Below are 56,152 nucleotides of genomic sequence, written 5' to 3'. Positions count from 1 at the left end.
TGGACGAGTCCATCGAGTCCGCCGCCGACGCCGCGGCGGCCATCTCGCTGGGCGCCTGCTCGATCATCAACATCAAGCCGGCCCGCGTCGGCGGCTACCTCGAAGCCCGCCGCATCCACGACATCGCCCGCGCCCACGGCATCCCCGTCTGGTGCGGCGGCATGCTGGAGACCGGCATCGGCCGCGCCGCCAACGTCGCCCTGGCGGCCCTCCCCGGCTTCACCCTCCCTGGTGACACCTCCGGCTCCCACCGCTACTTCGCCACGGACATCACCGAGCCGTTCGTCCTGTCCGACGGCCACCTCGACGTCCCGACGGGCCCGGGACTCGGCATCGAGCCGCTCCCGGACGTCCTGAAGGAGGTCACGACGTCCATCGAGTGGATCGCGCTCTAGTCCTTCCTGGACGACGGCGGACTCTCCTGCAGGCTCCCTGGGCGCAACCAAGTCCAGGGAGCTCTGCTGTACCTCGTCGGCGGAGACGGAACAGCCCTCCTGGGTTCTGCCCCCGGCACGAACGGAAGAGCCCGCCGCTCCGGCACATTGGAACCACCGCACCGCGTGCCGCCAGGAGCGCTCTCACCCGTGAGCATCCACGGCGCCAGGCAGCCCGCCCGCCCTGTCGACTCGGCCAAAACCCCTTACCGACGGTGGGCGGGCCCCCGGACTCCAGCTGCAGGATCCGCGCTGCTCAACTTGATTGGGTGATGTCGGTGGCGTGGGCCCTCGGTTACCTGCGCCGAGCGTCCGTTCCGCCGTATGGTGTGGACGGTTCCGTCGCTGCTCGACGAGCTGGCCGCCGACCCGGACAACGTGACGCGGAAGTACCGGGCGGTCTTCGCGCAGGGCCGCGGCGTCGCGTGGGCCAAGGACGACACCTACAACGCGCGGCACGCGATCCCCGTGACCGACCTCCGTCAGTGGGTCAAGGAGAACCTCGCCGGCTGACGCATCCCGCAGCCCCTGCGCGCGGGCGGCATCGGCCTGCAGTTCCTCACCGGCGACCTCCAGGGCAGCCATGACCCGGGCGGCGTCGTCTTCACCGCGCTCGCCGCGATGTCGGGGCATGGAGCGCGAGTACATCCGCGACCGGACACAGGAGGGGCCACGAGTCGGCTCGTATGGGGGAAAGGAGATCGGCTGCGCGAGAGTCACCGACGACGACATGCTCACCTTCGCCATCGCACTGAAGGACACGGGCGTCCCCGTCCCCGAGTTCGCGAAGAAGCTCACCATCGAGGACGGCAAGAACGCGAGTCAGTCCCCCTCGGTTGCCTCCCTCTGCCGGCATTCGCCGAAGCCGAGCAGGCCGCCTCAGCAGACGACAACCTGCCGCTGCGGCCCAGGCCCGTCCGGATGTCCGCTGCCTGCGGGCCCCCGTTGCTGCCGCGCGCCGGTGATCCGAGGGTGCCGCCGCCGTTTCCCGTACGGCAAGGGCCGAACGGGGGCCGTCGGGGCCCGGGCGGCCCTGGCAGGGGCACTCGGCGCGTGCTTTCCTGAAGGTGAGGAGAGGTCCTCCTGGAAAGACGCGGAGAAACGGATGTCGAGCCGCGCACCGCGCAATCAGGATCCGCGAGAAGCGGATGGGCCCCTCCTCCCGACGTTCCAGTGTCATGAGGTCCGGGCGGACCGCGGCCGGGACCGACCGGACCTACCCGGCCTCCTCCTTCCCGTGTGAGCGTGACAGGGAGGCATCTCGCATCCCGAAAGGCGGTGGGGGCCATGGAGACGCCCCTCGTGGTCGGAGTCGACGGTTCCGACGCCAGCCTGACGGCGACGGACTGGGCCGCCGACGAGGCCGTACGCCTGGGACTCCCGCTGCGTATCGTGCACGCCTCGCGGTGGGAGCGGTACGAAGGCTCCGTACCGGTCTGGAGCATGAACCGCCCTTCCGGGCAGGTGCTCGCCGAGAACATCGCCGCCATCGCGGCGGAACGTGCCCTGCGTCGCGCCCCAAGCCTGAAGGTCACGACGGACGTCCTCGCCGAGGACGCGGCGAGCGCTCTGATCAGGGAAGGACGCTCGGCTGAGGCGGTCGTCGTCGGATCCCGGGGCCGCAGCGAACTCGCCGACCTCCTGCTCGGCTCCGTAGGGCTCATCGTGGCAGCCCGTTCCCACAGTCCCGTCATCGTCGTGCGTGGCCACCGGCATGCCCTGGAGGCGCGCCACGGCAGCATCCTGCTCGGCGTCGGCGAGCACGACGTAGACTCGCCCGCCGTCCTCTTCGCCTTCCGCGAGGCCGCTCTCCGGCAGGCCGAACTGGATGTCGTCCGTGCCTGGAGGCGCCCGGCCCACGAACCGGTCGCCCATCCCCTGCTCACAGGCGACGCCTCGCACCACGAGGAACAGCAGGCGACCGTACTCCTCGACGAGGCCGTGGAGGCCGCTGTCCGGGCGTATCCAGAGGTGCGGCTGCGGCGCACCACAGTCGAGGGCCCCGCGCACAAGACGCTCGTCGCGCGGTCGGCGGCGGCTGACCTGCTGGTCGTCGGAGCACGGCGCCGCGAGGGCCACGTCGGCATGGAGCTGGGCCGGGTCGCCCACCGGGCGCTGCACCATTCCGCCTGCCCGGTCGCCGTCGTCCCACAGCGCCACCACGCTCCGACCGGGGGTGAACGGTGATGACCGGTGCCACTCCGCACGCTCGCGGCGACATCGGCCGCCGGGTCGCCGCCCGGCGTGAGGCTCTCGGCCTGACCAGGGACGAGGTGGCCGAACGCGCCGGTTCGGCACCGAGCTACATCCAGTACCTGGAGGAGCGGGTGGCCACCCCGGGCATCGCCTTCATGGCCCGCCTCGCCAACGCCCTGGAGTGCACCGTCCAGGACCTGACCGGGTACACGGCCGAACTGCCGGACGGCACCGGCCGGGCAGGACGCGACGCCCGGCTCACCGAGCTGGACGAGCCGGAGTGCCGGCGCCTGCTCGGCACCCACGGGGTCGGGCGGATCGTCTTCACCACCGAGGAGGGGCCCGCGGCCTTCCCCGTCAACTACCAGATCGACCACGGGGAGATCGTCTTCATGACGGCGCCGGGCGCGGCAGTGGTGCGTACGGCCGGGACGGAGATCGCCTTCGAGACCGACCACGTGGACGAGGCCTTCAGCCAGGGCTGGAGCGTCCTCGTCGTGGGCCGGGTCCGCCGCGTCACCGAAGCGTTCGCCGAACGACGGCTGCAGAATGCGCTGTACACGGGCCCGTGGGCGGGGGACGGGCGGGACGTGGTCATGGTCCTGACGCCGCGCCGCGTCACCGGTCGGCGCATCGTCGTGGAGGGCGCTCCAGGAGTCGAGGGTCATTCGGACAGTCCGGCGTAGACGGCCCGGCGCGGTGGGGCGCCGGGCGGGGCGAGCCGGGGTGGGGGTGTCACGATGCGTGGCCGTGAGGTCCGGGCGGGTCACCGAGCGAAACCACCGCGACGAGCTCCGGGCAGTGGCGGATCACCACGTGCGTCACGGGGCCGAGAAGGAGCCCGAGCGTTATCACGCGCCAGCGGCGACGGACGATCACCAGCTCCGCACTCCGAACCGCTGCGTGCAGCCGGCACGCGGCGTACCCGGCGACCCCCTTCGCCGCCGCCTCGGCCCCCGGAGGGTGCCGCGCCACGGCCGCAGCAGTTCATCGAGGTCGCTGCTCGCCGGGCGGGCGTGTCTGCGCGCCCAGGCGCATCAGGACGCGGGCTGCACGACCCGGACCACGACGGCGAGCAACACGGAGCTGATGGGGAAGCCGACACCCCACCGGGCCCACGGGAGGCGGGCACCGTCAGACCGGCGTCGTGCGCCAGGTCGGTCAACTCCTCGGTCGCCCTGCCTGCGGCTGATCGGTACTCATCTCAGGAACGAGGCGGGCAGGCGTGGCGGTCGTGGTGTCCCGCGGGAACCGTCCGGTGCGCTCGCCGGTTTCCGCGCGAACGTGAATCGGGAACTGGGGCGTGCTCGGGCATTCGTCGGCGCGGACGGGGCGGGGTGGAAGCTTGCGCGGACTGTGCGGGCGACCCAGTCCGCTGCGGCGATGCTTCCCGGCGAGCCGTCAAGACCGACGGCGACCGCGGATGCCGTGGAGGGTCCCCTGCGGTATGCCGATGTGTCCGGGATGAGGTTCCGGAGCCGGTCCGCGAGGAGAAAGCCGGGAGGGCTCGCAAAGGGACCGAGGGCCCATTCGCGGGTGTCCCGGAGTGGTGCCAGCGTGGAAGGTGCCGCACCAGGGGGCGGAAGCATCCCCCCGGCCCCCGGACGTACTTCCGAGGAGGAGCGATGAGCAGTGACTTTCCCGTCCGTCCGGAACTCGGCACCGTCATCGTGGGGGTGGACGGTTCCCCGTCGGCCCGGTCGGCCGCAATGTGGGCCGCCGACGAGGCGGCGCGGCGCGGGCAGTCCCTGTACCTCGTGCACGCTGCCGATACCGACCGGCGCGCCCTGTTCGTCCGTGCGGAGACTCTTCAAGCGATACGGGAGGCGGGCCGCGGCCTGCTCGACGAGACGACCGCCGCAGTCCAGAAAGATCACCCCGATCTGACCGTGGTCAAGGAACTCAGCAAACTGGAGCCGGTGGCCGGACTCACCTCCATCGCCGGGCGCCGGGGCACGATCGTGGTGGGAGACCGGGGTCTCGGCGGGTTCGCCGCGCTGATGCTGGGTTCGGTCGGACTGGGTGTCGCCGCCCGCGCCACTGTCCCGGTGATCGTCGTGCGTGACCACGGGGACCGGCCGGAGACGGGCGTGGTGACCGCGGCCGTGCACGGCGCATCCGACCTCGGCTGGCTGCGCGTCGCGGCGGCCGAGGCCGAGGCACGCAAGGCCTCGTTGAGACTGCTGAGCGTGTGGAACGTGCTCACCCATGTCGGCAGCGTCGTGACCATGCTCGACGACCTGGACGAGATCGCCCAGGCACGGCTCCAGGAGGTGAAGGAGATCGCCGATCTCCTCAGGCACGATTACCCGGAACTTGACGTCAGCCATCACGTCGAGACAGGCACCAGCACCCCGGGCGTCCTGATCGACGCCAGCGCGCGTGCGGACCTTCTCGTGATGGGCACCGAGCACCGTGCCCTGGGCGTGGCGCCGGCCCTCGGACGGGTCGCACACGTCGTGCTGCACCATGCCCGCTGCCCCGTGCAGATCGTCCCGTCCGGCTTCCCGGACTCGGAGCGCCGGGAGGAGCAGTGAACGAGATCGTGCACGGAGTCGATCCGCGCCATCCGTCGATCCCCGCGCTCGTCTGGGCCGCCGATGAAGCCGTACGTCGCGGACTGCGGCTGCGTCTCGTCGTCGCCGTGCCCCCGGTCCACGATCGACTGCGTCACGACGTGGGTGGTCACCTGAGCGCGCTGCGACTCCGGGCCGAGTCGGCACTCGCCAACGTCGAGGACCTGGTGCGCGAGCTGCGCCCCGGGCCACCGACCCAGGCGGAGCTCGTCGTCGGGACCCCGGCGGAGGTTCTCGTGGCCAGGACGCCGCACGCCGATCTGGCCGTGGTCGGCTCACGGCACCTCGGCCGGGTCGCCGAGGTCCTCAGCGAGGGGTCCGTGGTCGTCCCGCTCTCAGCGCGCGCCGAATGTCCCGTCGTCGTGGTCGGGGAGCCGGAACGCCCCGCCGTCCACCCGCCGTTCATCGTCGTCGGCGTGGACGGCAGCAGCAACTGCCAGGCGGCCGTCGCCTTCGCCGTGGCGGAGGCGAGCCTGCGCGAAGCACGACTGCGCGCCCTCTGGGTCTGGTCCCGCGCTCCGCATGCCCGCGACGACGTCGCCCAGGGGCTGTCCGAACGCCGTCGGCTGCTCGCCGAGTCGGTGGCGGGCTGGGCCGAGCGATACCCGGACGTCGACATCGAACAGGAGATCGTGCGCGGCCGCCCCGTCGAGGAGCTCACTCGCGCCTCCCAGGAAGCCCTTGCGCTCGTCGTCGGCCGAAGGGGCCATGGCGGCGGCTCCGCCACAAGGCTCAGCTCCACGGTCCACGGGCTCCTGCACGCCGCGGCCTGCCCCCTCATCACCGTCCCGCCGCTTGGGGCGACGGGGAAGGTCGGCACCGCACCCGGGGCCGACCGGGCCCGGCCGCGCACGGACCGTTCGTCCCCTTCCGATTGATCCCACCGCCGCCGAGGCATACCGTGAGCTGCTCGCCGACCATGGGCCGCGCGAGGCGATCGAGGAGCAGACCGGGCGCCTCCACGACGGCGCACCGCTCGAAGGGGTCGGCTCCGGCATCCGCTCCCTCCTCCTCGCCGAACCACTGCCTGAGCCCCTGCGGGACGAGATCGTCGGCGCCTACCGGCGACTGGCCGAGGAGTGCGGCCGGACGGATCCCGACGTGGCGGTGCGCTCCAGCGCCACCGCCGAAGACCTGCCCGAGGCGAGCTTCGCCGGCCAGCAGGAGACGTACTCGACGTGCGGGGCGCAGACCGGCTCGTGGACGCGTGCCGTCGCTGCTGCGCGTCCCTCTTCACCGACCGGGCCATCGACTACCGCGAGCGCATGGGCTTCGACCACCTCACCGTCCCCCTCTCGGTCGGCGTCCAGCTCATGGTCCGCTCCGACCTCGCCGGCGCCGGCGTCGTCTTCACCCTCGACCCGGAGAGCGGCTTCCCCGAGGTCGTCGTCAGCGCGGCCTGGGGCCTGGGGGACACCAGGCCCTGGCCCACGTCTTCGACGAGAGGGACCACGCCGTCGTCCGCAGCATCGCCCTGCTCGCCGCGCGCGCCCACGCCGTCGACCGCCCGGCGGGCCTGTGCGGCCAGCGGCCCAGCGACGACCCCGGGTTCACCGCGCTCTTGGTCCGCGCCCGACTGGATTCGAGACCCCCGGTGACCGGGACCCGCAGAGTCCTGGTCGGCGTTTTCCACGCTCGGTGACATCTGTGGCGGCCTCGTACGCGCCACGCCGCCGACCGGCAGCCGCCGCCACGCGTCCCGGGCGCGGGAGGACGTACGGCCGAAGAACCGAGGCGGTTGGGGCCTCCACGCCAGCCGGCTCCGGCTCGCCTGGGTATGCCGCGCGCCGCTGGCCCCTGGTGCCGAGTTCGCGCATCCGGCACCTCCGGGTGTCGTGGCCATACGTGACGGTTCGCCACAGCGACGTCCAGGCCGGCGCGTCCAGCGGTGCCGGCCCCGCCGTCGCCGTCCTCACTCCTCGTACCGCAGCCGGTCGACGACACCCGCGACGCCGTCCACGCTGCCGCAGAGCCGCATGACGACCGGTCCCAGACCGCGGCGCGGCAGAACGCCACTGAGGGTCACCACGCCGTCGGCGACCTCGACGTTCACCGCGGAGGCAGGCAGACGCAGGGTGTGGGTGAGGACGTCCTCGACGATCTCCTCCTGGATCGCACGATCGCGGCGCAGGAAGAGCTGGATCAGGTCGCTGCGGCTCAGAACCCCCACGACCGCTCCCTCCTCGTCCACGACCGGCAGCCGCTTGACGCCCTGCCGGTCCATGACCCGGGCCGCGCGCACCACGCTCCACTCGGGCCGTGCCACCACAGCGGGGCTCGTCATGAGTTGCACGGCTGTGCTTGCCTCTCCGCCGTCCGCCTGGCGGCGGACGAGATCGCGTTCGGAGATCACGCCGAGCGGGTGGTTCGCTTCGGTGACGACGCACACGGCGGTGATGTCGAACTCGTCCAGCAGGCGGGTGATCTCCTTCAGGGAAGCGCCGGGGAGGACGCTCACCACCGTGGGAGTCATCAGATCAGCGACGCTGCGGTGCCTCATGGTGTGTCACTCCCGGTCGCGGCGGCGATGCGCCGCCTCACCTCGTTCGTCAGGGCCGCCAGACGTGGTGACACGGAGGCCACCGGCGCCTCCGGTCCGTCGATGCGGCGTGCCGCCTCCGGTACCTGTTTGAGGTCCGTCTCGAAACGGGCGCGGGTGGAGGCGAGGGAGGGGCGCGGCCCGATCCTGCGACCGTTCCTCATCACGGTGTGCAGCAGTGGTTCCGCGCCGACCGGGACCGGCTCGTCGCGCAGTCCGATGACGTCCACGAGGTCCGGCCGGCGGAAGACCTGCTTGGGCGCGGGGGCCGTGACCTTGCGGGACGACAGCTTCATGACCGGCTGTCCGTCGTACGCGACGAGCTTGTAGGCCGCGTCGAGGTACGGGGCGTCGGCGGACACGCCCACCTTCGTGCCGACGGCGTACACGTCGATCGGCGCCCCGGATCGCACGAGCGCGTCGACCGCGTGTTCGTCGAGGCCTCCGCTGGCGATGATCCGCACACCCGGCAGTCCCGCCTCGTCGAGGACGCTGCGGGCGCGCCGCGCGAGCAGGCCGAGGTCGCCGCTGTCGAGGCGGATCGCACATCCCTCCGGAGCGCCCAGCTCGTTCAGGACGCGCGCGGCGGTCCGGGTGCCGCGCTCGGTGTCGTACGTGTCGACGAGCAGCGTGACGGACCCGGGGTGTGCCCGGGCGAAGGCGCGGAAGGCGTCGAGCTCGTTCGGGAACGCCTCGACGTACGAGTGGGCCATCGTGCCGGACGCCGGGATTCCGTACCGGACGGCGGCGGCCACGTCACTCGTGCCCGCGAACCCCACCAGGGCTCCGAGCCGTGCCGAGGTCATGCCGGCCTGCGGACCGTGGCTGCGGCGCAGCGAGAAGTCGATCACCGGACGTCCCGCGGCCGCGATCACACAACGAGCGGCCTTCGAGGCGACCGCGGTCTGGTGACAGGCGAGCGAGAGCAGGTAGGTCTCGACGAGCTGCGCCTGCGGAAGCGATGCGGTGACCTCAAGGAGCGGCTCGCCGGCGAGGACGATCGTTCCCTCGGGTACGGCCCGCACCTCGCCGTCGAAACGAAGTCCGACGAGCGGGTGCAGGTCCTGCTCCCGGCGGTGCAGCACCTCGGCGAAATCCCTGACGTCCGCCGGACCGACCGTGAAGCCGGAGAGGTAGTCGAGCGCGGGCTCCAGGCCGGCAGCGACGAGGAATCCCCGCCCCGGCGGCAGATCCCGTACGAAGAGGCTGAACGTGGCAGGTGATCGCATGCCCTCGCGGAGGTAGGAGAGGGCCATGGTGACCTCGTAGAGGTCGGTGGTCGTCACGTTCGACACGCCACTCAGCTCCCGTCGTGTCCGTACGCTGCGAGGCATCCCCACACATCTTGCGCTCCGCCCTCCGGTGGTCGGTTCGCTGGGGAACCAGAGCAGTGCTCCCTGACCTTCACGTTCCTCGCAGCTGCTGTCAGCGGCACAGGGCCGAACGGTCCTGAGCCGGGGCCCAACGGTGCCCGGTCGAGTCGCTTGCGGGTGCGGCGTGCCGGCCCATGAGATGACGGTGGCAGCGTCGACGTTCCGGAGGGCGCCAGGTGCGGAGGATGTCGCTACCGTGGCTGTCGGTGTGGGAGTTGTTGCGCATCGTGCTCGTGCTCGTGTGCTTGGGTGGCGATCACCGCGGCTTGTACACGCCGCTCGACGCCCAGTTTGTCGAGGAGTCGGGTCGCAGCGCCGGCCCACGGGCCAGGGCCTGCTCGGCCGGCGATGTGCACGGTGCTACGCGTGAGGCCCTGATCGAGGCGAGCGGCAGCGCGCAGCTCCTGGTCGTCGGTGCTCGGGGCCGCGGTGGTTTCAGCGGCCTGCTGCTGGGCTCGGTGAGCCAGGCGGTGCTGCATCACGGGCACTGTCCGGTTGCTGTGGTGCGTCGGCCGGGCGAGCGCTGACCCCGGGACTCTTCCCGGCGGTCGGTTTCGACCACCTCTCGGGCCAGGACCCGGTTCGAGGCGACAGCTCGGGCGGTGGTGGCGAGACTGGAAACGAAGTGAGAGAGGAGGTCGCCGGATGCGACTGCGGACCTTCCTCGCACGGTTCCGGCGGCTGGGCGCCCCCGGTGCGGCCGTCGCCGCGGTGCCCGCCGACCGGACGGGCGATCCCGCCACGGAACTCGGTCCGGTGCTCGCTCGGCTCGCGGGAGTCCAGAAGGAGGCGTCGGAGATCCGCGCCAGAGCCGGGGACGAGGCCGCGGCCCTCGCACGGGAGGCGGCCCGGCAGGCCGCCGGCATCGTGGCCGCCGCGCAGGAACAGGCGGGTCGGGTGCGGGCGGAAGCCGTGGCTTCCGCGCTGGCCGCGGCTCGCCGTGAGGAGACCGCCCTGCTCGCGGGGGGCCGGAGCGCGGCGGAGCAGGTGCGCACGCGGGCCGCCGTGCGGATCCCCGGTCTCGCCGACCGCGTCGCCGCGTACGCTCTCGGACGCTTCGACACCCTGGGGAGCGACGAGTGGGCGCCGGGTGGGTCGCCGGTGTGACCAGGGCCAGGGCTCTGATGTCCCAGCGACTGGGTGCCGCCGCCATCCGGGAGCTGGCCGCGAGCCCGTCCCTCGGGCACGCGCTGCGCAGCCTGGCCGGGTCGCCCTACCGAGAAGCCGCCGCGGACTCCTCGCTCGCCGACGCGCAACGCGAGGTCGCCTCGGCGCTCCTGTGGAATCTGCGGGTCCTCGCGGGATGGCTGCCACCCGCCGGAGCGCGCCTGCTGCGGCCGCTCGCGGCGGGCTTCGAGATCGCCAACGTCGAGGCACTCCTGAAGTCCTTCTCCGGCGCGTCGTCCCCTCCGCGGGCCTACCGTCTCGGTGCGCTCGGCACGGCATGGCGGCGTCTCGAACGCGCCGATTCCGCGGATGCCGTCCGCCGGGTGCTCGCTGCCTCGTCCTGGGGTGATCCCGGTGCCGGAACCGCCTGGGGTGTGAGCGTCGGGATGCGTATGGCCGCTGCCGCGCGGACCGCGGAGGTGGGGCCCGCACGCACCTGGGCCGAGGGCAGGGCCGCCCTGTTGACGGCCCGGGAGATGTTCGTCCATGGCCGCGTCCTGCCGGCACCGGTACGGCACCGCGCGGCGGACGTCCTGGGAGACCGGGCCCTGAAAGCAGTCGGCTTCCGCGACTTCCGCGACCGGTTGCCCGCCGGAGCCCGATGGGCCGTCGAAGGCGTCGGCGACCCGGCGGACCTGTGGCGGGCGGAGGCCCGCTGGTGGGCGGTCCTGGGCCGGGACGCGGAGGACATGCTGCGCGGCGCCGCGTACGGACCCGTCCCGTTGGTGGGCGCGGTGGCCGCGCTGTCCGTCGACGCGTGGCGCGTACGAGCGGCACTGGAACTCGCGGCGCACGGCGGAGGGCCCATGGAGGTGTTCGATGACCTGGTCGGTTGAGCACCTGCTGCCGGTACGGATGCGGCGCGTGGCCCTCGTCGCCCCGTCGGCCGCCATGCGGGACACCCTCGTACGCATCGCCGACGAAGGCTGCGTCGAACTCGACCGGCCGGGGAGCGGGGAGTCAGCCGTGGCGGCCGTGGCATCGCGGGGACTCCCGTCCGCCCCGGGTTCCGGAGCGATGCTCGCGCCGACCACCCCCGACCTCGACGCGCTGCGGCGGGAGCGCCGCGAGGACCTGCTGGCCGGTGAGGCACAACTGGCGGCCATCGACCGGGCCGCGGTCCGGCGCGGAGAAGTCGCGGCCCTGGCGGGCTGGTGCCCCGCCACGGAAGTGCCACGGCTGGCCTCACGCCTTGCCACCGTGGGAGCCGCCTTGGTCGTCCTCCCGACACCGCGCGGGGTGGAACCGCCGACCCTGCTGCGAGGCTCCCGAGGAACGGCGGGGTCATTCGCGGGGCTGGTAACCACCTACGGCACGGTGCCCTACCGGGACGTGGACCCGTCGTGGCCCTCCGGTGTCGTCTTCGTCGTGATGTTCGGAGTCATGTTCGGGGACGTCGGGTACGGTCTGCTGCTTCTCCTGCTGGCTCTCGCGCTGCGTCACGGTTTCCCTCCTTTCCCCGCGCGATACCGCCGGGTCTGGCCCTTCCTGGCCGGGGCCGGGTCGGCTACGGCCCTTGCGGGCGTCGCGTACGGGGAGTTCTTCGGGCCGACCGGGATCCTGCCCGTGCTGTGGCTGGATCCCCTGGACTCGCCGGAGCGGCTGCTGACCGCCTCGATCGTCTTCGGCGGGGTACTCCTCGCGCTCGCCTACGTGGCGGGGACGGTCAATCGATGGCGCGAGGGCGGCCCGGCGCGTGCCGTGTACGCCCCGTCCGGTTGCGCCGGCTTCGTCGTGTACGCGTCCCTCGCCCTCGTGGGCGCCGGGTTGTACGCGGACCAGCGGGCGTACGTCGTCGCGGGGGCCGCGCTCGCCTCCCTGGGCCTGCTGCTCGCGGGCGCGGGATTCCTCGCCGCCACGCCCGGCGGCGCGGCGGGCGTGGCCGAGACCGGGGTGCGCCTCTTCGACATCGTCGTGCGGGCCGGCACGAACACCGTCTCCTTCGCCCGGCTGGCGGCCTTCGGCCTGACCCATGCGGCGCTGGCGCACCTCATCTGGCAGGGAGCCACCGGTCTGGCACGGCAGGGGCCCGGGCCGCTCGTGGCAGCTGTCGTCCTCTTCACCGTCGCCACGGCCGCCGCGTTCGCCCTGGAGGCATTGATCGCCGGAGTCCAGGCCCTGCGGCTGGAGTTCTACGAACTGTTCTCACGGGTCTTCGAGGCGCAAGGACGCCCGTTCCGCCCCTGGCACGTGCCCTTGGCCGACTCGGAGGTGACCACATGATCGCCTGGCTGATCGCGCTCCCCTTCCTCGCTGCCGGATTCTGGGCCTTCCGCACGCTCGCCCGACGCGACGGGAAACACTCAGTCCGATGGTTCCTGGTATCGAACCTGCTGATGCTGACGGGAGCACTCGCCCTCCTGGTCATGGGCCTCGCCGGGGTCGCGCTGGGCGCGCCGGCCCAGGCCGCGGCGGCCGAAACCAACGGGTCCGCCCTCATCGCCGCAGCCATCGCTGTGGCCGGGGCGTCGATCGGCGCGGCCATCGCCGTGGCCTACACCGGCGCCGCCGCGCTGGCCGCGCTCAGCGAACGCCCCGAACTCTTCGGCCGGGCCATGGTCATCGTGGGACTCGCGGAGGGCATCGCCGTCTACGGTCTGGTGGTCGCCATCCTGCTGATCGGAAAGGCATGAGAGATGGGGACCGTCGCGGCCGTCGGTGAGCACATGAGAGTGCGCGGACTCGCCCTGGCCGGTGTCGACGTGTTCGCGGCGGAGCGCGCGGAGGATGTACGTGAGGCCTGGCGGTCGCTTCCGGACGACGTGTCCCTCGTGATCCTCACTCCTGCCGCGGCAGAGGCCCTGGGCCCGGACCTTCCGGACACCCGGTTCCTCACGGCGGTGATGCCGTCGTGATCGCGAGGCGGCCCCGCCCCGGTCGGCGGGCACGGCTGGAGCCGGAACTCGTCCCGGTGCGCGACGCCTTGCTCCGTGCGGCGCACGTCGATGCCGACACCGTCCTGGCGAGAGCGGCCCGAGAGGCGGACGAGCTGGTGGCGGCGGCCCATGCCGAGGCCGCAGCGATCCTGGAACGGGCCCGGCGCCAGGGAGGAGCCGAGGGGGCGGCGGCCGCGAAAGCCCGCCGCACCGCCGCCCGCCAGGCCGCCAGGGAACTCGAACTGGCGGCGGAGTCCGAGGCGTACGCGGACCTGCGTGCCCGAGTACGCGAGGCGGTCCGCCGGGCAGCCGCCGACCGGACCGCCCAGGACCGGCTGAGGCGTCGCGCCCACGCGCTGCTCGGCCCCCAAGCCGCCACAGCCGCCGCTCCGGAAGGCGGGTTGACGGTGGTGGCCCCGGGCCGCCGGGTCGACCTGACTCCGGACACCCTGAGCGACCGGGCCCTTGAGCGGTTCGGAGCGGAAGCGGAGGCCCTGTGGACGCCGTGACCCCGCCGCCCCGGGTACGGCGGGTGGCGGGCCCTCTGGTGGAGGTGGACTACACCGACGGCTTGGCCATGGGGGAGCTGGTCCTCCTGGGCGAGACCGGGCTGACCGCGGAAGTGGTGGCGATCAAGGGCGCGGTGGCCACCCTCCAGGCGTACGAGTACACCGGCGGTCTCGCCCCCGGGCACCCGGCCCGCCGCCTGCGCAAGCCCCTTTCGGTGCGGCTGAGCCCCGGCCTTCTCGGCGGTGTGTTCGACGGTCTGCTCAGGCCCCTCGCCGGAGTCGGCGAGCGACTGTCACCGGGAGCATCCGCGCGACCACCGGGCGAACGGACCTGGGCCTTCAGCCCACGCGCGGCGGCCGGACAGCACGTGACGGAGGGCGGCGTACTGGGGGACCTGGGCGGAGCCGCACCTTCGGTGCCCGTCCGCCTCCTGACACCGCCCGGTTGCAGGGGACCCGTCGACCGCATCGCGCCGGAAGGTCGGTACGGGGAGGACGAGGTGCTCGCGGTGGTCGCCGGGACGCCGGTGCGCATCGCGTCCGAATGGCCCGTACGAGTTCCCCGTCCCGTACGGCAACGCCTCGTCGCCCGCGAGCCGCTCACCACCGGACAGCGGGTGATCGATCTCCTCTTCCCGGTGGCCAGGGGGAGCACGGTCGCCGTGCCCGGCGGGTTCGGCACCGGAAAGACCATGCTGCTCCAGCAGATCGCCAAGTGGTGCGACGCCGATGTCATCGTCTATGTCGGCTGCGGAGAGCGCGGCAACGAGATGGCCGACGTGATAGACGAGCTGTCGCAGCTGGAGGACCCGCGCACCGGCGGCCGGCTCTCCGATCGCACCGTGACCATCGCCAACACCTCCAACATGCCGATGATGGCGCGCGAGGCGAGCGTGCACACCGGGGCCACGGTCGCCGAGTACTTCCGGGACATGGGCCTCGACGCCGTGGTCATCGCCGACTCCACGTCCCGCTGGGCCGAGGCACTGCGCGAGTTCGCCGCTCGCATGGGCCGACTCCCGGCGGAAGAGGGCTACCCGGCCGACCTCGCCTCCGAACTGGCGGCGTTCTACGAGCGCGCCGCCGCCGTCCACACCCTGGGGGACACCACGGGTTCCGTCACCGTCATCGGGGCGGTCTCCCCGCCCGGCGGAGACCTCACCGAACCCGTCACGGCGCACACGGAGCGCTTCGTCCGGTGCCTGTGGTCCCTGGACCGCGACCTCGCGTACGCCCGGCACTACCCCGCCGTGTCCTGGCCCGACTCCTTCTCCCGGGACGCCGCCGTGGCGTCGGCCGGGGACCCCGACGCGGCTGCCGAGCGGCGCGGGAGGGTCGCGGCCCGGCTCGCCGAGGCCGACCGGCTCGCCGGCCTCGTCGAGCTCCTCGGACTCACCGCCCTGCCCCCGCGCGAACGGGTCAGCGTCCTCGGCGGCCGGCTGATCCGTGAGGGCCTCCTCCAGCAGAACGCGCTTTCGCCCCGGGACGCCTACTGCACGTCGCGCAAGACCGCGGCGCTCGCGGACGCCCTTTTGGCCGTGGTCGACCGGTGCCATGCCCTCGTCGACGCCGGAACGGAGGTGGAGACCGTTGAGGCCGTCGACTTCACCCCGGTCCTGCGGGCCCGCGACACAGCCGGGCCGGACGACCCGGCCGCCGTCACCGTGGCCCGCGACACGGTGCTGACACGGCTGGTGGAGCAGGCATGAGCGGCGGCTACGAGATCGAGTACACGGCCGTGCGGGAGCTGCACGGCCCGCTCGTCGTGGTCGAGGGGATCACGGGCGTGGGGTGGGACGAGTACGTCCGGATCACGCTCGACTCGGGCGACCGTCGCCACGGGCTGGTTCTGGAGGTCGACGGGGACCTCGCCGTGGTGCAGGTCTTCGAGGACACCGTCGGGATGAGCCCGGACACCACGCGGATCGCCTTCGCGGGAACGCCGCTGCACGTGCCGGTCGGCGACGGCTGGCTGGGCAGGGTGTGCAACGGACGGGGCGAACCCGTCGACGGCGGGCCGCCGGTCCTGGGCAGGGTCCGGGCGGCGATCGGCGGCACGCCGATCAACCCGGCACGCAGAGAACCCCCGACGGAGCCGGTCCTGACGGGTGTGGCCGCCATCGACGTTCTCGCCACCCTGGTCCGGGGGCAGAAACTGCCCGTCTTCTCCGTCGCCGGACTGCCGCACCTCGAACTCGCGATCCAGGTCGCCGCCCAGTCCTCGTGCGGGGACGAACCGTTCAGCGTCGTCTTCGCCGGAATGGGCCTGACCCACGCCGACGCCGCCCTCGTCCGCGAAGGGCTCGCGGAACGCTCGGCCGACGGCGAACTGGTGCTGCTGCTGAACGCCGCGGACGACCCGGTGATCGAGCGGCTCCTGACACCACGGCTCGCCCTCACCGTCGCCGAGGACCTGGCATTCCGCGGCGGCCGCCACGTACTCGTCGTCATGAGCGACATGACGGCCTACGCGGAAGCACTGCGCGAGGTCTCCGCCGCCCGGGGAGAGGTCCCCGCCCGGCGCGCCTACCCCGGCTATCTGTACAGCGACCTGGCCTCGCTGTACGAGCGCTGCGGAAAGATCCGAGACCGCCCGGGATCGGTCACCGTCGTTCCGGTGCTCACCATGCCGGCCGGAGACGTCACCCATCCCGTCCCCGACCTCACCGGATACATCACCGAAGGCCAGATCGTGTTGTCGAACGCGATCCACGCCCAGGGCGTCTACCCACCGGTCGACGCGCTCGCCTCGCTCTCCCGACTCATGCGCAAGGGTGCGGGGGCGGGCCGCACGCGCGAGGATCATCTTCCGGTCGCCGGGCAGTTGATCGCCGCGCTCGCCCGGGCGAGACAGGTGCGGGAGCTCGCCGATCTGATCGGCGAGCAGGCCCTGAGCACCGTCGACCGGAGGTACCTGGACCTGGAACAGGCCTTCCTGCGCCGCCTTCTCTCCGAGCTGCCCGGCGAGCCACGGTCCCTGAACGAGGCCCTCGACGAGGCGTGGCAGGTGCTCCTGACGCTGCCCGACGGCGAACTAGGGATGCTTCCGGAAGCCCTGCTCGTGACCAGGAGGGCATCAGCCGACACGGAGGGGGAGGACGGATGAGCGGGCGGCGAGTCCCACCGGGCCGGGCGGGTCGCCTGCGCCTGCGCCTGCGTCTCGACACCGCGCTGAGAGGAGCCGACGTACTGGAGCGCAAGCTGCTGTTCCTGATGGACCGGGAACGAGCGCTGCGGCAGGCCGAGGAGGCCGCGGCCCGACTCTGGACGTCCCGGCTTCACGAGGCCGAGACGTGGCTGCTGCGCGGCACGCTGCTGAGCGGTGAGCAGGCCCTCGCCCAGGCGGCCACCGTCGACCGGGCGACGGTCACGATCGCGTACACGACCACCATGGGCGTACGGCACCCCGCCGGTGTGACCTGCGCACCCGCCGCCCGCTCACCGGATGATCCGACGCCCCGCAACAGCGCGCTGGTCCGGGCCGAGGCGGCCTACCGCGACGCGGTCACGACGGCGGCCGAGTACGCGGCCGCGCGCGAGGCCACCCGCCGCGTGGCCGCCGAAGTCCGCAGGACGCGGCAGCGCGTCCGCGCGCTGCGCCACCACTGGATCCCCCGGCTGAGCGGGGAGCTGACCGCCGCCGAACAGAGCCTGGAGCAGACGGAACACGAGGAATCCGTCCGCAGACGGTGGGCCTCCGCATCCGGACCAGCGGCGGCCACGGGTTCGAGACGCGTCTGAAGGTGGGAGAACACCATGCGGCCGACGTTCGTTCTGGGGCGGATCGCAGGGGTCCGCATCGGAGTCCACTGGAGCGTTCTGCTCATCTTCGCCGTGATCGCGTTCGGGCTCGCGGAAAGCCGCCTCCCCGAGTCCCAACCGGGCCACGGATGGCTGGCGTACTGGGCGGTCGGGCTGCTGACCGCCCTGGTCTTCTTCGCCTCTCTGCTCGCGCACGAGCTGGCGCACGCGATTCTCGCCCGACGGAACGGGGTCGAGGTGGACGACGTCGTCCTCTGGCTGCTCGGTGGCGCGGCACGGCTCAAGGCGGAGGCGCCGAACCCCGCGGCGGAGCTGCGGATCGCGGGCGTCGGCCCCCTGGTGAGCCTCCTTCTGGGAGCGCTCTGCACGCTTGTCGCGTGGCTGCTCGACACGACCTCCGCGCCGGGACTGGCCGTCGAGGCGGTGGCCTGGCTCGCGGCGATCAACATCCTGCTGGCGGTGTTCAACGTCATCCCCGCAGCCCCGCTCGACGGCGGGCGCCTGCTGCGCGCCTTCCTCTGGTGGCGAACAGGAGACCGGCTTCGGGCGACCGCAGGGGCGACCGCGGCGGGACGCGCCTTCGGCTGGTTGCTGATGACGGTGGGCCTGTTGCTGTTCCTCCGGGGGGACGCCGGCGGGGGACTGTGGCTGGCGATGATCGGCTGGTTCCTGGCCGCCACCGCAACCATGGAGGGACAGCAGGCGCACCTGCGGGGCGTCCTCGCGGGCGTTCCGGTGCGACAGGCCATGACGCCGGACCCGATCACGGTGCCCGCCGGCCTCACGGTCGCCGACTTCCTGGGTGGTCCCCGGTACCGGTACCGCCATTCGGCCTTCCCGGTGACCGGCGACGACTCCGCGCCCATCGGTCTCATGACACTGGACCTGGCCAGGAGGGTGCCAGAGGAACGGCGGCACGCCGTGACGGTGGAGCAGGTCATGCTGCCGCTGTCGCGGGTCACCGTCGTCGCCGCGAACGATCCCCTCGCCGATCTGCTGCCCAGCGTCGCGCCGGGCGCGGAGCACCGCGTTCTGGTGGTCGACGAGGACAGGCTGGTCGGCATCGTCTCCGCCTCGGATGTCAGCCGCACCGTCACGTGGCTGATGACGAGTCAGCCGCGCGGGCGCGGCGGCACGGGAACGTAGCGTCCCCACGTCGGCGTCCAGGCGTGGACAGCCGCCCCGCGCCCCGATCGCCGCACCGTCCCAGCCCGAGCCGCACCGGACATGGAGGAGGAGCCAATGGTTTCCGTGCGGATCCTGTACGCCTCCGAGCATCACTCCACGCAGGAGATCGCCTCGCGGATCGGCACTCGGCTGAGCACTCACGGTCACCGCGTCGAAGTCCGGGCGCTGGACGCGGACCCCGGCGGGCCGTGGGTCGACCAGGCTGACGCGCTGAGCTGCCCGCACCGGTTCCGCAGAGTGACGCCACTCGATGGCCGACCGGCCCCGTTGTGCTTTTCGTGGAGGGCCGACCGGCCCTCCACAGTGCCCTGACCGCTCATGCACCGCCTTCCACAAGGGAGGCGAGTGCGGCGTCGAGGCGGCGAGCCGCCTCGTCCGCGACGGGCGCCATGGCGTCGACGCCGGTGAGAGCGACCATCGTGGAGGGGTCGATCGCCTGCACGATCACCTGGTCGCCGTCGGTGCGGACCACGACGTTGCAGGGCAGCAGCAGGCCGACCGAGCGGTCGGCGTCCAGTGCCTGACGGGCGAGCGGGGGGTTGCACGCTCCGAGGATCAGGTACGGCTCCATGTCGTGGCCGAGCTTCGCCCTGAGCGTGGCCTGGACGTCGATCTCGGTCAGGATGCCGAAGCCCTGGTCTGCCAGCGCGCGGCGGACGGCTTCCACCGTTTCCTCGAAGGTTCCCGCCGGCTTGACGGTGTGGTCGTACGGCATGGTCTCCACCTCACTGTTGCTGCTGCACGGGCGGGCCGGGCCGCCCATGCAGCAGCATGATGCCCTGACCGCACCCGTCCGGGCGCGAACCACTCCGACGGGGGCAACGCGGTTCGTGTCGGGGTGCGACCGAGGGGATTCGACAAGGCCGTCGCGCAGCGGAGTGACACCTGCGGTCCTGCCGGAAAGAGGCCTGACCAGGGCATTCCTCGTGGCATCGGGTCGATTCCTCAACCGGTTGCCGTCCGGGCCCGCGCGTGGCCAGGAGCGTTCCCCGGCGGACCTGACAGCCCCCGACAAGGGCCGTTCGGCCCCTGCGGGTCTCGTGGATCGAAGGAAGACTGGATGACGAGCGACAGGCGGTGGCTGGAGCCGAGCTCGGGCCCGGGGCGTCTATGGCATCCGTGTACGACGGACCGCCGGCCCACGCCCGCCCCGGCACACGGGGCGAGGAATCCCCCGTGGCCCGGTCGGCTCATGAACTCCTACTTGATCAGGAGATGCAGGAACGGGCCAGCCACGTGAACTCCTCCTCGTAGCGGAGGTCATCATGAAGCGAAACACGGCACAACCCCTTCTGGACGTGCAGGTGGAGACCCGGGGTGAAGTGTCCGCCGAGGATGCCGCCTACGCCCGGGACAAGGTGCGCACGACATCCAGGCAATCCTCCTTCAGCCGGCCGGCTGATCAGTGGTGTGGGTTCGCACCCGTCCGCATGGCGTCAGCTGTCCGTAGCTCCACGAGCGGTTGAGGGCACCGGACAAGGCAGGCCTATGGGCGCCGAGCGCGTCACACCTCGATCGAGGGCTTCGTACGTGATGCCGAGGGAGCCGTCCGGTCGTACGGGCGGGCAACCGAAGCCCGAGCCATGCGCCGAGGAGGCGAACGTGGGAGAGCAGGAGGAGGTCCTGGCGCGGACGGTCGGCGTGGTGATGCGCCCCGCAGTGGTCCAGGTCGACGTCGGTGAGACGGTGCTCGTGGCGTGGGAGCTGCTGCGGAGGTCGGGTGCCCGCCACCTTCCGGTGGTGCGTCCGGACGGTCGCTGTGCCGGCCTGCTGGAGAGAGCCGATGTGGCGGTTGCGTGTGGGGCTCCCGCCGTTTCGCTGTCGGAACTGCGGGTGGATGAGCTCCTCCGGGGGCACGGGCCGGCGCTCGTCCACGTGGAGCAGACTGTACGCCACGCTGTCGGCCTCATGACGTACACCGAATCCGACGCTCTTCCGGTGCTGGCTGAAGACGGGCGTCTTGCCGGGGTGCTGACGGCTGCCGACATCGTCGCGGCCCTCGCCGGCCACCCGGTGCGGAAGGAGCCGGCGGACCGTCGCCCACAGGCCGGCACGGTGCTGCCCGGGCTGCCGCCTCGACGGGGCTACCGTGGCACGGCTGTTCCCTGACCGCCGGAGGCGACGCGCGAGGGAGGCGAAGCGTGGACAGTGCCGCCGCACGCGGTGGGTATCGCGGAGTTCCGCACACGGCGGACCTGCGGGTGGAGGCATGGGCCCCCACGCGCGAGGAGTGCCTGGCGCAGGCGGTGCGAGGCGTCTGCGCTTCGTTCCTGGACGTGTCCGGGGCGACCGTCGTCCGCCGGCGGGAGGTCGACGTGCGGGCGGACCGGGACGAGGACGTGCTGGTCGCCCTGCTGGAGGAGGTTGTGTACCGCCTCGACACGGACAGCGAGGTCCCGATCGACGCGGAACTGGCCCCCGTCGACGGCGGCGTGAGGGGCGTTCTGTGGATGGCCGACGCAGGGGCGCTGCCCGTGACGGGTGCCGCGCCGAAGGCCGTCACGCTCCACGAGCTGGCCATGACCCGCGGGACGGACGGCTGGACGTGCGCGGTGACGCTCGACGTGTGACTCCCCGCTCTGTCCGGGAGACACGTCCGCACCTCAGTCTGCTCGGTCCTTGCGCAGGAACCGGCGCAGCCGGTGCAGCGGCCACGGCGAACACCTCGTCGAAGTCCGCGTCGATGCCGGGTCGCTTGCCCAGCAGTCGGGTCGTGGGGTGACCGATGACGTTGACGTGGGGTTCTCGCAGGCACGGACGATCCGCCGGGTCATGGCCGCCCGGTCGAGGCCGAAGTGGGAGTGTACGGAAGCCACGCAGAGGTCGAAGCCGGCGAGGAACGCATCGGGCCAGTCCACCTCGCCGTCCGGACCGATGTCGAGCTCGGTGCCGTGCAGGAGTCGCATGCGGTGGTGCCGGCCGTCCACTGACCGTACGTGCTCGCGCCGGGCGCCATGAACCGGGCCGAGCGGTCGGCGGCGACGAGGACGTCGAGGTCGCCGATGGTCTCCTTCATGCGGCGCAGCGACCCCGCGTAGGTGCAGTCCTGGCAACCGTTGATCCCGGACAGCGTCGTGACGATGTCCTCGGCGGTCTCCATGGCGGTGCCGATCAGGATGCGCCCGCCCGCCCGCCGCACGAGGGTGATGCGTGCAGGATGTTCGCCTCGGTCTTCCCCCCCCGAATCCCCGCAGATCACGCAGCCTCTCTGCCTTGACGGCACCGGCCGGCTCGTCCACCGAGGAGATGTGCAGATCTTCGTAGAGCGCCATCGCCTTCCTGGGGCCGAGAGTGGGGATGGTCATGAGTTGCCGCACCCCGGCCGGGATCCGGGCCCGTCGCTCCTCGACCACCGCGACCTTGCCGGTGCGGAAGTACTCGACGACCTTGTCGGCGATGGACCTGCCGACACCCGGGATCTCCCGCAGACCGGCGGCGTCGAGGTGGGAGACATCGGCGGAGTGGCCGCCGATCGCGCGGGCCGCCTTCTCGTGGGCGCGCGCCTTGAAGGCCTCGCCTCCGGTAATGGCGATGAGGTCCGCGTACTCCTGAAGGAGCGCCTCGACCCCTTCGTTGGGCCGGACCACGTCTTCCAGTCCAGGAACCGGCCGCTCGCCGCGCTCCCGGTGCGCGAAGCCGTAACGCCGAGGGTCTACTGGAAGTCAGGGGCCCGGGAAGGGACGACGGGCATGGACATCACCCTGGTGGAAGAGACTCCTGTCCGGTTCCGTATCGAGCGGCAGGGACCGATGCGGGTGCCCGGGGTCGTCTTCGCGACGCGACGCCTCCTGCCGCAGGCGGCCGGGGACAAGGCACTGCAACAGGTGGCCAACGTGGCGACCCTGCCGGGCATCGTCCGCGCCTCGTACGCCATGCCCGACGTGCACTGGGGATACGGTTTCCCGATCGGAGGCGTGGCCGCCACGGACGTCGACGCGGGCGGAGTGATCTCGCCCGGCGGTGTCGGGTTCGACATCTCCTGCGGCGTCCGGCTGCTCGCCGCCGGCATCGACCGCGGCCCGCTGGAACCACGGATGCGACGCCTGATGGACATCCTTGGCGACACCATCCCGCGCGGCCTGGGGCCCGGCGGACTCTGGAAGATGTCCGGACGCCCCCAGCTGGAGGAGCTCATGGTCGCCGGGGCCGCGTACGCCGTCGCGCGAGAGCGGGGCGTGCCCCGCGACCTTGAGCGATGCGAGGACGGCGGGACGTTGCCGGGGGCCGATCCGTCGCAGGTGGGGCAGCGGGCGGTGGACCGCGGACTTCGGCAGGTGGGCAGCCTGGGTTCGGCCAATCACTTCCTGGAGGTGCAGGCCGTGGACCGGGTGTACGACGAGCGGACCGCGTCCGCCTTCGGTCTCCACGCCGGCCAGGTGTGCGTCATGATCCACTGCGGTTCACGCGGACTGGGACACCAGGTGTGCAGCGACCACGTCCGCGTGATGGACCAGTCCCTGCGCTCCTTCGGCATCGAGCTGCCGGACCGGCAGCTGGCCTGCGCGCCTGCCGTCTCCCCGCCGGGCAGCGCCTATCTGGGGGCGATGGCCGCCGCCGCGAACTACGGGCGCGCGAACCGTCAGCTGCTCACGGAGGCAGCGCGCCAAGCCTTCACCGTCGCCGCCGGGGTGGGCCTCGACCTCGTCTACGACGTCTCCCACAACCTGGCGAAGATCGAGAGCCACGACGTGGACGGGGTACGGCGCCGGTTGTGCGTCCACCGTAAGGGCGCCACCAGGGCCCTGCCGCCCGGCCACCCGGACCTGCCGGACGATCTCGCCGAGGCCGGGCAGCCCGTCCTCGTCCCCGGCACGATGGGCACGGCCTCGTACGTGATGGCCGGCGTCGCCGGTAACCCCGCCTTCTGGTCCTCCGCCCACGGCGCCGGCCGCGTCTGGAGCCGACACCAGGCGCTGCGCCGGGTACGTGGCGAGGAACTGCACGAGGAGTTGGAGTCGCACGGCATCGCGGTCCGGCCGAAGTCCTGGCGTGCGCTCGCCGAGGAGGCGCCCGACGCCTACAAGGACGTCGACGCCGTGGCCGCCGCGACGGAGGACGCCGGCCTCGCACGGCTGATCGCCCGTCTGGTGCCGCTCGGGGTCGTCAAGGGATGAAACTGCCGGGGCATGGTCAGGCCCCGCGTGAACGGGTGTTCGCGGAGGGCGGCCCGGGTGGTTCCTCGAGCACGCTCCAGGCGACCGGCCCCAGGAGGTCTCCCAAGCGCTGGAAGACGTCGATGAGCATGTCGTCCACGGTGAGGACGCCCACGACTCGGTGGTCCTCCAGAACGGGCAGGCGCCGGACCCCCGCCCTGCGGAAGGTCCGGTAGGCCGTATGGATGTCGTCGGCGACGTTCACCGTGATCACGGGTGAGGTCATCACCGAGTCGATCGCCTCGCTCGCGTCGAGGCCCCTGGCGAGGGCGGCCAGCGCGAGGTCGCGGTCGGTGACGATGCCGCGGAGGGCGCCGCCCTCGGTGACGATCACGGAACCGACCCCGTACTCGGCCATCTCGCGGGCGACTTGTCGCAGCGGTGTGCCCATGGGCACGGATACAGCCGGATGGCTCATTGCCTCGGTGATCCTCATCGACAGGCCCTTACAGTCCCTGGGACAGCAGCAGTTCGTGCGCCAGCCGGGCACCGTGTGCCGCTTGCTTCTCCCGCTCGACGTCCTCCGAGGGGATCTCCTCCAGCCCTTCGGCCAGCGCTTTGACGGCCTGGGCCAGGACCTGCACCTGGGTCTCCAGGATGCGCAGCCTCTCGTGCTCGTTCGGGGCGATGTTCTCGGACATCACGTCTCCTTTCGCGGGGGAACGGGGGAGGGCTCTCCCGTTCGACGGGGTGGGTCGTGCCGTGGGCCTGGTACGGGTTCGTCGCAGCGATGTCCTGCGCGTCTTCCGTTGCTAGTCCGGGGCCATGTAGGGGCGGCGGAAGACCAGGCGGCCGGTGCCGTGCGGGCGTACGGCTGCCAGCGCCTGGGAGACCGCGGCCTCCAGGGGGCCGCTGGTGTCGATCGCGACGGCCTCGGCCCACGGAGGCTCCCGCTCCGCCATGGCGAGCACCACGCCGAGGTCCGCGTCGGACGGTCCGGCGGAGCGGGTCTCCAGGCGGGCCGCCGTCGTCTCGTCCGGGACCCGGCAGTGCAGGGCCACGAGGTCGGCGCTGGTGCGTTCGGCCACGCGGTGTGCGGCTTCGCGCTGTGCGGCGTTCGACCAGGTGGCGTCGAGGACGACGGACTCGCCGCGGGACAGCAGCGCCGCTGCGCGCTCCAACAGGGCGGCGTACGTCCGGTCGGTCCACTCGGGTGTGTACAGGCCCTCGCCGTAGGGGGCCGCAGCGGACTGGTCCACCGGGATGCCGGCGAGTTCCTTGCGGAGGCGGTCGCTGCTGAGGAGCGTGACGCCCAGGCGGTCGGCCAGCGCACCGGAGACGGTGGACTTGCCGCTACCGGGGAGTCCTCCCACGAGGGTCAGGCCGACGGCGGAGGCGCGCAGGTGCCGCAGGGTCGAGGAGATCAGCCGCCTTGCGGTGAGGTCGGCGTCGGGCGCGCCCTGGCGGGCCTGGATCAGGGAGACCTTGGCGCGGACGAAGGCGCGGTAGGCGACGTAGTGGTGCCGCAGCGTCGGCGGCGCGGGGTCGGCGGAGTACTCGCTGTAGCGGGCGAGGAAGAACGCTGCCAGATCCGAGGCGTCGAGCTGTTCCAGGTCCATGGCGAGGAAGGCGGCGTCGTCCAGGCCGTCGACGTAGCGCAGGTGGTCGTCGAACTCCAGACAGTCCAGCACCCGGGGGCCGTCGTCGAGGCAGAAGACGTCCTCGGCGAGCAGGTCGCCGTGCCCGTCGACGATGCGGCCCTGCTCGATGCGCATGTCGAACAACGGCTCACGCCCGGCGAGATAGCGGCGGACCAGTTGCTCGATCTCCGCCACCTCCTCCAGCACGCGGTCTTCCACGGCCATCTCACGCACCTGCGCGAAGCTCGCCTCCCAGCGCGCGGACAGGGCGTCCCGGGTGCCCTGCGCGTCCGAGTCCGGCGTGCGGGGTGCGCTCGCGTGGCGGGTGGCGAGCAGCCGGGCGACGGCCCGTAGGGCATCGTCGACGACCATGCCCTCTCGTACGAGCCGGGACAGGCGGCGCTCGGTGGGCATGCGGCGCATCGCCACGAGCGGCTCGGGTGCCTCCGCGCCGGGGACGCGGATCTCGCCCACGCCCAGGTAGACGTCCGGGGCGAAGCGGCGGTTGAGAGCGACCTCCCGCTCGCATGCGGCCCGCCGTGCCTCCACGGTGCTGTAGTCCAGGAACTTCAGGTCGACCGGCTTCTTCAGCTTGTAGGCACGATCGCCGACGAAGAACACGACCGCCGTGTGGGTCTCGCGCACCTCCGCCCGCGGGAGCGCGCCGGTGTCAGGGACCACGTCAGGCCGGAGGGTGGCAGTGTGCTCCTGGCGCGCTGTCGCCGTCAGCTCGTTCAACGGGGTCGGCTCAGTCATGGGGGACGACGGCGACGGGGCAGCGCGCGTGGTGCAGGGCGGCATGGGCCACGGGACCGAGGCGTGGTGCGAGCGGGGGACGGTGCTTGCGCCGGCCGACGACCAACAGTTCGGCACCCTCTGCGGCGCGCACGACAGCCTCGGCCGGGCTTTCGAGCCGGACGGCGTCGACCGGCTCCACGCCGGGGAACCTCTCGCGCCAGGGGCGGAGGACTTGAGCGAGCTCCTTCCCCGCGCCCTCCGTGATCTCCTTGGTGACCTCGTGGTCCACTCCCCACGGCGTGTGCGCATGGAGCGGCAGACTTCGGCCGTGGACGACCTGGAGGGGCACGCCGCGGGCTGCGGCGGCCTCGAAGGCGAAGGCGAGCAGGTCGTCACAGGGGCCGTGCAGCTTCAGCGCGACCACGACGCCGCCGGTGTCGGGCGCCGTGCCCTTTTCGCGGGCCTCGGGACGGACCAGGACCACGGGCCGCGTGCCCCGTGCCACGACGGCCATGCTGACGGAGCCGAGGAAGTAGCTCTCGGCGGACGTCAGGCCGCGCGAACCCAGCACGGTCAGCTCGGACTCCGATGCCGCCTTCACCAGGGCGTCCTGCGCGTCGTCGGCGACCAGGTTGCCGACGATCACGAGGCCCGGGTGGCGGGCCTGGAGTTCCGCCTGCGCCTTGTGCACGAGACGCTTCGCCCAGTAGTTCTGATCGATCTCCGACGCGGCGTGGACCGGCTCGGGCGCGAGCATGGGCCAGGCATGCATCAGGCGCAGCGTCACCTTGCGCCGCTCCGCCTCGTCCGCGGCCCAATAGGCGGCGGCCATGCTCTCGGGTGAGCCGTCGAGGCCGACCGTGACGACTGGCTCCATGGCACCTGTCTCCCTCTCGTACGACGCCGCGGGGAGGGGCACGCGAGCGTCGGCGCCTGAGCACCGGAGCACGCCCCTTCCTCTCGTTCGAGGAGTACCCCAGATCGTCCGGCCGCGCATGCGGGCCGCGATGTGACCCGGCTCGGGAGCACCGGGGCATCGCAGCTGTGCGCCGGAGGGCCGACAGGTCCCCGGAAGCAGTGCCCCGTTCGGCCCTGTTACGGGCCCGTCCGGCACTCGGACGGCACGCCTGCGGGCGCCAGCGTGGGGATGACAGGTCGATCCACGATGCAAGGAGCGAACGATCATGTCAACGGACATGGAACGCCGTCGCGGCCGCTTCCCCGAGTTCCCCGACGTCAGGGATTGGTTCGGCGACCTTCCCCGCTTCCCGATGTGGCGCACGGCCTTCGGCCGGCACGCCATCCCGATCGAGGTGACGAGCGGGGAAGGACAGTACGTGCTGAAGGCGGAGCTGCCCGGGGTGGACCCCGACAAGGACATCACGATCACTGTGGAAGGCGACGTGCTCACGGTCAGCGCCGAGCACGAGGAGAGCAGCGAGACGAAGGACCACTCCGAGTTCCGCTACGGCTCCTTCGAGCGCGCGGTGCGCCTGCCGGAGACGATCAACCCCGAGGACGTGAAGGCCGAGTACGCCGACGGCATCCTCACCGTCAGCGTCTCCATCCGCCAGCCTCAGGAGACCCGCTCCCACACCGTTCCCGTGACCCGCGCCGGAGAGTCCGGCGGGGCGGAATCCACCGCATGAAACCCCGTTGCATCCCGGATCCACCCCTGCGCGCCGACACCATCACACCGCGCCGAGCCCGTGGGGGCCCGGCGCGGGCCCCCCACCTGGAGCCCTGCCATGCGCGACGGACCGATACCGACTCCCGGACAGCCGCAGCGGCCCTGGCACGACGGCCGGAACGGCGACCCTGCCGGTCCGGACGTCAATCCCCTGCGCCGTCCCTGCGACCGGACCCGTACCCGCTGGCACGTCGGCCTCGCCCTCGCGCTGCTCGTCGCCCTGATCTCCGGTGTGATCGTGGGTGCCCGCATGTGGAGCGGCGCGGGACGTACCGCCCGTGCCGAGGCCGCCCACCGCCATGAGACCACCGCGACCACCCTCGCCCGCGCCACAGGAGTGGCGACGGCGGCCCGCTTCGGCAGACCCGCCACGTCCGTCGACGCCTCCTGGCGCGCCCCCGACGGCACACCGCGCACCGGCAAGGTCGCCGTCGAGCCCCGTACCGCCGAAGGCACCAAGGTGACGATCTGGGTCGACGACGCCGGAGCGGTCACCCGTGCCCCGCGCAGTACGGCCGAAGGGCGGTTCGGCGCCGCCGTCGGCGGTACGTTCGTCGCCGGGGCGCTCGCCCTGACCGCCGCCGGCGTGGTCGGCCTGCGTCTGCGGCGCGCCGAGGCCGCCACCCTGGACGACTGGGAGAGCGAGTGGGCCGTCGTCGAACCGCTGTGGACCCACCGTGGGCGTACATGAACCGGTCCGGAGTAGTGAGTACCGTGCGGTGTCCTCGGCAGCCGGCACCCCTGGTCGCCGAGAGCCCTCTCGGGAGCGACCATGAGAGCCGAGGGGGCGTGCCTGACCTTCGGGACGTGTCCAGAGAGACGGACGCGGAAGGACCCTGCTGGCCGTACAGGGTTCGCGGGAGGAAAGTGTCGAAACGGCGGTCGTCGCGGGAGATGTCTGGGCCCGCGGCGTCCCCATCTGCCGCCTTCCGGCTTCCCCGGGCGGGCATGTCACCACCGTCGAGGGCGCGGGGGAGCCGAGCCCGGGGCGGGCCCTGCTGGAGGCAGATCGACTCTCTGCGGAGTCCAACGGCGAGGAGGAGTGTGGTGCTGGAGTTCGAGACCAGGTTGGTGACTTTTGCGGACGACCGCCGACTCGCGTACGCCGAGTTCGGCGATCTCAGGGGTCGGCCCGTCCTCCATCGCCACGGAGGCCTGATCGGGCGGCTCGATGTCGTCAGCGCGGCGGATGAGGCTCACGCCCTCGGGATCCGTCTCGTCTCGCCGGACTGGCCCGGCGTCGGCCGCTCCGATCCCAAGCCGGGCCGGACGACCCGGGATTGGGCCTCGGACGTGGCACAGTTGGCCGACGAGCCCGGGATCGAGCGCTTCTCCGTCTATGGCTGCTCGATGGGAGGCCAGTACGCGCTTGCGTGTGCGGCGGTCCTGGGTGCGAGGGTGGACCGGGTGGCGTTTGCTTCTGGGGCGGTGTCGTCGGACGGCCCGGACGCTCTCGCCGAGCTGAACCGCGGCGATCGTGCCACCGTGCGGTCAAAGGGCAGGGAACTCGGTCGGTACGTGTCAGCGCTGATCGTAGCCATGGGCGCCGTACAGGCGGACGAAGTGGGCCGCCGTGACCGTCGCGCGGAGCGCCAGGCCGTGGGCCTGCCGCTCGTACAGCTCTACGTGTTCCCGTCCGCCCGGGCCGATGGGCTGGACGAGCCGGCCACCGGTCCGCAGCTGCGCGACCAGCGGCTCCGGTACCTCGGGGAAGGCGGCGCAGACGATGACGGCGTCATACGGTGCACGGGCCGGCATACCGAGGGTTCCGTCGCCGAGGACGATCGTGGTGTTCTCAATGCCCTGCGCGGCGAGTCGGCGGCGGGCCTCCTCGACCAGATCCGGCCAGCGTTCGACGCTGACCACGTACGCGGCGAGACGGGCCAGCAGCGCGGTCTGCCAGCCGTAGCCGGTGCCGATCTCCAGGACGCGTTCGCTGCCGGTGAGGCCGAGTGCGGACACCATCATGGCGACCAGTGAGGGCTGGGTGGTCACCTGGTCGCGCGGGAGCGGTACGGGCGTATCCCGGTAAGCGGACGCCACGTGCTCGGCGGGCACGAACTCCGCCCGTGGGGTGCCCCGGACAGCCTTGAGCAGCCGCTCGTCCGTGACCCCTGCGGCACGCGCCGCTCGGACCAGATCCTCTGGAGACGACGCGTGCGTCATGGGCGAACCTCTTCCATGCTCCCAGAGTCCGCTCGCGGACCGTCCCTCGCTACTCAATCGGTCTCCCCAGTGAGGCCACCTGCCCGGTCCGTCGGTCTCGCGTCCTCGTCCCGATTCCCTCCTCCATGTCACGTCGAGGACCTTCCAGGCGAGTTACCAGGGGCCGGAGGGGTTCGTGCAAGGCGCGACGCTGATCCTGTCCGAGGAACTCTTCCGGAACGACGTCAAGATCGGACACAACGGCGGGGTGTGCACCGTGTCCGCCACCCGCCCGGACGGTACCGGCGATGCCCGGTGCACCATCACCTCTGCCCTGCCCGACGGGGACATCGCCTTCCAGGGCTTGTTTCCCGTTGCCGCCGGACAGGTGGGAGGTGTCACCAGGGCCGTGCCGGCCGGGGACTTCGAAGCCGCCACCACCGGCGGCCCCGGCCGCTGTCGCACAGCGAGAGGGTTCATGCACGGCCACCCCGTCGACGAGCGGACCACGCGAGTGGAGGTCCACGTGATCAGGTGGGCGCGTCCTGCTCTCACGCTCGCCGCTGCTCGAGGACGGACGGTCCGATCCGCAGTCCTTCCTCGGCGGTGACCGCGGGATGGGTCGCCACCTGGAAACCGTCCCCCCATGTCAGGCCGATGTCCAGGACGGGCGCGAAGTCATCGGCTTCGAAGATCACGACGATCGCCGCGTCCTCGGAGGCTGTCCGGTACTCGCCGCGGCGGTGATTCCGCTCAGGAGCGTAAGCGTGGCTGCCCGCTGCCGTATGTGGACGCCGACAGGCCCGGCCGCGGACACGGCGGTGACGGCGTGTCCGCGGACGAGAAGGACGTCCCCAAGGGGGACCGCCGAAGCTGGCAGCATTCGCCCGTCACGCCGGGACTTCTCGCACCAGGTTCAGTGAAGCTCCGAAGGCGCCTACCTCGTACCGGAACCCGTCAGCCCTTGGGGCGTTCGGTTGCGACGACATCACCGAAGGCGCGGCGGTCACGGTCCACAAGCGTTCCGGACGGTGGTCGCCATGGGAGGCCTCGGTGAGTCGACCGAGGTGGGGACGGCCTGTCGCCTTGAGGTGCTCGTCCCCGATGTCCCTACCGGCCGGGGCTCCTACAAGGTGGAGACCACTCACCGAGGGCTCTCCAGATCAGCGAGGAGGACGCGATGAGTGGAGCTTTCGGAGGCACCCTGAAGCGCACCATGGAGTGCCCGAGCGCTCGCGCTTTCACGTGTGCGGGGTGCGGAGGGCGAGGATGGCCATGTCGTCGTGGCCGTCGCTGGGGTGGTGGTCGGCCAGGGCGTCGACGAAGTCCTGTAGGGGCAGGCCGATGTAGGCGATGGCGAGTTCGGCGAGTCGGTCCAGGCCGTCGTCGATGGGGTGGGCGGGGTGCTCGACGAGTCCGTCGGTGTAGAAGACCACGGTGGCTCCTGGCGGCAGCGGGTGGGTGTGGTCGGGGCGGTGCTGTTCGGTGTTCACGGCCAGGGGGAGACCGGGCTCGGCGAGGAGGTACCGCGTCTGCCGGTCGGGGGTGATCAGGAGCGGGGGGAGGTGGCCGGCGGTACTCCAGTGCAGGGTCCAGCCGTCTTGTGCCGGTTCGATGCGGGCGAGGCATGCGGTGGTGACGGGCAGGTCGGTGATGGCGTGCAGGGTGCGGTCGAGCTGCTTCAGGACGGAGCTGGGCGGGGTGAGGCGGTCGTAGAGCAGTGCGCGGAGCATGCTGCGGGTCTGGGCCATGGCCGCGGCGGCGTGCAGGTCGTGGCCGACGACGTCGCCGATGACGACGGCGCAGGCGTTGTCGGGCAGCCAGATGGCGTCGTACCAGTCGCCGCCGAGATGGCCGGGGGCGGTGGCGGGGCGGTAGACGGCGGCTCCGGTGAACGGGTGGAGGTCGGGCAGGGTGGGCAGCAGGAGTCGCTGGAAGTGTTCGGCGCTGTCGCGGACCTGTTCGAACAGGCGCATGTTCTCGATGGCGATGCCGGCGGCGCCGGCCAGGGTGACGACGATGTCCTCGTCCTCGCGGTCGAAGGGGCGGCCGTCACGGCGCTCGGACAGGTACAGGTCGCCGTAGATCGTTCCCCGCACGCTGATGGCGACCCCCAGCAGAGTGCGCATCGGCGGGTGGCCGGGCGGGAAGCCGACGGAGGTCGGGTGGGAGGCGATGTCGTCGACCCGCAGGGGCCGGGGGTTGCGGATCAGATGCCCGAGAACACCGCGCCCGCGGGGGAAGTCGGTTCCGGACAGGTCGGCGCGCTCGGACTCCGACAGTCCGGCGGTGATGAACTGCTCCAACTCCTGACCGGCCTCGTCCAGCACGCCCAGTGCCCCGTAGCGGGCTCCGGTCAGGTCCATGGCGGTGGTGACGAACCGGTGCAGCACCGCCGGCAGGTCCTCTTCCTGGCTCAGGGCCAGGACCGCGTCGAGCAGGCTCTGCAACCGGTCCTTGGCCTTCGCCAGGTCCCGCAGCTTTCCGGCGATCGCCTCCAGCTGGGCATCCAGTCGCAGCCGCAGGTCGGGAAGAGACGCCTGCTCCGACTCCTCGCCATCCGTCATCACGCGGCCGTTCGATGCCCGCGGGCGGCGGCTCTGGGCCTGCGGGAACCGGTGTTCGCCCTGCCGGTGACCGACTCGAACGCGAGCAGATGGGCGGGACAGGAGGAAGGCAGCGGCTGCATGTGAGGCATCGTGCCAGGCCGGACACCCGGTGACGGGCGTTGACGCGGAGCGTGTCCCGCGCCGGGCAGGGCGTCGGCTGCCCGGACCGGCCGTATGAGGCGTGATCAGCGGACGCGACCGTGTCGCTGGGGAACCGCGGCGGGAGGCCGGGAGGCGCGGGGCGTTCCGTGTGGCGGGGCGGGCGGAGGAACTGCGAGCTCAGCGGCAGTGTCGGCGAGTTGGGAGAGGACGCCATGGGCGACCCCGGCGGACAGGCGGATGACCTGACCCATGTCGCCTGGTCGAGGGCTTCGCCTCCGTACAAGGTCCACCGATCGTCGGTGGCACGGGGGGCTGTGCTCGAAAGCGATGGTGCGGTTCGGGGAGCGCCAGGTCGTCCGGGCTGGGTGGCACGACAGATACCGCCCTGGCGTTCCGCAGTGGCTCGTGCGGCTCCGTGGCGCTCACGGGGAGCGGGGCGTCGAGGTGCTGCGGCAGGGTCTGGATCAGGGGGATGGGGGTGTTGGCGGTGACGGCGGCGTGCCAGAGCCGTTCGCCGACTGGTCCGTTGTACTCGGCGATGGTCCAGGCGGTGTCGGTGCGGTGCGTGCTTCGTGGCCGAACTCGGCCCGGACGGTCAGGCTTTCGTGTGAGGCGATGGCCGTCTCGTCGCTCCAGGTCCGGTGCTTCTCCCACCGGGGGTCGTCGTCGGGGGAGGAAGTGAGGAACTCCTCGTGTCCGCCCAGAGCGGCGGTAGGCGGCGGCGTCGGCGCCGTGTCGGTGCTCGTGGCGGATCCGCTCGCCGGCGTCTGCCCGTGGAGCACATGGCGGACGGCCTTTTCCAGGTCGGTGAGAGGCGCGGGGCTGGGGCGGACGGCGACGGAGTGGCGCCGGTGGAACTCGGCGATGGCTTCGGTGCAGGAGAAGAAGCCTTACCCGGATGGGGCGAAGGGGAAGTCCTTGGATGCCCGCGCCTCACCGTCCGCAGTGACGGTGAGAAGGGCGTACCCCGGCAGAGAGGCGATCCACCGATGTGCTGCAGTGGCCCCCAGGACGATTGCCGCCGTCGCGTGGACATCGGCCCACAGCAGCTCCGGGCCGGTGACGGTCGCCGCCAGCAGTCCGGTGGCCGGGGTCCGGGCGCGCGGGTCGACGATGTGTGCGCCACGCTCGGTCGTCCCCGAGGTGGCGACCGCGTGGTCCCTTCCGGCCACCACCGCCAGCAGCCGCCCCGGCCGCCGGGGATCGGCGATCCCGGTGCGCCAGACACCCGCGGGTCCCGGCGCGCCGCCGACCCGTACGTCCCCGCCCGCGTTCACGCACACGTCGGTGGCGCCCGCCTCGTACAACACCCGCCAGGCCCGCTCGGCGGCCCAGCCCTTCACCAGACCGCACGGATCCGGCCGTCCGTCCGCCCAGGCGTCGAAGGCACCCCGGGTACGGCTGTGCGCCCGTTCGCACAGCTCCAGTACGTGGCGAACCTCGGGCGGGGCGTCATCCCGGCCCAGCTCGCCGCGCCGCAGCCGGCTGACGGCGCTGTCCGGCAGAAACGGGGAGTACATTCGGTCGGCCTCGTGCAGCAGCGCCACCGCGTCCGCCAGTGCGGCCCGCAGTACGGGCGTCGGCCGGTGGCGTAGAGTGAACGAGACCACGGTGCCCATCACCGGTTCGGCATGCCGCCATGGAACCCCACCCGCCCCGGCCCGGTCACCCATGAGCCCGGTCCAGTGCGCTCTGCAGGGACCGGATGTAGCCCTCGCTGGTGTAGGTGGCCCCCGACACCGTGTCGATCTGCGCGCTCTGCGCGGTCAGTGTCTCGCTGGTGAGCATCGGTACCGCGTAGCCGGCGATCTCCCGGTCGCGTTCGTTCTCCGACGGTGTCCTGACCGCCACGGCCTCGGTGATCCGCCCGCCGCTGAGCGTGACACGCACCTGAACCGGCCCGTACCGGGTGGCGACGGAGTCCCCGGTGTACGTGCCGGAGACCGGGCCCCCGGAGCTCGTACCGGAGGATCCGGGTCCGGTCGGGGCGACGGTGACCGGCGGGACGGCCGGATGGTGCGGTTTCAGGGCGAGCAGCGAGCAGATCCCGGCCGCGGTCACGGCGACGGAGAGCAGCGTACGGCGCATCGGATTCCCCTTCGGGGTCGGCCGGCGGAACGGGTGTCCGCAGCGGCGGGCCGGTCGGACGGCGCGTTCAGAGGGCGAAGGACTCGTGGTGGATCCGGTGGGCGGGCACGCCCGCCGCGCGCAGCGCCGCCCGCGCCGCCGAGGTCCAGTCGGGCGGGCCGCACAGGTAGCAGACCCGCCGTGCGACGTCCGGCACGAGACCGCGCAACGTTTCCGCGTCCAACGCCAGCCGGTAGCCGGCCGGGTGGCTCACGGAGTAGTACGCACGCGCGCCGCGCCGGGCCGCGACGGTGTCGATCTCGTGTCTCAGCACCAGATCCTCGGGCCGCCGGGCCCAGTGAATCAGCACCGGATCCTCCGGCAGCGTCTCGAACAGCGCCCGCAGCGGGGTGATGCCCACCCCGGCCGCCAGCAGCAGCGCGGGCCGGCCCGCGCTCCGGTCCGCGGTGAGTGCCCCGTACGGTCCCTCCGCCCACACCCGGGTCCCGGGACGCAGCGCGGCGAGGGCCGCGCTGTGGCCGCCCAGTGCCTTCACCGTGATCCGCAGGCTCCGCCCGTCGGGAACGGCGGACACCGAGTACGGCGACGCGGTCCACCACAGCCCGGGGGACAGGAACCGCCAGCGGAAGAACTGGCCGGGCCGGACGGTGAGCTCGTCCATGCGCTCGCCGGTGACGAGCACCGACACCACGTCCGGGGACTCCCGCCGGACGGCCGCGACCCGCAGCCGGTGCCGCCGCGAAAGCCGCAGCGGCGTGAGCACCCGGAACCAGACGATCAGGGCCGCGGCCCCGAGGTACAGCACGTACCAGGCGATCCGCGCCACCGGCCGGTCGAAGTCCGCGCCGTTCGTGAGCTGGTGACCGAAGGCGAGGAAGACCGCCGCGTACGTGAGCAGGTGCAGGTAGTACCAGGTCTCGTGACTCAGCCGGCGCCGGGCGGTGCGCGCCGAGAGCACCGCCGTCACCAGGAGGAGCAGCAGTCCGGCGGTCGCCTTGAGCATGTCCGGATAGTGCAGTACCACCCGGACGCCCTCGGTGACCGGGTCCGTCCGGCCGGTGAGCGCGTAGCCCTCGATGGTCAGCACCGCGTGGGCCAGTGCGAGCCCGATCGTGTAGCGGCCCGCCGCCGCGTGCCAGCGGGCCAGCCGGTCGGTGCCCACCGTGCGGTCGAGGAGCGGCACGCGCGCCATGAGGATCACCAGCACCGCGCAGGCGTACCCCGCGAGCAGACCGGTGATCCGGCCCGCCCCGGTGAACCAGCCGGCCGGACCCACTACCGAGGCCGTGTCCACCCACCACAGGCCGAGCACCGCCGCGGCCCCGGTCCAGATCAGCGCCTGGACCGCGACCACCACGGCGGACGCCGATCCGGCGGTCCGACCGACACGATGCCGGCCGCCCGGCCGGGCGGTCCGCGCGACTTCCGTGCTCATCCGCTCCCTCGCCTTCGGTCCCGTGAAACCCGGCAGGTCGCCAGGTCCCGCCCACTGTGGTCCGCGATCCTGTGAGAAGTCTCTGAACCGGGCCCCCCGCGGGCCCGACGGCCCGCTCCGGACCAACCCCGGGCCGGGCGGCGCACGGGCGGGCGACGACGACCTGTTCAGAGGAAACTCAGAGGCGGGTGCGGATCTCCGGCTTGGCGCCGTCCGGCATCCTGGAAGGACCATGAACCCATCGCCACGCACCGAGGTGCGCCGCCCTGACAGCACCCGGCCGCGAGTGCTGGTCGTCGACGACGAGCAGGACCTCACCGAGGTGCTGGCCGCAGCCCTGCGCGCCGAGGGCTGGCAGGTGCGCACCGCGGGCACGGCCGCCGAGGCCGACGCGGTCGCGGAGGACTTCGGCCCCGACGCGGTGGTCCTCGACTGGATGCTGCCCGACGAGGACGGCCCGCACGTGCTGGCCCGGCTGCGTGCCGCCCGCCCCGACGTGTGCGTCCTCTTCCTCACCGCGCGCGACGCCGTCGAGGACCGGATCGCCGGCATCACCGCCGGCGCCGACGACTACGTCACCAAGCCGTTCAGCCTCGAAGAGGTACTGGTCCGGCTCCGGGGACTGCTGCGTCGGGCCGGGCTCGCCACCGGTGCGCGGGGCAGCGGCCCCCGCCTGACCGTGGCCGACCTCGTCATGGACGAGGACGGCCACGAGGTCACCCGCGGCGGCGTACCCGTCGACCTCTCCCGCACCGAGTTCGAGCTGCTGCGCTACCTCCTGCGCAACCCGCGCCGGGTGCTGTCCAAGCAGCAGATCCTGGAACACGTCTGGCGCTACGACTTCGGCGGGCGCGCCCATGTCGTCGAGCTGTACATCAGCTATCTCCGCAAGAAGATCGACTCCGGCCGATCCCCGCTCATCCACACCGTGCGCGGCGTCGGCTATGTGCTGCGCCCGGAGCGCCGATGAGCCCACAGCGTGCCCCGCGCCCGTCGCGCGCCCGGTCGTGGCGGGTCCGCGCGCCGCGTGTCCGGCCCCGGCTGCCGCACTCTCTCCGCGCCCGGCTCACCACCGGACTCGTCGTGCTCCTCGCCCTCGGCAGCGTGACCGTCGGCCTGGTCACCGTGCTCGCGCTCCGCAGCTTCCTGGTCAGCCGCCTCGACCAGCAGATCGTGGCGGGCGGCAGCCGGTTCGCGGTCAGCCTCGAGCACGAGGACCGGCCCGACGCCGACAACCGCGGCGACACCCGGGGCCAGGCCGACGGAACCCTCGGCGCCCGGCTGCTGGGCGGCCGGGTCGAACAGGCCGCCGTGGTACGCGGCGCAAGTGACGTGACGGTGCCGCTCACCGCCGAGGACGCGCGGGCGCTCGCCGCGGTGCCCCCGGACGCCGGCCCCCGCACCCTCCACTTCGCTGACCTCGGCACCTACCGCGTCGCCGCCTGGACGGGCGACGACGGGGACATCCTGCTGACGGGACTCCCCCTGCACCCCGTCGAGGAGACGCTGCACCGGCTCGCGGCCGTGGAGACCGTCGTGTTCGCGGTCGTCCTCACAGCGGCCGGGGTGGCAGCCGCCGCCTGGACCCGGTTCTCCCTGCGCCCCCTTGAACGTCTGGCCGCGACCGCCGACGAGGTGACCCGGCTCCCGCTCGCCGCGGGGCAGGTCGCCATGCCGACGCCGTTGCCCGGCACCCGGCCGGAGTCCGAGGTGGGCCGGCTGACCGGCGCGTTCAACCGGATGCTCGGCCATGTCGGCGACGCACTGGACCGCCGACACGTGGTCGAGGAACGGCTGCGCACCTTCGCCGCCGACGCCGGACACGAACTGCGCACCCCTGTGGCCACGGTGCGGGCCCGCGCCGAACTCGTTCTGCGCAGCCACGGCGACACCCTGCCCGACGACGTCCGGCACGCCCTGGAACGCATCGACGCCGAGTCCCGCCGAATGAGTCTCCTGGTGGACGAACTGCTGCTGCTCGCCCGGCTGGACGCGGGCCGCAGTCTGCGCCGGGACGACGTGGACCTGACCCGTGTGGTTCTCGACACCGTGGCGGACGCGACCGCCCGGCACCCAGGACATCAGTGGGAGCTGGACCTTCCCGAGGAACCCGTCCACGTCACCGGTGACGACGACCGCCTTCATCAGGTCCTCACCAACCTCCTTGCGAACGCCGGCCGGCACACCCCGGCCGGCACCCGGGTCGCCGTCGCCCTCGCCGCCGACGCCGAGGGCGTCACCCTCGCCGTCACGGACGACGGCCCGGGCATTCCCCCCGACCTGCTGCCCGACGTCTTCCACCGGTTCACCAGGGGTGACTCCTCACGCTCCCGCGCGACCGGCTCGACCGGGCTCGGCCTCGCCATCGTGGACGCCGTGACCCGCGCCCACGACGGCCGGGCGACGGTCACCAGCCGACCCGGCCGGACCCGCTTCACGCTGCGACTGCCGACGCGGCGCGTCAGCGCCTCGCCGAGAGCGAGGCAGGCGCCCCCCGCGGCCGCTGAGTAGCCGGAGAAGCTCTTCCTCACGCTCGCCTGACACGCCAACGGCTCACCGACGGACATCCGCTGACGGGCTGCTGCCGTTTCATGGCGCGAGGGAGAACGCGACGCCGCCGACCACCTCTCAGGTCGTCGTGTTCGGCCGCGAAGCGGTGGATGAGGGTTTCGGCGGCGGGGGTGAGGGTCGGGCGCGGCCTGGTCGACGCGCAGGGCGTTGAGGATCACGGCGGCGTCGATGGCTTCCTGGAGCAGCGAGCCGACGCCCTCCACGCCCTGCACTCGCGTGAGGTCATCGACCTCGCCGCCCAGAGCGACGACGGCTTCGACCACACCGTGTTCGCCGAAACGCCGCACCACGTCGGACGCCACAGCGATAAGCAGTTCGCCGTTTACGGGCTTTACGTCCCCCAGGCCACGGCCCCTCTCGGTGCGGAGATCAGCCGCACAAGACACCGGTCCATGTAGCCGGGCCCGGCGGCGATCGGCAGTCCTCGCCGCCCGCGTGCTTCATGGACACCGGTCCCCCCATGAGGGCCGGACGCCGCCGCGATGGGCGGACAGGCGGCCGCAGAGGGTCGGAGCCGTGGCGGTCATCCTTGCGGTGGCGGTTCGTTGGCGCCGGCGTCGGCCATGCCGGAGCGCAGCAGCTGGTGGCCGAGGTCGACCAGGGCGCGTCCGGCCGCGTATTCGTCGCCGATCTCCGGCGCGGGAGGGTCGTGCGGGTTGCGGTGGGCTTCGGTGTGGCTCTCCAGCCGGTTGTCACCGGTGTCGAGGACGGCGTGCACCTTCGTGACGTCGCCCTCCTCGAAGAGGTCCACGCGAAGGGTCCACGTCTTGGTACGCATCGGCGTGTTCGTCGTCTGCTCGTTCATGTCCAGACCTGTCCTCTGAGGGGGTCGGTGAGGTTTTCGTCCCGGGGGAGAGGCGAATCGGGCCGGGGCAGCCGCCCGCTGTCACGGCCCATCGGTGTGGTGACCAATGGTGAGTACGGGAACCACCCTCTTCGTCCGGAGTCCGTATCTCCAGCGTGAACGAGGCCGAGACTGTTGGACATAGGCCGCCCGGCCCAAAGCCGGGCGGCGGTCGGACGCGGTCCGTGGGTGCCGCAGACCCCGTCGCCGCCGTCCGCAGGGGGGACGGAGGTGGAGCTCCCGTCCCGCTCCGCCCGCTCGCGGAGGAACGGTGGGACATCTGCCACCGGGTCACGGCGAGTGGGCAGTCGGGGACACGGCGGGTTCACCGAGGCGCCCTGGCCGTCGGGGCGCGACGGGGCCGTCCGGGCCTTGGTGCTGGGTAGGGGCGGGAGTATCGTGGAAATCGGCCTGCAGGGCGAGCGAGGGAGTTCGACCGGATGGCCCCGGGCGACGGGCGGAGGCTCCGCGCGGGGCGTTTGCCGACGGTCGTGCTGAGAGGCTGGAAGGTCTGTGAGACCGGAAGGCGACCTCCATCACCTGATCCGGACAATGCCGGCGAAGGGAGCCCACCTTGCAGGTTTCCGTCTGCCCGCACGACATTGCTGCGAGTCGCGATCAGCTACGGGACGGCGACGAGGGACGGCGGAGCGTCCGAAGGACCTCGCCGAGCGCGAGCGCATGCCGCTTCGGTCATGGCCGGCCCGTGAAGAGCGGCGGACTCGCCGGCCACACCTAGAACGCCTGCGACATCCCCGGCGGCGGTCCAGCGCGGAGACGCGCGCGGATCAGCGCATCGACCTTGACGAAGGCGTCGGCTCGACCGTTGAGCAGCATTTTCACCGGGCCGCCACCGGCATCGGCGAGGGCACCCGGCCGTGCGGCGGCTTCTGCGACCGGCGCGGCGCCACGTCCACCACCACCCGGCTCGCCCTGGAGTACGCAGGAACGCCCGCCGTGCGGTGCCCCTGTGCAGACGATCACGTGGAGTCCTTCCGTCGGACACCGAGCTCGGGCGTGCGGCCTCTCCGGCGCCCGTGCCCCGGTCGAGGCCGGTAAGGTGCGCGGGCACCAAGCCGACCGGAGGACTCAGCGCGTGACGACGATCCAGCACAGCAGGGCGGGCAGACGGCAGGCCCAGCGCCGTATCCGCCCCAGACGTTCCCCCGCCGTACCCCTGATCGTCCTCGCGTGGGCCGCCGCGGCCGCAGTGGTCTGGCTGTGGTGGCGCAACACGCCGGCCGTGCTCGCCGACTCCGGGGACCGGCTGATCCACGCGGGGCGGATCACCGGCCTCCTCGCCGGATACGTGATCGCCCTGGTCGTGCTGCAGATGGCGCGGGTTCCGGCCCTGGAGCGGCGGGTCGGGTCGGACCGGGTCTCGCGGTGGCACGCCACGAGCGGACGGTACGCGCTCTCCCTGACCCTGGCGCACGTGCTGCTGACCGTGTTCGGGTACGCGCTGCAGGGCCGGATCGGGGTGGTGGAGCAGACGGTGGCCCTGGTGACCGAATACCCGGAGATGGGCAAAGCGGCGATCGGCACGCTGCTCCTGCTGGTCGTAGGACTCGTCTCGGCCGGGGCCGTACGGCGCAGGATGCGCTACGAGGCCTGGTACTACCTGCATCTGCTCACCTACCTCGCGGTGTATCTCGCCTTCTGGCACCAGCTGGCCACAGGGGCGGAGTTCATCGCCGACCGGGCCGCTCGCATGGCCTGGTACGTGCTGTACGGGGCGGTCGGCGTGCTGCTCGTCTGGTACCGGGTGCTGACTCCCGTACGGCTCAACCTCACCCATCGCATGCGGGTGGAGGCCGTGGTGCCCGAGGCGCCGGGGGTGGTGTCCGTCCTCGTCCGCGGGCGCCGGCTGCACCGGCTCGGTGCGGAGGCGGGGCAGTTCTTCCGCTGGCGGTTCCTCGCCAAGGGGCTGCGCTGGACGGCCAACCCCTATTCGCTCTCCGCACCGCCCCGGCCGGACCTGCTCCGCATCACGGTCAAGGCCGTCGGCGGGCACAGCGCCGCCCTCGCCGGACTGCGGCCCGGGACCCGGGTGTGGGCCGAGGGCCCGTACGGGTCGCTGACCGCCGCCCGCCGCAGCCGCGGCAAGGTGCTGCTGATCGCGGGAGGCGCGGGCATCACCCCGCTGCGCGCGCTCTTCGAGACCCTCCCGGGGGCCGGCAGCGATCTGACGCTGCTCTATCGGGCCCGTACGGCGGAGGACCTCGCGCTGCGCGAGGAACTGGAGGCGATCGCGGACGACCGGGGAGCGCAGTTGCTGTACGCGGTCAACGGGCCGGACGGCAGGCGGCGGGCGATCAGCGCCGAGATGCTGCGCCGGATCCTGCCGGACATCGCCCGGCACGACGTGTACGTGTGCGGGCCGCAGGGGCTCGCCGAGGAGTCGTACGCCGCCCTGCGGGAGGTGGGCGTGCCGGACCGGCGGATACATCATGAGTCCTTCGCCTTCTGAGCCGCCGAACCGCTCAGCGGTCGGGCAGGGTGTGACGCCCGGGGGCTCCGTGACGCTGAGCGAGGTGTGAGGAAGACACATCCGCTCCGCCGTGCGGTGCTCGCGGGGGCGGGCACCGTTTCCGCCGTCGTACTGCTGCTCGCGCTCAAGCCGACGACGGATCCGTCGCTCGTCCAGGACGCGGCGGGCCTGAGCACCCCCGTGGCGTCCGCGGCTCCGGCCGACGCCGGCACCGCTTCCTCCGCCACCGCTTCACCGTCGGCCTCGGTGAGCGCCTCGGCCTCGCCTTCGGCGAGCACACGCGCCTCCGGCAGCGCGTCGCCGTCGGCCGTTCCGTCGGCGTCTCGTACGACCACCGCACCGACGAAGGCGAGTGCCCCCACCGCGTCCAGGACCACGTCGGGCACCACCAGCACCCCGGGCAGCACTTCTGGCGGGTCCACCACCACCCGGTCCGTCGCCGGAGCCACGATCAGCACGCAGTACGGCTCCGTCCAGGTGCAGATCACGGTCAAGGGGAGCACGATCACCGGGGTCACCGCCCTGAGGTCACCGTCCTCCACACCACGGAGCAAGGAGATCTCCGCCGACGCGATCCCCCAGCTCAACCAGCGGACGCTGGCGGCGCAGAGCGCGAACATCGACTCCGTCTCGGGAGCCACCTACACCAGTGCCGGCTACCGCCAGTCGCTCCAGAGCGCCCTGGACAGGGCCGGTGTCTGAGCGGCGCGTGCGGCACGTGGAACACCTGATGGGCACGGTGTTCTCGTTCGACGTCCGGGGGTGCTCCGACGTCTCCCGTGCGCGCGGGGCGCTGGTGGAGGCGGTGGACTTCCTGCACCACGCGGACCGTGTCTTCTCCCCGTACCGCGAGGACAGCCAGGTCAGCCGCCTGGCGCGCGGAGAGATCACTTCCGAGCAGTGCGGCCCGGACGTCCAGGAGGTGAGGGGCCTCTGCGAGAACATGACGCGGCGCACCGAGGGCTGGTTCTCCCCCTGGTACGCGGGAGACGCCGGCGGCTGGGATCCCACCGGGCTGGTGAAGGGCTGGGCCACGGAGCGCGCGGCCCGCATGCTGGCTTCGGCGGTCCCCGGCGCCGCCGTGTGTGTCAACGGCGGCGGTGACATCCAGCTGCTCGGCGGGCCCTGGCGCATCGGCCTCGCCGATCCTCTGCACCCGGGCGAGCTGGCCGCGGTGGTGGAGGTAGGCGCCGAGGTACGGGAGGTGGCCGTGGCGACGTCGGGCCCGGCGGAGCGCGGCTGCCACATCCTCGACCCGCGCACCGGGGAGCCGCCCGCGCACGCGCTCGCTGCGATGACGGTCATCGGCCCCTCGCTCACGCTCGCCGATGCCTTCGCGACCGCCGCCTATGCCATGGGTGACGGCGCCCACGCCTGGCTGGAGAAGCAGCAGGACGTCGAGGGCCTGGCGACGAGTGCCACCGGCCTCACCCGGGAGACCTCCGGCTTCGGCCGCTGGACCGCCTGACGCGACGGGCGGGTCACGACCGGTGGCCGCCCGTCGCGTCGGACGGAACGGCCACGGGTACTCAACCGATCAGAGGGTGGCCGGGTCAGAAGAGCGAGTAGAGCAGCCGGTTCGGCGAGCCGGTACCCGCGCTCTTCACCACGCCGCTCGTCGTGGCGGCCACCATCGCGTCCCTGACCTGCGTGGGGGTGGCGGAGGGGTGCCCCGACAGGTAGAGCGCCGCGACGCCGGCCACGTGCGGGGTGGCCATCGAGGTGCCGCTGATGGTGTTGGTGGCGGTGTCGTTCGTGTTCCAGGACGAGGTGATGCCCACGCCCGGCGCGAACAGGTCGACGCAGGTGCCGTAGTTGGACCAGGACGCCTTGGTGTCGGTCTTGTCCGTCGCGCCCACGGTGATCGCCTCGGGCACGCGGGCGGGGGAGTAGTTGCAGGCGTCCTGCGCCTTGCCGCCCTGGTTGCCGTTCCCGGCGGCGATGGCGTAGCTCACGCCGGAGGCGACCGAGCGCTTGACGGCGTCGTCGAGCGAGGTGCTCGCGCCGCCGCCGAGGCTCATGTTGGCCACGGCAGGCTTGACGGCGTTGGCGGTCACCCAGTCGATGCCGGCGACGACACCGGAGGTCGTACCCGAGCCCTGGCAGTTCAGGACGCGCACGCCGACGATCTTGGCGCCCTTGGCGACGCCGTACGTCGAGCCGGCCGTGGTCCCCGAGACGTGGGTGCCGTGGCCGTTGCAGTCGTTGCCGTTCTGCCCGTCGCCGACGGTGTCGGTGCCGATGACGGCTCGGCCCCCGAACTCCTGGTGGGAGGTGCGGACTCCGGTGTCGATGACGTAGATGCTGACGTTGGAGGCGGTGGTGTTGTACGTGTACGAGGTGTCGAGCGGCAGCTGGCGCTGGTCGATGCGGTCCAGGCCCCAGGTCGCGTTGGACTGGGTGCTGTCGATGGTGACCCGCGCGTCCTGCTCGACGTAGGCGACGCGCGGGTCCGAGGCCAGACTCCGGGCCTGGGCGGCCGACGCCTTCACGGAGAAGCCGCGCAGCGACGAGCTGTACACGTGGGTAAGGGTGTCGTACCGGCCGGCCAGGCTCGCGGCGGCCGGGCGGACCGAGGTGGGAGCGGTGTCCTTGAGGACGACGATCCAGCTCCCCGCGATCGCCGTTTCGGCGGGGGCGAGGCGGAGGTCGGGATGATCGGCCCCGTGGGCGGGGGTGGCCGCCAGCAAGCCGGCGGCGAGAACAGCGGCGGGGATGAGCGCACGTGTCCGACGCGCGGGAGATCTCATTCTCGGTAACCAGACCTTTCGTTGTCCGTGGTACGGGCAATTCGGGCCGTGCGGATGCTGTGGTCCCTCGGGGTCGCCGAGTGGACGTCGGTGACGGTTGGTCAGTCCGCGCCGTGCACAGCAAGGCCGTCGCATCCCCCGCACACTCTCGATGATGAGAGGCGTGATGGGCGGCCTTGGATCGTGGACGACTGTCCCACGGGTGAGTAGCCGTCACAAGAGTGCAGTCAGGCAGACGAGATCGTCGCCTGCGTCGGGGAGACACCGACGGGGCACCCGGCTCCCACTCACCGCAGCACCGCGAGCCGCTCGTTGACCTGCCGTTCCCCTGACCCGCCTTCGACTCGAGGACGACCCTCGCTGGCGGCATGCCGTCAGTTCTGTGCGTCGGCGACGCCTGTTTCGAGGCAATTCGCTCGAACGGGCGGGCTGACGTGGCGCCGCGCACTCGGGCCGCTCTCGCCAAAGCCATGCCGAGCTGCTACGGCCGGCCGTCAGGGCGACAAGTGAGGCGGTAGCCGACTCCGTGGTCCGCTTCGCCTATGCCTCTCGACCGAATCCATCCTGCTGGGTCTGCTCGTTGCGGCGCTGGCCGAGGTGTTCCGGCGGGGCGCGAGGCTCCGCGAGGATACGGAGGGAATCGTCTGACGTCGCCTGAGGACGACCACCGCATCAAGGTCCGCCTGGGCCGGTTGCTCGCGGAAGGCGGTATGAACCTGGCCGAGCCAATGCCAGAAGCGGTCCAGCAACGCCAAGAACCGGGCGCCGTGCTGAACGAGGTCTTCTGGGCCAACGGCCCGGGCCAGCCCGCGCCGCGTACGCAGGAGAACGCGATGCGTCGGGGCACGTGGCCATTGAACGCTTCAGCCGTCCGGCCCGACATGGGCGAGCGGGCGCAGTGGCAGTCGCGCCGGGAGGCAGCGGGCGGCGGCGTGGTGGGACCTTCGGTTCTCGCGGCCGTGACAGAGTCCGTGAGATCTTGAAACGGCGGGAGGGAGAGGAGCCTCATGTCGCAGCACCCCCGACCCAGCGATCCGGGGTGGCGCCGTCTGGTACCTGGAGCGCCTGGAATCGCTGTCCTCGCCCGCTACGAGCGCTCCTGGCTGCGCGGCGACCTGCTGGCGGGCGTGACCGTCGTGGCGTATCTCGTGCCGCAGGTCATGGCATACGCGACCGTGGCGGGGCTGCCGCCCGTCGCCGGGCTGTGGGCGATTCTGCCCGCACTGGTGCTGTACGCGCTGCTCGGCTCGTCGCGGCTGTTGTCGGTCGGGCCGGAGTCGACGACCGCGCTGATGACCGCTACGGTTGTCGCGCCGCTCGCAGACGGGGACCCTGGACGATATGCCGTATTGGCGGCCGCGCTGGCGGTCGCGGTCGGTCTGCTGTGCCTGGTGGCGTGGGCAGCCAGGCTCGGCTTCGTCGCCGATCTCCTCTCGCGGCCGGTCCTGGTCGGCTATCTTGCGGGTGTGGCGCTGATCATGATCGTGGATCAGCTGCCGAAGACGACGGGCGTGAGCACCACTGGGTCAGACTTCTTTCCGCAGCTGGTGTCCTTCGTGCAGAACCTGTCCGAGGCCCAGCCCGCCACCGTCGTCGTCGCCATCACCGCCCTCGTCCTCCTCTTCGCCCTGCCGCTCTTCCTGCATGCGGTGCCTGGGCCGCTGGTGGTGGTCGGGCTCGGAACCGTGGCGGTGGCGGCGCTCGGCCTGGACGAGCACGGCATCGCCGTGATCGGAACGGTGCCGGCGGGGCTGCCCCCTCCAACCATGCCGGACTTCGGCGAGCTGTCCCAGCTGATGGTTCCGGCGCTCGGCATCCTCCTCGTGGGCTACACCGATGTGATCCTCACCGCGCGTGCCTTCGCCGCCGGCGACGACGTCGGGCGCCTGGACGCCAATCAGGAGTTGCTGGCCCTCGGCGCCGCGAACCTCGGCGCGGGCGTCCTGAGCGGGTTCCCGGTGAGCAGCAGTGCCAGCCGCACTGCGCTGGCGGACTCCACCGGCGCGCGAAGCCAGGTGTACTCGCTGACCGCAGGCGCGGCCGTTCTCGCCGTCCTGCTGTTCCTCGGCCCGTTGCTGAGTCTTACCCCGGTCGCCGTGTTGGGCGCCCTCGTCATCTACGCCGCCGTCAAGATGATCGACCTGGCAGGCTTCCGGAGGCTGGCCTCCTTCCGCCGCAGGGAACTCCTGCTGGCCGTCGGCTGCCTGTGCGGCGTGCTGTCCCTGGACATTCTGTACGGGGTGCTGGTGGCGGTCGGCCTGTCGGTGGCCGAGCTTCTGACGCGGGTGGCGCGCCCGCACGATGCCGTCCAGGGCCTGGTGCCCGGCGTGGCCGGCATGCACGACGTCGACGACTATCCGGAGGCTCGTACGATTCCCGGGCTGCTCATCTACCGGTACGACTCGCCGCTGTTCTTCGCCAACGCGGAGAACTTCCGGCGCCGGGCACTCGCCGCCGTCGCGGAGCAGTCTGGGCCCGTCTACTGGTTCGTGCTGAATACCGAGGCCAATGTGGAGGTGGACATCACCGCGCTGGACTCCGTCGATGAGCTGCGTCGCGAACTGTCCCGCCGCGGCATCGTGTTCGCGCTGGCGCGTGTGAAGCAGGACCTGCTCGACGATCTCGACGCCTACGGGCTGGCAGAGTCGGTCGGCGCCGATCTGATCTTCCCCACACTGCCCACGGCGGTGGCCGCGTACCGGGACTGGCGCCGCGCCCGCGGGGACGGTTCTCCTGAGTAGGAATCACCGCCTTTCAGCCAGATACTCCGCGGCACAGGGAGGCTCGCGGAGTCCTCCACCACCTGGATGATCGATTCCAAGGGATGTCGGTGACCTGTACTGAGGTCCCGCTGATTCGAGGTGGTCAGGCTGGTCCGTAGATGGCGCTTTCGGCCTTGGTGATCAGTGCCCAGTACCGGTAGCCGTACGTCTTCTACGTCACCCCCGCGCCGGCGACCTGACGCGTCCGCCGGGCGGGGAACAGCGCGGGTGGCTCGCCTTCCGGTCGCGACGCGCTGCCTTGGTGCCAGGTGCTCCTTCCTGTCGCCAGTCCCCGGTGATGTGGGTTGTCGACGCCGAAGAGGAGGTAGAAGTCGTAGTCGCCTCCGCCGAGTTGCTACTGGGGGAGGGCGCGGCCGTGGCAGGGGATCCTCACCACGTTCCCGAACTTCCGATCGGCGCCCCAGGTGACGTGGTAGAGCCGGGCTCCAACGAGGTCGCCGTCGCAGCTGGCGTCGAGGATGATCCGGTGCTCGCCGGCCGCGAGGTCCGCATTTGGTGAGGTCCCGTGGCCGTTGAACCAGATGCTGAAGCCGGGTGCGGCCGCTGGCGGGGGTGCTGCCGCCGATGCGCCGGGGGCGCTGGCGAGGGTGAGAGTCGTGGTCATGGCCACGAGGAGAGCACGCATGGGGGCCTTTCGGGGGGTGCGAGGGGAGGGCGAGGGGGCGACCTGCCCGTGATCAGGCGCCTTCGGCGATGACGCGGGTGTTGTCGACGCGCCCTGCAGGTTGTAGGTGACGTCCTTCGACCCCCCGCAGCGGATGACGAACGCGGAGCCGACCGTTTTGTCCGCTCCCAGTGCTGCGTGGTAAAGCTGGCCACCCGCCGAGCCGCCGCCAGCACCGCGACGGCGTGCTTCGCCGCGCGGGGCGGACGGCACCTGGCGGAGGTCGAGCGCGCCCTCGGAGTGACGGCGGGCACCGTCGACGCGGCGGGCTCCACCTCGCTGCAGACCGTGCACTGCCTCGGCTACTGCTACACAGGACCCGCAGCCCTCGACGGCACCCTGCCCCGCACGGCCCCGGACCTGGCCGACCAACTTGCCGGAAGGGCCGAACCGCGCGCGGGGCATCCCCGCGGCCGACACGACCGGCACGCCCGTCCTGCTCGCCGACATCGTGGGAGGGCAGGACGCCTGGGAGGTGTGGCGCGCAGCGGTGACCGGACTGCGGCCCGATGACGTACAGCAGAGACCGCCGTCTCAGGACTGCGCGGGCGGGGCGGCGCCGGGTTCCCGGTGGCCGACAAGGGGGCCGCGGCGGCGGGGAAGCCGGGCCCGGGCGTCGTCGCGAACGGGGGCGCGGGCGACCCCGGCTCGTACGCCGACCGGCTGCTCATGGAGGAAGACCCCGACCGCGTCCTCACGGGACTCGCGCTGGCCGGTTTCGCCTGCGGAGCCGGGCGCGGGATCGAGTACCCGCAGGCCATGGCCCGGCTCCGCCGGGCGGTGGCACGCGCGACGGAGGCGGGCGATTTGGCCCCGTCGGTCGAGGCAGCCGGTCCGCGGCCGTTCGTCGAGATCTTCGAGCTCCGGCGACCGACCGGCACCGAGCTCAGGCATGAGGCACGAGAGCCACCGGCACGGGGCTGTGGTGCAGGACCGCGTGGGCCACGCTGCCGATGTGCGAGCCCAGCGCCGTGTGACGCATACGCCTGCCCACCACCACGAGTGCGGCGTCTCCGGCGGCCTGGACCAGTTCGAGTCCGGCGGATCCGATCGTCACGCGGGCGGCGGCCTCGACGTCGGGGTACTTCGCGCGCCAGGGCTCCAGCAGCGCTTCCAGCGAGCGCTCGATCTCCGGAGCCAGGGCAAGGCGGATGTCCGGGACCATGGCGGGCCCGAGTCCAGCGAACAACGGAAGCTGCTCCGCGTACACGACATGGACCGGGGCGTCACGCCGGGCGGCTTCCTCGAAGGCGAAACCGAGAACGGCGTCCACGGGCTGCCGCACATCGGTCCCCACCACGACGGGGCCGCTCGGAGCGATCGACCCGCTGCCCGCCCGTACCAGTACGACGGGCCGTTCGACCGCGCCGGCGACCGTCAGGCCGACCGAGCCGAGAAGGTAGCCGGCCACACTGCCGAGGGCCCGTGAGCCGAGGACCAGCAGCTCGCTCTCCTCGGCCGCGGCGACGAGGCCCGGCACGGGACCCGCGGGCAGCATCCGGGTGGTCACGGACAGGCCGGGGTGGCGCTCGCGCAGTCCTGCGGCGGTGCGCGCCACCGTCTCCTCGGCCCACGCGTCGTCGGACCCGCGTGGCATGAGCGACAGTACGGTCTCCGGTACCGGTTCCTTCGCGTACACCAGGTGCACGCCGGTGCCGCGCAGCACCGCCTCTTCGGCCGCCCACTCCGCCGCGGTGTTCGCTTGCTCCGTGCCGTCCAGGCCGACCACGATGTTCCGCGTCATGATCGTGTACCTCCTCGTTCGGTGTCGTCGACGTCGTACGTGAGACGGGTGCAGGAGACCGAGACCACGCCGTCCACGGTCGCGACCATGCGCTCTATCGCCGGGATCATGCCCCGGAAGGGCAGCCTGCCCGCGAGGTCCACCCGCCCGTCGCGGACCTCGACGGCGAGTGCGGTCGGTTCGAGACGCAGCGTGTCGCCGAGCACGTCCTCGACGATCTCCCGGCGGATGTCGTCGTCCTCGCGCAGGAAGATGCCCAGGAGGCCGTGGCGGCTCACGATGCCCACCGGCTGCTCCTCGTCGTCGACGACGACGAGCCGTTCGACCTTCTGGACCTCCATCAGCCGTGCCGTCTCCGCCACGGTCCAGTCCGGGCGGGCGCACACGGCGGGTACCGACATCAGCTCCTCGGCTCTCGTTCCCTCGGCCTTCGCCCGCTCCCATGCCTCCAGGTCCCACACGACCCCGATCACCCGGCCCGCGCCGTCCACCACCGCCGGCCGGAAGAACTCCCTTGCCTGGTCGTGGTTCACAGTTGCTCCGGGTGTTGCAGGAGTCGGTCCAGGGCGGTCAGGAGACGCGCGGCCGACGAGTGCGACCTGCGGCGGGTAGACGACGCCGAACACCGCCTCGACGCCCTGGTCGCCGGGGTTCGTGACGGTGGGACTGGGGTCTGCGGTCTCCGATGCCCGGAGCCGGCCGACCCGTGCCCGGACTGCAAGGTCTTTGAGCGCGGCCATCAGCTCGGCCACGGAGAGCGTGTCGGCGTGTGCGAGCGACGGCGAGGGAGACCGAGCCGACGACGAAGCCACGTACTCCACCGAGCCCCCGGGATCCGAGCACCGTCAGATCCGCCTCGTTCGCCGCTGCCGTCAGTTCCCCGGCCGCCCGGCCACGCGCACGCTCCGTGAGCACCTCAAGGCCGGGATGGTCCTTCCGCACGCGGTCCGTCTCGTCCCGCAGGAGGCTCTCGGCCCGCTCGGCCAAGCTGCGGGCGCCGGGAAGGGGCACGTCAGGGGTGTTCGGCCACTCCTCCACGTGCACCATACGGAGGGGCTCCTCGCGCAACACCGCTGCCGTCGCCGCCCAACCCACGGCGGCCAGGCTTTCCGGCGAGCCGTCCCGACCGACGGTGACCCGGGCCGTCATGGCGTGCCTCCTCAGTCGTGTCCGCTCCGCTCCGTTCCGCTCGTGGTCCGGACCGGAGCGGACATCCCGTACTTCAGGCTGGGGGTCCCATGCCTCCCGGCAGCAGGGCCGGGCAGGTCTCGATCGGGGCCGAACGGCCCATCCCAGGGAGGCTCGCCACGGTGTCAGCGTGGGAGGTGTCGCCCCTCGGGACGTGCTCCCGAGCGCCGGGCGTACTCCGGAGGAGGAAGCCATGACCAGCGAGACCCCTGCTCGCCCGGAGTTCGGCGACGTCGTCGTGGGAGTCGACGGGTCTCCTTCCGGGCGCACGGCCGTGCTCTGGGCCGCCGCCGAGGCGGCCATACGGGAGCGGCCCCTGCATCTCGTCCACGCCGCCGACACCGACCGCCGGGCCCTCTTCGCCCATGCCGAGACGATCCAGACGGTACGCGAGGCGGGCCGCGACCTGCTGATCGAGACCGCGAGCACGGTCCAAGAGCGTTTTCCGGACCTTGCCGTCACAAGGGAACTGAGTCGCCAGGAGCCGGTCGCCGGTCTCCGGGCGGCCGCCGGTCACCGGGGGACGATCGTGGTGGGCAACCGGGGGCTCGGCGGATTCTCCGCGCTCATGCTCGGCTCCGTGGGTATGGGCGTGGCGGCCCGCGCCGAGGTGCCCGTGATCGTCGTCCGTGGTGACAGCGACCGTCCCGAGTCGGGCTCGGTGACAGCAGCCGTGCACGGTGCCTCGGACATCGGCTGGCTGCTCGTCGCGGCTGCCGAGGCGGATGCCCGCAAGACCGTGTTGCGACTGCTGAGCGTGTGGAACGTGCTCACCCACGTCGGCAGCGTCGCGACCATGCTGGACGACCTCGACGAGATCGCGCGGCAGCGCGTGCACGAGATCAAGGCGCTCGCCGACCGGGTGCGTGACTTCTATCCCGGGCTCAACGTCAGCCATCACGTGGAGACGGGCACGAGCACGCCCGGGATCCTGGTGGAGGCGACTGCCCATACCGATCTGCTCGTGATGGGCAGAGAACACCGAGTCCTGGGTGCGGGCCCCGCCCTGGGGCGCGTCGCCCACGTTCTGCTCCACCACGCCCATTGCCCGGTGGAGATCGTCCCACCCGCTTTCGCCACACGGGTCGAGGAGACGTGAACGAGGTACTGCTCGGAATCGACCCCTGGGAGCAGTCGATCCCCGCTCTCGTCTGGGCCGCGGCCGAGGCCGAACGAAGAGGATCGCCTCTTCGCCTGGTCGTCGTCGTACCGCCCACCCACGACAGGCTTCGGTACGACGCGCTCGCCCACCAGAGCGCCCTGCGACTCCGCGCGGAGTCGGCGATCGCCAACGCGGAGGACCTGTCACGGGAACTCCATGGCGGTCTGCGGATCGCGACGGAACGCGTGAACGGCGTGCCGGCGACCGTGCTTCGCGACCTGGCGGCGCACGCCGCGCTCGTCGTCGTCGGCTCGCGCCGTCTCGGCCGGGTGGCCGAAGTGTTCAGCGAGAGTTCCGTGGTCGTCCCGCTCGCCGCACGAGCCGAATGCCCCGTCGTCGTGGTCCGCGAACCCGAACACAGCGCCGTGCACCCGCCGACCTTCGTCGTCGGCGTGGACGGAAGCGAGTCCTCACGGGCCGCGGTCGCCTTCGCCGTCGAGGAGGCGAGCCTGCGCGAGGCACGACTGCGCGCCGTCTGGGTCTGGCCCCCTTCCGTCCTCGCCCACGACGATGTGGCCGAGGGGCTGGCCGAACGCCGTCGGTTGCTGGCCGAGTCGGTTGCGGGGTGGGCGCAGAGGTATCCGGACGTCGCCATCTCGCAAGAGGTCCTTCGAGGACACCCGGTCGAGCAACTCGCCCTGGCGTCCCAGGAGTCCCTTGCCCTGGTCGTCGGCCGAAGAGGCCGCGGCGGCTATTCCGGCATGTGGCTGGGCTCGACGGTTCACGGCCTGCTGCATCGCGCCATGTGTCCTGTGATCACCGTCCCGCTCCCACGTCGCGAGGGGCGGAACGGCGACCCGGCATGGGCCGACCGGTCCCGTTCCAGGACGACCGACCGGCCCCGGTCCGGTGCCCCGCTCGGCACTGGGGCGCTGCGGCCCCCACGCGGGACGGTGGGACAAGAGCACGACCCCGGTCCGTCCGCCGGTTCCCCGGAGAGGTGAGCACCATGCAACGCATCCGGATCAGCCCGCGGCCCCGACAGCCCCGCAGGCCCAGCCCCGTTGATCTGCGCACCCCGTCCGGCCGACCCCTCCCGTACTGAGGACTTTGAGAGCCACGGAGGAAGCCATGGAGCCGACGCGCCGCGTCGTACCGTTCGACGAGCTGGGCCGCTCGGACGTCGCCCGGGTGGGAGGCAAGAACGCCTCGCTGGGAGAGATGGCCAACCGGCTCGGTGCCGCGGGCCTGCGTGTACCGCCGGGCTTCGCCACGACTGCCGAGGCGTACGTGGAACTTCTCGCCGTCCGCGGACTGCGCGACGCCGTCGAGGAGCAGATCGGCCGCCTGCACCAGGGGGCCCCGCTCGACGAGGTCGGGGCGGCCATCCGCTCGCTCTTCCTCGCGCAGCAGCTGCCCGCCTCCCTGCGGGACGCCCTCCTTGCCGCGTACGAGCGGCTGGCCTCGGAGAGCGGCCGGGAGGCGCCCGAAGTGGCCGTACGCAGCAGCGCGACGGCCGAGGACCTGCCCGAGGCGAGCTTCGCAGGACAGCAGGAGACGTATCTCAACGTACGGGGACCCGAGGCGCTCCTGGAGGCGTGCCGGCGCTGCTACGCGTCCCTGTTCACCGACCGGGCGATCGACTATCGCGAACGGATGGGCTTCGACCACCTGGCAGTCGCCCTCTCCGTCGGGGTCCAGCTCATGGTCCGCTCCGATCTGGCCGGCGCCGGCGTTGCTTTCACCCTCGACCCGGAGAGCGGCTTTCCCGAGGTGATCGTGGTGAGCGCCGCCTGGGGCCTGGGCGAGACCGTTGTCAGCGGCCAGGTCGACCCCGACGAGTACACGGTGTTCAAGCCCAGCATGAAGGACCCCTCCCTCGACCCCGTGATCGATGTGCGGATCGGCACCAAGCGGCTGAAGACCGTGTACGCGGACACCGGCCTGACACGTACGGTCGACACCCCCGACGCCGAGCGGAACCGACGCGTGCTCACCGACGCGGAGATCCGCGAGCTCGCCGCGTGGGCGGCGGCCGTCGAGGACCACTACGGCTGCCCGATGGATCTGGAATGGGCCAAGGACGGCCTCACCGGCGAACTATGGATCGTCCAGGCGCGCCCTGAGACCGTGCAGTCCCGCCGGCGGTCCACGACCCTGCGACGCTGCCGGCTGACCGTCGCCCCTGGCGAACCCCTCGTGGAGGGCATCGCGGTCGGAGAGGCGATCGGCCAGGGTCCCGTCGTCGCCCTCGACGCCCCCGTCGACCTCGACCGCTTCCCGAAGGGCGGCGTTCTTGTCACCCGGGTCACCGACCCCGACTGGGAACCGGTCATGAAGCGGGCATCGGCGATCGTCACCGACCACGGCGGACGCACCTCGCACGCCGCCATCGTCAGCCGCGAACTCGGGGTTCCCGCCGTCGTCGGCACCGGCACCGGCACCCAGGTTCTCAGGGAGGGCAGACAGGTGACCGTGTCGTGTGCCGAGGGCGAGCGCGGACGGGTGCACGAGGGCCTGCTGGCGTACGAGGAGATCCTGACCGACCTCGCGGAGCTGCCTGCCACGCGCACCCGGGTGATGCTCAACCTGGCCGACCCGTCGGCCGCGTTCCGCTGGTGGAGGCTCCCCGCCGACGGAGTGGGCCTCGCGCGTCTTGAGTTCATCGTCGCCCACCAGGTGAAGGTCCACCCGATGGCCCTGCTGCACCCGGAGCGGCTCGATCCACATGACCGCCATGTGATCGACCGGCTCACCGAGGGGTACCTGGACCGCGGACAGTACTTCGTCGAGCGCCTGGCCCACGGGATCGCCCGGATCGCCGCTTCCCGCTGGCCGAGCCCCGTCGTCGTCCGGACCAGTGACTTCAAGACGAACGAGTACGCCAAGCTGCTCGGCGGCAGGCCCTTCGAACCGGACGAGGCCAATCCGATGATCGGCTGGCGCGGTGCGAGCCGCTACTACAGCGACGGCTACCGCGAGGGATTCGCCCTCGAATGCCGTGCGCTGCGCCGAGTCCGTGAGGGGATGGGGCTGACGAACGTGATCGTCATGATTCCGTTCTGCCGGACGCTCGGAGAGGCGGACCAGGTGCTCGGGGTGATGGCGCAGGAGGGACTCGTACGAGGTGAGAACGGCTTGCGCGTCTACGTCATGGCGGAGATACCGGCCAACGTCATCCTCGCTGAGGACTTCGCGGAACGCTTCGACGGGTTCTCGATCGGCAGCAACGACCTCACCCAGCTCACCCTCGGCGTCGACCGCGACTCCGAGGCCCTCGCCCACGTCTTCGACGAGCGGGACCCCGCCGTCGTCCGCAGTATCCAGACCCTCGCCGCCCGCGCCCACGCGTCCGGCCGCCCCGTCGGGCTGTGCGGGCAGCGGCCCAGCGACGATCCGGCGTTCACTGCAATCCTGGTCGACGCGGACCTCGACTCCATCTCCGTGGCGCCGGACAGCTTCGCAGCCGTCAAACAGCACGTGGCCCGCGCGGAGGCGAGGGCAGTGAGCGGCACCGGACGAAGGGAGGAGTGACCATGCCCAGGAAGACACGGCGCCGACTCGTCGGGGACACCGGGCCGACCACCGAGCCCGGTCGCCCGGCGGCCACGGATTCGCGGCGCGGTCGCCCCAAGGAGTACCAGCCGCCCGCAGAGGGAGTGAGCCGGCGCCCCAGGCGCCCGGTACACACCATCAGCGTGTCGACGCTCTGGCTCTGAATGAACGGCCAATCGGCGGGATCGTGAGTAGGGGGGCCTGAAAGGAGGCCGCGGTTATGACGACCGCAAGGGACATCATGCACCCCGGTGCGAGCTGCGTGCAGGAGGACGAGACCCTGATGGACGCCGCGCGGCG

At 72.1% G+C, this 56,152-nt stretch carries 51 protein-coding genes and 8 pseudogenes (1 of these 59 cut by a window edge); 37 read left to right on the top strand and 22 right to left on the bottom strand.

Annotated features, from left to right (window positions below):
- From menC to ABT041_RS23510, 7 genes and pseudogenes are all read left to right on the top strand, one after another.
- Nucleotides 1–395, top strand: partial view of an o-succinylbenzoate synthase gene (gene menC / locus ABT041_RS23540; protein ID WP_351187448.1) — the final stretch only. Its footprint begins 718 nt before the window's first position; only the last 395 of its 1,113 coding nucleotides appear in the window; its start codon lies off the left edge, out of view; the stop codon is at nt 393–395.
- A gap of 363 nt (nt 396–758) precedes the next feature.
- Nucleotides 759–947: a hypothetical protein gene (locus ABT041_RS23535; protein ID WP_351187447.1), complete on the top strand. Its 189-nt coding sequence runs from the start codon at nt 759–761 to the stop codon at nt 945–947.
- Nucleotides 948–1,721: 774 nt separating this feature from the next.
- Nucleotides 1,722–2,621 carry a universal stress protein gene (locus ABT041_RS23530; protein ID WP_351187445.1) on the top strand — a complete coding sequence of 300 codons (900 nt, stop codon included), beginning with the start codon at nt 1,722–1,724 and terminating at the stop codon, nt 2,619–2,621.
- Entirely contained in the window at nt 2,621–3,316 is a 696-nt protein-coding gene (locus ABT041_RS23525) for a helix-turn-helix domain-containing protein (protein ID WP_351187443.1), read from the top strand. The genes ABT041_RS23530 and ABT041_RS23525 overlap by 1 nt, the downstream gene beginning before the upstream one ends.
- A 939-nt stretch (nt 3,317–4,255) precedes the next feature.
- Nucleotides 4,256–5,167: a universal stress protein gene (locus tag ABT041_RS23520; RefSeq protein ID WP_351187441.1), complete on the top strand. Its 912-nt coding sequence runs from the start codon at nt 4,256–4,258 to the stop codon at nt 5,165–5,167.
- Entirely contained in the window at nt 5,164–6,084 is a 921-nt protein-coding gene (locus ABT041_RS23515; protein WP_351187439.1) for a universal stress protein, read from the top strand. Before ABT041_RS23520 ends, ABT041_RS23515 begins: the two co-directional genes overlap by 4 nt.
- Nucleotides 6,002–6,804 (top strand): annotated as a pseudogene (locus tag ABT041_RS23510) (PEP/pyruvate-binding domain-containing protein). Before ABT041_RS23515 ends, ABT041_RS23510 begins: the two are co-directional and overlap by 83 nt.
- 314 nt (nt 6,805–7,118) lie before the next feature.
- Here the strand turns inward: ABT041_RS23510 and ABT041_RS23505 are convergent.
- Both ABT041_RS23505 and ABT041_RS23500 read right to left on the bottom strand, forming a co-directional pair.
- The gene (locus ABT041_RS23505) at nt 7,119–7,706 is read right to left on the bottom strand and encodes a CBS domain-containing protein (protein ID WP_351187437.1); all 588 of its coding nucleotides are present in this window, start codon (nt 7,704–7,706) and stop codon (nt 7,119–7,121) included.
- On the bottom strand, nt 7,703–9,040 hold the full coding sequence (locus tag ABT041_RS23500) for a nicotinate phosphoribosyltransferase (protein ID WP_351187436.1): 1,338 nt from the start codon (nt 9,038–9,040) through the stop codon (nt 7,703–7,705). The genes ABT041_RS23505 and ABT041_RS23500 overlap by 4 nt, the downstream gene beginning before the upstream one ends.
- Nucleotides 9,041–9,468: 428 nt before the next feature.
- On the opposite strand from ABT041_RS23500, the pseudogene ABT041_RS23495 reads away from it, so the two are divergent.
- The 11 genes and pseudogenes from ABT041_RS23495 to ABT041_RS23445 all read left to right on the top strand — a co-directional run.
- A pseudogene (locus ABT041_RS23495) lies at nt 9,469–9,645 on the top strand (universal stress protein); the annotation flags it as partial.
- 118 nt (nt 9,646–9,763) lie between these two features.
- Nucleotides 9,764–10,225, top strand: coding sequence for a hypothetical protein (locus ABT041_RS23490; protein ID WP_351187434.1), 462 nt, complete (start codon nt 9,764–9,766; stop codon nt 10,223–10,225).
- Between the two features lie 17 nt (nt 10,226–10,242).
- On the top strand, nt 10,243–11,121 hold the full coding sequence (locus ABT041_RS23485; RefSeq protein WP_351187432.1) for a hypothetical protein: 879 nt from the start codon (nt 10,243–10,245) through the stop codon (nt 11,119–11,121).
- The gene (locus tag ABT041_RS23480; RefSeq protein WP_351187430.1) at nt 11,105–12,508 is read left to right on the top strand and encodes a V-type ATPase 116kDa subunit family protein; all 1,404 of its coding nucleotides are present in this window, start codon (nt 11,105–11,107) and stop codon (nt 12,506–12,508) included. The genes ABT041_RS23485 and ABT041_RS23480 overlap by 17 nt, the downstream gene beginning before the upstream one ends.
- Complete coding sequence (locus ABT041_RS23475; protein WP_351187428.1) at nt 12,505–12,918, top strand: ATP synthase subunit C; 414 nt, start codon at nt 12,505–12,507, stop codon at nt 12,916–12,918. Before ABT041_RS23480 ends, ABT041_RS23475 begins: the two co-directional genes overlap by 4 nt.
- Nucleotides 12,919–12,921: 3 nt before the next feature.
- Nucleotides 12,922–13,140, top strand: a complete 219-nt coding sequence (locus tag ABT041_RS23470; RefSeq protein WP_351187426.1) for a V-type ATP synthase subunit F — start codon at nt 12,922–12,924, stop codon at nt 13,138–13,140.
- Nucleotides 13,141–13,196: 56 nt separating this feature from the next.
- Nucleotides 13,197–13,670 (top strand): hypothetical protein, encoded by a 474-nt coding sequence (locus ABT041_RS23465; RefSeq protein ID WP_351187424.1) that lies wholly within the window; start codon nt 13,197–13,199, stop codon nt 13,668–13,670.
- Nucleotides 13,658–15,379, top strand: a complete 1,722-nt coding sequence (locus ABT041_RS23460) for a V-type ATP synthase subunit A (protein WP_351187422.1) — start codon at nt 13,658–13,660, stop codon at nt 15,377–15,379. Before ABT041_RS23465 ends, ABT041_RS23460 begins: the two co-directional genes overlap by 13 nt.
- A complete protein-coding gene (locus ABT041_RS23455) occupies nt 15,376–16,776 on the top strand; it encodes a V-type ATP synthase subunit B (protein ID WP_351187420.1) in 1,401 nt (466 codons plus the stop codon). The genes ABT041_RS23460 and ABT041_RS23455 overlap by 4 nt, the downstream gene beginning before the upstream one ends.
- A complete protein-coding gene (locus ABT041_RS23450; RefSeq protein WP_351187418.1) occupies nt 16,773–17,411 on the top strand; it encodes a V-type ATP synthase subunit D in 639 nt (212 codons plus the stop codon). The genes ABT041_RS23455 and ABT041_RS23450 overlap by 4 nt, the downstream gene beginning before the upstream one ends.
- A gap of 15 nt (nt 17,412–17,426) precedes the next feature.
- A complete protein-coding gene (locus ABT041_RS23445; protein WP_351187416.1) occupies nt 17,427–18,578 on the top strand; it encodes a site-2 protease family protein in 1,152 nt (383 codons plus the stop codon).
- A 358-nt stretch (nt 18,579–18,936) separates the two neighbouring features.
- On the opposite strand, the gene ABT041_RS23440 is transcribed toward ABT041_RS23445, so the two are convergent.
- Nucleotides 18,937–19,335: a DUF302 domain-containing protein gene (locus tag ABT041_RS23440; RefSeq protein WP_351187414.1), complete on the bottom strand. Its 399-nt coding sequence runs from the start codon at nt 19,333–19,335 to the stop codon at nt 18,937–18,939.
- Between the two features lie 887 nt (nt 19,336–20,222).
- Here ABT041_RS23440 and ABT041_RS23435 point away from each other — a divergent pair.
- Together ABT041_RS23435 and ABT041_RS23430 are read left to right on the top strand one after the other, a co-directional pair.
- On the top strand, nt 20,223–20,729 hold the full coding sequence (locus ABT041_RS23435; protein WP_351187412.1) for a CBS domain-containing protein: 507 nt from the start codon (nt 20,223–20,225) through the stop codon (nt 20,727–20,729).
- A gap of 32 nt (nt 20,730–20,761) precedes the next feature.
- A complete protein-coding gene (locus ABT041_RS23430; RefSeq protein WP_351187410.1) occupies nt 20,762–21,190 on the top strand; it encodes an archease in 429 nt (142 codons plus the stop codon).
- A 76-nt stretch (nt 21,191–21,266) separates the two neighbouring features.
- Here ABT041_RS23430 and ABT041_RS23425 read toward each other — a convergent pair.
- A pseudogene (locus ABT041_RS23425) lies at nt 21,267–22,207 on the bottom strand (helix-hairpin-helix domain-containing protein); the annotation flags it as partial.
- 102 nt (nt 22,208–22,309) lie between these two features.
- Here ABT041_RS23425 and ABT041_RS23420 point away from each other — a divergent pair.
- Entirely contained in the window at nt 22,310–23,734 is a 1,425-nt protein-coding gene (locus tag ABT041_RS23420; protein ID WP_351187408.1) for an RtcB family protein, read from the top strand.
- Nucleotides 23,735–23,750: 16 nt separating this feature from the next.
- Here ABT041_RS23420 and ABT041_RS23415 read toward each other — a convergent pair whose 3' ends face one another.
- The 4 genes from ABT041_RS23415 to ABT041_RS23400 form a co-directional block, all read right to left on the bottom strand.
- Nucleotides 23,751–24,191, bottom strand: a complete 441-nt coding sequence (locus tag ABT041_RS23415; protein WP_351187407.1) for a CBS domain-containing protein — start codon at nt 24,189–24,191, stop codon at nt 23,751–23,753.
- A 28-nt stretch (nt 24,192–24,219) separates the two neighbouring features.
- Nucleotides 24,220–24,414: a hypothetical protein gene (locus tag ABT041_RS23410; RefSeq protein ID WP_351187406.1), complete on the bottom strand. Its 195-nt coding sequence runs from the start codon at nt 24,412–24,414 to the stop codon at nt 24,220–24,222.
- A 111-nt stretch (nt 24,415–24,525) separates the two neighbouring features.
- Entirely contained in the window at nt 24,526–25,998 is a 1,473-nt protein-coding gene (locus ABT041_RS23405) for a bifunctional aminoglycoside phosphotransferase/ATP-binding protein (RefSeq protein WP_351187598.1), read from the bottom strand.
- A 103-nt stretch (nt 25,999–26,101) separates the two neighbouring features.
- Entirely contained in the window at nt 26,102–26,968 is an 867-nt protein-coding gene (locus tag ABT041_RS23400; protein ID WP_351187404.1) for a universal stress protein, read from the bottom strand.
- A 307-nt stretch (nt 26,969–27,275) separates the two neighbouring features.
- Here ABT041_RS23400 and ABT041_RS23395 point away from each other — a divergent pair, with 307 nt between their 5' ends.
- From ABT041_RS23395 to ABT041_RS23385, 3 genes and pseudogenes are all read left to right on the top strand, one after another.
- The gene (locus ABT041_RS23395) at nt 27,276–27,740 is read left to right on the top strand and encodes an Hsp20/alpha crystallin family protein (RefSeq protein ID WP_351187402.1); all 465 of its coding nucleotides are present in this window, start codon (nt 27,276–27,278) and stop codon (nt 27,738–27,740) included.
- 99 nt (nt 27,741–27,839) lie between these two features.
- Entirely contained in the window at nt 27,840–28,472 is a 633-nt protein-coding gene (locus tag ABT041_RS23390) for an Rv1733c family protein (RefSeq protein ID WP_351187400.1), read from the top strand.
- Nucleotides 28,469–29,428, top strand: a pseudogene (locus tag ABT041_RS23385) (alpha/beta fold hydrolase); the annotation flags it as partial. The gene ABT041_RS23390 and the pseudogene ABT041_RS23385, both read left to right, overlap by 4 nt.
- On the opposite strand, the pseudogene ABT041_RS23380 reads toward ABT041_RS23385, so the two are convergent.
- The 7 genes and pseudogenes from ABT041_RS23380 to ABT041_RS23350 all read right to left on the bottom strand — a co-directional run.
- Nucleotides 29,333–29,947 (bottom strand): annotated as a pseudogene (locus ABT041_RS23380) (protein-L-isoaspartate(D-aspartate) O-methyltransferase); the annotation flags it as partial. The pseudogenes ABT041_RS23385 and ABT041_RS23380 sit on opposite strands and share 96 nt — an antisense overlap.
- 530 nt (nt 29,948–30,477) lie before the next feature.
- Nucleotides 30,478–30,624, bottom strand: a complete 147-nt coding sequence (locus ABT041_RS23375) for a hypothetical protein (protein WP_351187398.1) — start codon at nt 30,622–30,624, stop codon at nt 30,478–30,480.
- Between the two features lie 543 nt (nt 30,625–31,167).
- Entirely contained in the window at nt 31,168–32,493 is a 1,326-nt protein-coding gene (locus ABT041_RS23370; RefSeq protein ID WP_351187396.1) for a PP2C family protein-serine/threonine phosphatase, read from the bottom strand.
- A 321-nt stretch (nt 32,494–32,814) separates the two neighbouring features.
- Nucleotides 32,815–33,291: a DUF317 domain-containing protein gene (locus tag ABT041_RS23365; RefSeq protein ID WP_351187394.1), complete on the bottom strand. Its 477-nt coding sequence runs from the start codon at nt 33,289–33,291 to the stop codon at nt 32,815–32,817.
- Between the two features lie 236 nt (nt 33,292–33,527).
- A complete protein-coding gene (locus ABT041_RS23360) occupies nt 33,528–34,256 on the bottom strand; it encodes an FAD:protein FMN transferase (RefSeq protein ID WP_351187596.1) in 729 nt (242 codons plus the stop codon).
- 46 nt (nt 34,257–34,302) lie between these two features.
- Entirely contained in the window at nt 34,303–34,725 is a 423-nt protein-coding gene (locus ABT041_RS23355) for an FMN-binding protein (protein WP_351187392.1), read from the bottom strand.
- A gap of 67 nt (nt 34,726–34,792) precedes the next feature.
- Nucleotides 34,793–36,160, bottom strand: a complete 1,368-nt coding sequence (locus tag ABT041_RS23350; RefSeq protein ID WP_351187390.1) for a ferredoxin reductase family protein — start codon at nt 36,158–36,160, stop codon at nt 34,793–34,795.
- Nucleotides 36,161–36,392: 232 nt separating this feature from the next.
- Here ABT041_RS23350 and ABT041_RS23345 point away from each other — a divergent pair, with 232 nt between their 5' ends.
- The 3 genes from ABT041_RS23345 to ABT041_RS23335 all read left to right on the top strand — a co-directional run bounded on the left by ABT041_RS23345 (nt 36,393) and on the right by ABT041_RS23335 (nt 39,129).
- A complete protein-coding gene (locus ABT041_RS23345; protein WP_351187388.1) occupies nt 36,393–37,130 on the top strand; it encodes a response regulator transcription factor in 738 nt (245 codons plus the stop codon).
- On the top strand, nt 37,127–38,671 hold the full coding sequence (locus ABT041_RS23340) for a sensor histidine kinase (protein WP_351187386.1): 1,545 nt from the start codon (nt 37,127–37,129) through the stop codon (nt 38,669–38,671). The genes ABT041_RS23345 and ABT041_RS23340 overlap by 4 nt, the downstream gene beginning before the upstream one ends.
- 149 nt (nt 38,672–38,820) lie before the next feature.
- Complete coding sequence (locus ABT041_RS23335) at nt 38,821–39,129, top strand: hypothetical protein (RefSeq protein WP_351187384.1); 309 nt, start codon at nt 38,821–38,823, stop codon at nt 39,127–39,129.
- A 125-nt stretch (nt 39,130–39,254) separates the two neighbouring features.
- Here ABT041_RS23335 and ABT041_RS23330 read toward each other — a convergent pair whose 3' ends face one another.
- Entirely contained in the window at nt 39,255–39,536 is a 282-nt protein-coding gene (locus tag ABT041_RS23330) for a dsRBD fold-containing protein (RefSeq protein ID WP_351187382.1), read from the bottom strand.
- A 774-nt stretch (nt 39,537–40,310) separates the two neighbouring features.
- Entirely contained in the window at nt 40,311–40,559 is a 249-nt protein-coding gene (locus ABT041_RS23325; RefSeq protein WP_351187380.1) for a hypothetical protein, read from the bottom strand.
- A gap of 112 nt (nt 40,560–40,671) precedes the next feature.
- Here ABT041_RS23325 and ABT041_RS23320 point away from each other — a divergent pair, with 112 nt between their 5' ends.
- The 3 genes from ABT041_RS23320 to ABT041_RS23310 all read left to right on the top strand — a co-directional run bounded on the left by ABT041_RS23320 (nt 40,672) and on the right by ABT041_RS23310 (nt 43,534).
- Entirely contained in the window at nt 40,672–42,045 is a 1,374-nt protein-coding gene (locus ABT041_RS23320) for a ferredoxin reductase family protein (protein ID WP_351187378.1), read from the top strand.
- A gap of 66 nt (nt 42,046–42,111) precedes the next feature.
- Complete coding sequence (locus ABT041_RS23315) at nt 42,112–42,768, top strand: FMN-binding protein (protein ID WP_351187376.1); 657 nt, start codon at nt 42,112–42,114, stop codon at nt 42,766–42,768.
- 28 nt (nt 42,769–42,796) lie between these two features.
- Nucleotides 42,797–43,534, top strand: coding sequence for an FAD:protein FMN transferase (locus tag ABT041_RS23310; protein ID WP_351187374.1), 738 nt, complete (start codon nt 42,797–42,799; stop codon nt 43,532–43,534).
- A gap of 85 nt (nt 43,535–43,619) precedes the next feature.
- Here the strand turns inward: ABT041_RS23310 and ABT041_RS23305 are convergent, their stop codons facing one another.
- A complete protein-coding gene (locus ABT041_RS23305; RefSeq protein WP_351187372.1) occupies nt 43,620–44,816 on the bottom strand; it encodes a S8 family peptidase in 1,197 nt (398 codons plus the stop codon).
- Nucleotides 44,817–45,823: 1,007 nt separating this feature from the next.
- Between ABT041_RS23305 and ABT041_RS23300 the strand changes: the two genes are divergently transcribed.
- The 4 genes and pseudogenes from ABT041_RS23300 to ABT041_RS23285 all read left to right on the top strand — a co-directional run.
- Nucleotides 45,824–47,557 (top strand): SulP family inorganic anion transporter, encoded by a 1,734-nt coding sequence (locus ABT041_RS23300; RefSeq protein ID WP_351187370.1) that lies wholly within the window; start codon nt 45,824–45,826, stop codon nt 47,555–47,557.
- 319 nt (nt 47,558–47,876) lie between these two features.
- Complete coding sequence (locus tag ABT041_RS23295) at nt 47,877–48,098, top strand: hypothetical protein (protein ID WP_351187368.1); 222 nt, start codon at nt 47,877–47,879, stop codon at nt 48,096–48,098.
- A gap of 303 nt (nt 48,099–48,401) precedes the next feature.
- Complete coding sequence (locus tag ABT041_RS23290) at nt 48,402–48,776, top strand: NAD(P)H-dependent oxidoreductase subunit E (RefSeq protein ID WP_351187366.1); 375 nt, start codon at nt 48,402–48,404, stop codon at nt 48,774–48,776.
- 27 nt (nt 48,777–48,803) lie between these two features.
- Nucleotides 48,804–49,058: pseudogene (locus ABT041_RS23285) on the top strand (protein disulfide oxidoreductase); the annotation flags it as partial.
- Nucleotides 49,059–49,149: 91 nt separating this feature from the next.
- Here ABT041_RS23285 and ABT041_RS23280 read toward each other — a convergent pair.
- From ABT041_RS23280 to ABT041_RS23265, 4 genes and pseudogenes are all read right to left on the bottom strand, one after another.
- A complete protein-coding gene (locus ABT041_RS23280; RefSeq protein ID WP_351187364.1) occupies nt 49,150–50,007 on the bottom strand; it encodes a universal stress protein in 858 nt (285 codons plus the stop codon).
- Nucleotides 50,004–50,540 carry a CBS domain-containing protein gene (locus ABT041_RS23275; RefSeq protein ID WP_351187594.1) on the bottom strand — a complete coding sequence of 179 codons (537 nt, stop codon included), beginning with the start codon at nt 50,538–50,540 and terminating at the stop codon, nt 50,004–50,006. Before ABT041_RS23275 ends, ABT041_RS23280 begins: the two co-directional genes overlap by 4 nt.
- Nucleotides 50,541–50,651: 111 nt before the next feature.
- Nucleotides 50,652–50,747: pseudogene (locus tag ABT041_RS23270) on the bottom strand (hypothetical protein); the annotation flags it as partial.
- A gap of 43 nt (nt 50,748–50,790) precedes the next feature.
- Nucleotides 50,791–51,156: pseudogene (locus ABT041_RS23265) on the bottom strand (universal stress protein); the annotation flags it as partial.
- A gap of 232 nt (nt 51,157–51,388) precedes the next feature.
- Here ABT041_RS23265 and ABT041_RS23260 point away from each other — a divergent pair.
- The 3 genes from ABT041_RS23260 (at nt 51,389) to ppsA (ending at nt 55,831) form a co-directional block, all read left to right on the top strand.
- Nucleotides 51,389–52,294 (top strand): universal stress protein, encoded by a 906-nt coding sequence (locus tag ABT041_RS23260; RefSeq protein WP_351187362.1) that lies wholly within the window; start codon nt 51,389–51,391, stop codon nt 52,292–52,294.
- Entirely contained in the window at nt 52,291–53,301 is a 1,011-nt protein-coding gene (locus ABT041_RS23255; protein ID WP_351187360.1) for a universal stress protein, read from the top strand. The genes ABT041_RS23260 and ABT041_RS23255 overlap by 4 nt, the downstream gene beginning before the upstream one ends.
- A gap of 127 nt (nt 53,302–53,428) precedes the next feature.
- Complete coding sequence (gene ppsA / locus ABT041_RS23250) at nt 53,429–55,831, top strand: phosphoenolpyruvate synthase (protein WP_351187358.1); 2,403 nt, start codon at nt 53,429–53,431, stop codon at nt 55,829–55,831.
- Nucleotides 55,832–56,152: the final 321 nt, after the last annotated feature.

Origin of the sequence: Streptomyces sp. NPDC002825, from assembly GCF_040295385.1 — a bacterium.
Taxonomy (GTDB): Bacteria; Actinomycetota; Actinomycetes; order Streptomycetales; family Streptomycetaceae; genus Streptomyces.
The sequence above is the reverse complement of the archived record's forward strand: the minus strand, read 5'-3'. Positions and strand labels throughout refer to the sequence as shown.

Excerpts from the sequence above, each read along its gene's own strand:
- ABT041_RS23535 (WP_351187447.1), top strand. The coding sequence starts at position 759 with ATGGTGTGGACGGTTCCGTCGCTGCTCGACGAGCTGGCCGCCGACCCG.
- ABT041_RS23530 (WP_351187445.1), top strand. The coding sequence starts at position 1,722 with ATGGAGACGCCCCTCGTGGTCGGAGTCGACGGTTCCGACGCCAGCCTG.
- ABT041_RS23525 (WP_351187443.1), top strand. The coding sequence starts at position 2,621 with ATGACCGGTGCCACTCCGCACGCTCGCGGCGACATCGGCCGCCGGGTC.
- ABT041_RS23520 (WP_351187441.1), top strand. The coding sequence starts at position 4,256 with ATGAGCAGTGACTTTCCCGTCCGTCCGGAACTCGGCACCGTCATCGTG.
- ABT041_RS23505 (WP_351187437.1), bottom strand. The coding sequence starts at position 7,706 with ATGAGGCACCGCAGCGTCGCTGATCTGATGACTCCCACGGTGGTGAGC.
- ABT041_RS23490 (WP_351187434.1), top strand. The coding sequence starts at position 9,764 with ATGCGACTGCGGACCTTCCTCGCACGGTTCCGGCGGCTGGGCGCCCCC.
- ABT041_RS23485 (WP_351187432.1), top strand. The coding sequence starts at position 10,243 with ATGTCCCAGCGACTGGGTGCCGCCGCCATCCGGGAGCTGGCCGCGAGC.
- ABT041_RS23480 (WP_351187430.1), top strand. The coding sequence starts at position 11,105 with ATGACCTGGTCGGTTGAGCACCTGCTGCCGGTACGGATGCGGCGCGTG.
- ABT041_RS23475 (WP_351187428.1), top strand. The coding sequence starts at position 12,505 with ATGATCGCCTGGCTGATCGCGCTCCCCTTCCTCGCTGCCGGATTCTGG.
- ABT041_RS23470 (WP_351187426.1), top strand. The coding sequence starts at position 12,922 with ATGGGGACCGTCGCGGCCGTCGGTGAGCACATGAGAGTGCGCGGACTC.
- ABT041_RS23455 (WP_351187420.1), top strand. The coding sequence starts at position 15,376 with ATGAGCGGCGGCTACGAGATCGAGTACACGGCCGTGCGGGAGCTGCAC.
- ABT041_RS23450 (WP_351187418.1), top strand. The coding sequence starts at position 16,773 with ATGAGCGGGCGGCGAGTCCCACCGGGCCGGGCGGGTCGCCTGCGCCTG.
- ABT041_RS23445 (WP_351187416.1), top strand. The coding sequence starts at position 17,427 with ATGCGGCCGACGTTCGTTCTGGGGCGGATCGCAGGGGTCCGCATCGGA.
- ABT041_RS23440 (WP_351187414.1), bottom strand. The coding sequence starts at position 19,335 with ATGCCGTACGACCACACCGTCAAGCCGGCGGGAACCTTCGAGGAAACG.
- ABT041_RS23420 (WP_351187408.1), top strand. The coding sequence starts at position 22,310 with ATGGACATCACCCTGGTGGAAGAGACTCCTGTCCGGTTCCGTATCGAG.
- ABT041_RS23415 (WP_351187407.1), bottom strand. The coding sequence starts at position 24,191 with ATGAGCCATCCGGCTGTATCCGTGCCCATGGGCACACCGCTGCGACAA.
- ABT041_RS23410 (WP_351187406.1), bottom strand. The coding sequence starts at position 24,414 with ATGTCCGAGAACATCGCCCCGAACGAGCACGAGAGGCTGCGCATCCTG.
- ABT041_RS23400 (WP_351187404.1), bottom strand. The coding sequence starts at position 26,968 with ATGGAGCCAGTCGTCACGGTCGGCCTCGACGGCTCACCCGAGAGCATG.
- ABT041_RS23395 (WP_351187402.1), top strand. The coding sequence starts at position 27,276 with ATGTCAACGGACATGGAACGCCGTCGCGGCCGCTTCCCCGAGTTCCCC.
- ABT041_RS23390 (WP_351187400.1), top strand. The coding sequence starts at position 27,840 with ATGCGCGACGGACCGATACCGACTCCCGGACAGCCGCAGCGGCCCTGG.
- ABT041_RS23370 (WP_351187396.1), bottom strand. The coding sequence starts at position 32,493 with ATGACGGATGGCGAGGAGTCGGAGCAGGCGTCTCTTCCCGACCTGCGG.
- ABT041_RS23360 (WP_351187596.1), bottom strand. The coding sequence starts at position 34,256 with ATGGGCACCGTGGTCTCGTTCACTCTACGCCACCGGCCGACGCCCGTA.
- ABT041_RS23355 (WP_351187392.1), bottom strand. The coding sequence starts at position 34,725 with ATGCGCCGTACGCTGCTCTCCGTCGCCGTGACCGCGGCCGGGATCTGC.
- ABT041_RS23350 (WP_351187390.1), bottom strand. The coding sequence starts at position 36,160 with ATGAGCACGGAAGTCGCGCGGACCGCCCGGCCGGGCGGCCGGCATCGT.
- ABT041_RS23345 (WP_351187388.1), top strand. The coding sequence starts at position 36,393 with ATGAACCCATCGCCACGCACCGAGGTGCGCCGCCCTGACAGCACCCGG.
- ABT041_RS23340 (WP_351187386.1), top strand. The coding sequence starts at position 37,127 with ATGAGCCCACAGCGTGCCCCGCGCCCGTCGCGCGCCCGGTCGTGGCGG.
- ABT041_RS23335 (WP_351187384.1), top strand. The coding sequence starts at position 38,821 with ATGAGGGTTTCGGCGGCGGGGGTGAGGGTCGGGCGCGGCCTGGTCGAC.
- ABT041_RS23330 (WP_351187382.1), bottom strand. The coding sequence starts at position 39,536 with ATGAACGAGCAGACGACGAACACGCCGATGCGTACCAAGACGTGGACC.
- ABT041_RS23310 (WP_351187374.1), top strand. The coding sequence starts at position 42,797 with ATGGGCACGGTGTTCTCGTTCGACGTCCGGGGGTGCTCCGACGTCTCC.
- ABT041_RS23305 (WP_351187372.1), bottom strand. The coding sequence starts at position 44,816 with ATGAGATCTCCCGCGCGTCGGACACGTGCGCTCATCCCCGCCGCTGTT.
- ABT041_RS23300 (WP_351187370.1), top strand. The coding sequence starts at position 45,824 with ATGTCGCAGCACCCCCGACCCAGCGATCCGGGGTGGCGCCGTCTGGTA.
- ABT041_RS23295 (WP_351187368.1), top strand. The coding sequence starts at position 47,877 with ATGTGGGTTGTCGACGCCGAAGAGGAGGTAGAAGTCGTAGTCGCCTCC.
- ABT041_RS23280 (WP_351187364.1), bottom strand. The coding sequence starts at position 50,007 with ATGACGCGGAACATCGTGGTCGGCCTGGACGGCACGGAGCAAGCGAAC.
- ABT041_RS23260 (WP_351187362.1), top strand. The coding sequence starts at position 51,389 with ATGACCAGCGAGACCCCTGCTCGCCCGGAGTTCGGCGACGTCGTCGTG.
- ppsA (WP_351187358.1), top strand. The coding sequence starts at position 53,429 with ATGGAGCCGACGCGCCGCGTCGTACCGTTCGACGAGCTGGGCCGCTCG.